Raw genomic sequence first — 54,286 nt, forward strand, 5'->3', positions numbered from 1 at the left:
AAGGATGCCGGCCTCCTCGTAGTTCCTGATCGCCTGCGTGGACAGACCGTGCCCGCGCGCCAGATCAACCGGCCTGAGCCGCTCACTGTTTTGAAGGTTTTGTCCCATTGCCCTGCCGATATCGCGGGAAAGTTTCCACCGAAGGTTCAACGATACCGTTGAAGGCATGGCTACTGACATCAAGGACACCGTTCATGCCGTCGGGGCGGCCGCCGTCATGAGGCTGCTCCCGGCCCGGCCGCGGCTGCTCGCCCTGGGCGAGCCCACCCACGGTGAGGACACTCTGCTCGACCTGCGCAACGAACTCTTCCGGCAGCTCGTCGAGGAGGAGGGCTACCGGACGATCGCGATCGAGAGCGACTGCATGAGGGGCCTGGTCGTGGACGACTACGTCGCCTCGGGCACGGGCACCCTCGACGACGTCATGGAACACGGATTCAGCCACGGGTGGTTCAACGGGTCTGCGGCCAACCGTGAGCTCGTGCGCTGGATGCGCGCCTACAACGACGGCCGGCCCGCGTCTGAGCGGCTCCGCTTCGCCGGTTTCGACGGCCCGCTGGAGATCACCCACGCCGCGAGCCCCCGGCAGGCCCTCACCGCACTCCACGGCTACCTCGCGGCCCGGGTGGACGCGGACCTGCTCCCCTGCACCGCGGACACACTCGACCGCCTGCTCGGCGCCGACGACCGGTGGACCCATCCCGCCGCGATGAGGGACCCGGCCCAGTCCGTGGGGCAGTCGGCCGAGGCCAGTCAGCTGCGGCTGCTCGCCGACGATCTGGGGGCGCTGCTCGACGAGCGAACGCCGCACCTGATCACGGCGACCTCGCGGGACGACTGGGACCGGGCGCGCCTGTACGGGCGCACCGCGACCGGCCTGCTGCGCTACCACTACTGGATGGCCGACACCTCACCGGCCCGTATGACGCGGCTGGTGGGTGTGCGGGACCAGATGATGGCCGACAACCTCCTCGCCGTCGCCGCTCGGGGCCCGGGACTGGTCCATGCCCACAACGGCCATCTCCAGCGGAACAAGAGCACGATGCGGATGGGCGGGATGCTGCTGGAGTGGTGGAGCGCCGGCGCGATCGTCAACTCCCACCTGGGCGAGGGGTATGCCTTCGTGGCCACGGCCCTCGGCACGATCGGGCACCAGGGAGTGGACACGCCGCCGCCGGACACCGTCGAAGGACTCCTGTACGCGCTCCCGGAGGACCGCTGCGTCATCGACGCCCCGCGGCTGGCCACCGCCCTCGGCGACACGCGGCCCGCGCCCCGCGTATCCCCGTGGTTCGGCTACTCCCCGCTTGACCCGGCCCACCTGGCGGACAGCGACGGCATCGTGTTCGTCAAGGACGTCCCGCAGAGCTAGGGCTTGTCCGACGGGTCATGCGCTCCCCCTGATGTGTGGCCGCATGGTGATGCACAGCCCGCAGCGCGCGGCCGCGGACTGAGCGGCGAATTCCTCATCGGCCGACGGCAGGTGACGGAGGGTGCGCGTGCCGTGGCGTACGGCGGCGAAGGTTGTGCAACCGAACCCCCGAAGCCTCGGTGCTGAGCGTTCGGCGAGAGCCCGCAACCTGCAGGAAGACAGACAGCCAGAAGACGAGCATGCGGCGGCGCCCGAAGAGGTCGGCCGCGCGCCCGCCGAGCAGCATGAAGCCGCCGTAGCCCAGGACGTAGGCGCTCATGACCCACTGCAGCTCGCCGGTGGACATGCCGAGCTCGGCGCGGATCGACGGCAGGGCCACGTTGAGCATGGCCACGTCGATGCCCTCAAGAAAGATCGCCCCGCACAGGACGAACAACACGCCCCAGTTTCTCGCGCTCATCTGCATTTCTCGGTCCCTCTGCGCTTCCTTGGTGGAGTGTGACGGTGGAGTTCGGTGGAGTTCGATGGAGTGGCGGACGGGAAAGCCCTCCGCTCAACCACCGTCGATCACCGTGAAGTTGGGAACAACGGCGAAGATCGCAATGTTCGTTCAGTCAGGCTTACCGATGCGCAGTACCGGAGGACCGAGGGGACGTCCATGGACCGCGATGAACTGGAGTGCTTCCTGCTCGTCGCCGAGGAGCTGCACTTTGGACGCACCGCCGAGCGCATGCTGCTGTCCCGGGCCCGGGTGAGCCAGCTCGTGCAGCGGCTCGAACGACGTGTCGGCGCCCCGCTGTTCGTCCGTACAAGCCGTCGGGTCGCCCTCACCGCCCTCGGCCGCCAGCTCCGCGCGGACCTGGAACCCCACCACCGCGCGATCGACGCAGCCCTCGCCAAGGCCGCTGCTGCCGCGCGCGGCGTCAGCGGGGTGCTGCACGTCGGCTTCTCCAGCCCGCTGGCTGGGGAGATCGTGATGCGGGCCGCGGAGGCGTTGCGCGCCGGCCGCCCGGAGCTCGTTGTGGAGGTCTGCGAGGTGCCGCTGGCGGATCCGTACGGGCCGCTGCGCAAGGGCGAGTTCGACGTCCAGCTCACCGAGCTGCCGGTGCGCGAGGAGGACCTGGGCGAGGGCCCTGCACTGCTCACGGAGGAGCGGGTGCTGGCCATCGCGTCCGGGCATCCGCTCGCCATCCGCCGGCGGGTCTCGCTGGAGGACCTGGCCGAGGTGCCCCTGCTGACCATCGCCGGCGAACTCCCCGCATACAGGCGGGAGCACCAGGTCCCCGCACACACCCCCGGCGGCCGCCCCATCGCACGCGGTCCGGCCGTCACCAACATGCAGGAGGCGCTGATGCTCGTCGCCGCCGGCAAGGGCGCCTTCCCCGCCGCCGCGCACACCGCCACCTACTACGCCCGCCCGGGCGTCTCCTACCTCCCCTTCGACGACGCCGCCCCCGTCGGCTACGGCCTTGTCTGGCGCGCCGGCGAAAGCACCGGCGCGGTGCGGGCGTTCGCGCAGACCGTGTTGAAGGTGGCACGGAGCTCAGCCGAGAAGGCCGTCGAAAGCGACGGTCAGACGGCGGGTCTCGTAGCACTTCGTGCTGCCGGTGGGTCGGCGGGTCCGCCACCAACCGGGGTCTCTCCCGCTTCAAGCCGTGCCAGTGGCGCCCCGAGGCAGCTTGCTCGGTCTCTTCGGACAGCCGATCTCCAGGATCGTCACCATGCGCACCGACTACTTTCCGCGAGGTTCCGGAGGGAATGGTCCGCCGTCCTGGACCTGGACCTGGACCTGGACCTGGACGTGGACGGAACGCTCCAGCCCAAGACGATTGGGCTGGCTCTGCTGCAGGCTCTGACCGAACAGGGAGTCTGCGAAGCGGATGCTGTCCAGCAGGCCGTCCGGGCAGCGAACGGCGCACCCGACCACGACCACGCAACCGTGCTGCGTGGCACGACCTCCGGTCCAGAGATCGCGGCACCGAGGCCCAGGGGCTCGCGCCCGCCTCGCCGCACCGTGCGCACGACGCGCGCCATCTGCTTCGTCTTCTGGCCGCCGCCGTCCTTCCGCGCCGCCTCCATCGCTGCCCGCAGCCCGCCCCTCGCCAGGGCGATTCCGGACACCTCGCCACCGCCCGCGCCTACCCCCAGGTGGTGTGCCCAGTCTTCCCGTTTCGTCGCGTCCTGCTTCTCGGCCCGGGGGCCAGGGAGTCTGACGGATGCTCCGCGGGCGTTTAGGATCTCCCCTCCATCAGAGGCGACCTGTGCTGCTGGTTGTGCGCCGACTTCGACTCATCCGCGGCCGGCACGGTGGTCGGCACCGATCTGGTCTTCGACAGTGGATCTTCGGCATGACGGTTCGTACGCCGGCCCACAACAGGGCCTAGCGCTCCGTTTGCCCCGGTGCTGACACTGCCATACCGTCGAAGTAACTGATCTTTCACGCCTCGGAAAGCCTCCTCGCTCTCCACGGAGGCGCGGCTAAGAGGCGCCCTAATCCGCTATGTGTATACGCGTCGATTAAGGGCGCTCACAGCCGGAATTTCAGCAGCCCTTAACCGCAAGCGCAGGTATCAGATTCCAGCAAGATATCCTCCTGGGCTGGGGATTCCGGCCGACACCCGGTCCTCGATTCGACACCGTACACCGATCATGAGCCATGGAGACATGGCTCATGATCGGAAAGTCAGAAGGCGTAGGGAATGAGAATGAACCTGACCGAGTTGCGAGCCCTCGCCACACAGGTGGGGTTCACCGGCAGCGACATCAACATCGCGGCGGCCGTCGCCATGGCGGAGTCCCGAGGCGACCCGGCCGCTGTCGGGGACGAGGGTCTGGCCGACAACAAGTGGGGGCCGTCCTTTGGCCTCTTCCAGATACGCTCCCTCAGACACCCGGAGCAGTTCTCCTCACCGGACACGCTCAGGATTGCCGGAAAGCTCAAGGACCCGCTCTACAACGCCAAGACAGCAAAGGCCATCAAGGACGCACACGGCTGGAGCCAATGGTCCACGTTCACGAACGGCGCCTACCGCCAGCACATGGATGGCGGCACCGCCAAATTCGAGCCCTTCCCTGGTGCTTCGTTCTTCCACACCGGACAGAAATCGCCGATCATCGCCGCGATGCACAATCGGCTTGTCACTGAAGGATGCAATCGATACGAGTCCAGCCGTGACGCCAACGTGTGGGGCTCGGGCGATGTGAAATCCTACGCCGCCTGGCAGCGGAAGAACCACTTCTCAGGCAGTGATGCCAACGGCGTCCCCGGCAAGTCCAGTTGGGACATGCTGCACGTCCTCAACGTCTGAAGAACCCTGCCGGAAGAGCCGGTGCGGGCGTCCTTTGTGACTCCGTTCGCAAGAGGCCTCGACCAGCTCGTTCACCAGCTTCGTGGCGAGCGTGTAGCGGACGCGGTAGCCCTTCATGGCGGCCCCGGCGCCCAGGGCGATGAGCATGTGGGACTTGCCGGTGCCGGAGTCGCCGATCAGGCAGAGCGGCTGGCTCTTCTTGATCCATTCACAGCTGGCGCGGGTGTGGATGGTCGCCGCGTCGATGCTCGGGTTGGCGTCGAAGTCGAACGCCCGCGGCGAGTTCTCCCGCGGGAAGCCAGCTGCTTTGATCCGCCGCTCGGATCGGCGGCGGGCCCGGGTGTCGCACTCGGCCATCAGCAGCTCGGCGAGGAAGCCCCGATAGCTCATCTGGTCCTTCAGCGCCCGCTCGGCGATGTCGGAGAACTCGGTGCGGATCGTCCGTGCACCCGATGTGCCAGCGGCGCCGGCTGAACTCGTTTCGCTGTATACCGTGCGAGGCGGCCTGCACGGGTTCCGCTCTCACCAGGCAGTAGGCCGCTTGCCACGTTCCGCCTCTTGCTGTGGACCTGGCAGGTCCATCGCGACAAAGACCTGGCCATCAGCGCACCACCGCCAAGCGACTACTGTGGCCCGGCGGCTCTCGCCGAGGGCATCAGCTGACCCCGTCAGCGGTGCTGTGAGCTGGACGAAGCCTGCATCCGGTGCTGGGCCTTGAGAAGCCGCTCGTTTCCCTCGATAAGTCACCGCCGGGTTGATGAGGATCCTTGAAATTCACCAGCCCTGCTCTTCCTCCTCACTTGGTTGCGCGCCCAGCATGGGGCCGGTTGGGAGGCGGCAGAAGTGGCAGCCCGGCATGATTTCTCGCTGGCGACGGCGCAACGGTGATCGCCAAAAGCCGTCCACAGCGATCTTGCGATCCACTGATGTCCATGGGGACCGGGATCGGTCGGAACTCACGACGGGGGCGGGTGCGGTTTGTGGCCCTGGCTCGCCGTGGTCACGGTCCGACGGGTGAGGGCCTCTCGGCTCGATGCTGGGCGGCGGGCAGCACGGGATAGTCGGTGTACCCGGCTTCTCCGCCTGTGTACATCAGGCCCTTGTCGCGCACTGGATTGAGCGGCGCGCCGATGCGCAGTCGTTCGACCAGGTCGGGGTTGGCCAGGAATGATCGGCCGAGCGCTATCAGGTCGGCTCCCGCGGCCAGGAGCCGTTCGCCCTCGTGCCTGCCGCCGTCGGCGGGAAGCGGTCCTCCCCACCCCAGCACCGGATTGGCGATCAGCGTGCCCGACCAGGCCTTTCGGATGTGCTGGAAGAGGGGCCGGTCCGGGTCGGCGAAGACGATGTGCAGATAGGCCAGGCCGGTGTCCCCCAGGGCGTCGATGAGCGCCGGGTAGATGTTCTCGGTATCGCCCTCGTCGATGCCGTTGACGGTGAGTCCGGGGGCAATGCGCAGGCCGACCCGTTCGGGGCCGATCGCGTCGGCGACGGCCTGGACCACCTCGACCACGAACCGAATGCGGCCGGCCACCGAGCCACCATAGGCGTCGGTGCGGTGGTTGGTGTTCTGTGCCATGAACTGGTGGAGGAGGTAGCCGTTGGCGGCGTGCACCTCCACTCCGGCGAAGCCCGCGTCGATGGCATTACGGGCGGCGGCGGCGAAGTCGGCCACCGTGGAGTGGATCTCGTCGATGGTCATCTCACGAGGCACGACCGGATCCTGGTGTCCGCTCGGGGTGTGGATCGTCTCCGGGAGCGGCACCGGCGAGGGCGCGACCGGCGTCAGGCCACTGTTGTCGGGGTGCCCGATCCGGCCGCCGTGCTGCAACTGCAGGAACATCCGGCCGCCCGCTGCGCGCACCGCGTCGGTGACGCGCCGCCACCCGGCCACGTGCGCCTCGTTGTAGATCGCGGGAATGTTGGGGTAGGTCAGGCCCACGGCGTTCGGCGTGGAGGCCTCGGCGATGATCAACCCCGCCGAAGCGCGCTGTGCGTAGTAGGTAGCCATGATCGGTTCCGGAACGCCGTCGGCCGCGGCGCGGTTCCGGGTCATCGGCGCCATCACCAAGCGGTTGGACAGGCGCAGGGAGCCGAGAAGGGCGGGCTCGAACAGGCGGGATATCACTGGGGTGTTCGTCATGCCGATACGGTAGAAGTTGACGTCAGTGTCAGGTTCAAGTCCTGAGTCGGCATGAGAGGTGGGAAATGCGGATCGGTGAACTGGCTCGGCGCAGTGGGGTGAGCGAGCGTTCGCTGCGCTATTACGAGACGCAGGGGCTGCTGAGGGCCGAGCGCACTCCGGGTGGCCAACGGCACTACGGCGAGTGGGCGGTCGACCGGGTCATCCGTATCCAGGCACTCTATGCCGCGGGGCTGAACAGCAAGAAGATCGCTCAGCTGCTCCCCTGCATGCGCGACGCGGACGGCGCCCCGAACGAGATTGCCACGCCACGGCTGGTCAACGAACTCACCACGGAACGGGACCGTATCAATCGAATGATCACCGACCTGATCCGCTCCCGCGACGTCCTGGACGAAGTCATCACCACGGCATCGGTCGGCTTGAACGCCTCCGCCGTCTCCCGGGCCGACACCGCCGGGGCAAACCGCGCATAGTCGTCCGATCGCCCGAGGTCGTTGAGTAATTCTGATCTCACAAGGATAATTGTGACACTTTCAGCAAGAATCACCCGCCGCGTCGAGAGGGACTTCCCTCAGGATGAGAGTGCGACCGTTGCGCAGCTTCTTGAGGAGCTCGTCAAATCTGTTACGCATGGCTGGTTGATCGCCGAGGAGAGAATCGCTGCCGCCGTTCTGCTCTACAGCCAAGGGGATGCCGATCGATTCGCACAAGCGGCGGATTACGCGCAACGAGACTGGAGAGACCTCTTGGTTGTTGCCGAATTAGCCAATGAAGGTTGGCAACAGCGCATTGATGACGAATTCGGGATGTTTTGAGGGTGTCTCATCCAGCCCTGCATACCCGTTGATCGGGCTGTGAGCCGCAGCTGATCGACGCAGGAATAGGGCTGCTCGACTGATTACCCTGTCTCCACGAAGACCGCAGCCATACCTGCGCGTTGCCGCTCGTCATTGTCGCCTTTCCTGCATATCTGGGTGACTGCTGCGTGCCCGGCGAACTTCGTCGGGCACGCGCGGCGTCTGCCCCATCATGAAGATCTCTGAAGGTCATGTCGGTGAGCCGGGTCTGGTCGTCGTCGACATCACCGCCGTCGACGACGAGACCGCCAATCCTGCGCTCCGCGTCCACTCGGAGCGTGCTGGCGTAGAGGTCGACCGTGTCCTCCCCACGCGCGTCGGAGTCCTTCAGCGGCCTCGTCCCCATGCACGTGGGATCCTTTGCCCCCGCCGCATCCTCGGCAGCCCATGAGGACTTCTCATCTCGAAGCGCCGACACTTCTCATGTGATGTCACGGTTGAATCTCATATGACGTCACAAGAACTGCAGCGTGACAACGGGAAATTGAAGACATCCGAGTGAGAATCCTTCATGACATCGCAATGAGAAGTCGCAGCTGTGGCTGTCGTGGGCGCTACGCCGGTGACAGCCCCGAAGTGCCGTTCGCGCCCTCAGTCATGCTTCCGTCGAGAGCGACGAGAGGAAGAACGTCTACGACGGTGAGGTCGTCCTGGATGAGAGTGGAGATGCCGAGATCGCTCTGCCGGGCCGGTTCCAGGCACTCAACGAGCGGTTCCGCTACCAACTCACAGCCATCGGCTGCGCGGCCCCGAACCTGCATGTGGCACGGGAACTGGAAGGTAATCGGTTCACGATCGCCGGAGGCGACCCCGGCACGCGGGTTTGCCGGCAGGTGACCGGAGTCCGACATGCCCCTACGCGCGCCAACCCTCTCCTCGTGGAAACTTCCAAGGACGGGCACGCGCATGGCAGGTACCGGCATCCCGAGGTGTACGGCCTCTCGACCGAGCGGCGGATCGAGCCGCCCGCATACGCCTCTCCCATGAGGAGATGAAGCCGGATGGCTTATCGGTAGCGCCAGGTGACAGCGCTGCACCACGGCGCCGGGCCCGCGTCGAACTCGATCGGCGACATCGGCGACATCGGCGACATCGGCGATGATGACGCCCTGGTCGATAAAGCCAACTGGACCAAGTTCCAGTCGGCGCGCCACAGCCGGCCCGTAGGTGAGCGTGGCCTGGTCAGCGGGGTGATGGAGCACGGTGATCCCCTCCCCAGTCCCGCTGAGGCGGACGCTCCCCCACCCACACCTCGGACGGTCACCAGACGGATCTCACTCACCCCGATGTCTCCCGGAGACTGCTCACTCAGCTCCAGGGCGACCGACTCCTCGAATGGATCGCGGTGGTCCGCGCCGCCGACTTGCCCGCGGGGATCGTCGAGGGCCATGCCGGCCGAATAACATGATCAAACATCAAATGTACGGCCGGGCCGGCTTCGCGCTCCTCCGGAACCGTGTCCTCTTGGCGTGATCCGAACGGGAAATTCATACGGAGCGCCCCTTGGGGTTCGCGTGGGTTTTGTTCAAACCGTGCCGATCATTACCGGGCGGATGCAATAGGAGCACGGCCGCGTCGCACCTGCTTGACTCGAGTGGATTCCAAACCCGGTGATCTCGTCTGCGGGCGGTTCTTTCCTGTCTCCTCCACCGTCAACTCAGACGTGCACAAGGTGTCAGCTGTTGTGCTTGCGGGAAAGGAGAGAAGCCGCACGGAGGGTTCTTGGTCCTCGTTGTTTGTCAACCCGACGCTCCCACCGTGACGGCCCTGCAACAAGGGTGGGGCTGGCCCCACCGTCCCGTACGCCCAGGCCCATACTGCGCCGCCCGCGCACTGCATAGCGTCGAGACCACAACGAGACGGAGGAAGAAAGTCATGGCAAACACCAACGAGGCCCCGGTCGAGGAAGCGCAGCTCAACGCCCCGCAGACGCAGCATGCCTTCGACACGGTGAAGAAGTGCGTTGTGCTCTACGGCGTCATCAGCGCCATCGTCCTGGGCACGGTTGCCGTAATGGCGTTCAGCGGCCACTCGGTGACCACGTTCATGTGGGTCCGGTCGGCCCTCCTGCTCGCGGTCTCCGTAGTGATCGACCGGATCGCCGTCAGCGTTTCGCGGGGATCGCGACGGGCGTATGAGCGCCTGAGCACCCTCACCGTCGTCCTGCCGATCGCGATCATCGCCGTTGACCTGATCCCCGGCCTCTGCCCGGCGTGGTACGCCGTGATGCAGGGTGTGTCCGCCCTGGCGCTCGTCGGGGCTGCCTTCGTCACCAAGGGTGCCGGACTGCGCGTCGTATTCCCCAAGGCTTCGTAAGGGGTTGTCCTCCCTTTCCCGTCAGGAGTCCGGGGCACTCGCAGGTCCGACGGCCCGGAAACGGGCCGTCGCGAATGCGCGGGCAGGGCCTCCCCCGACTCGCGGCCGACACGGCCGACAGCCGTCCTGTCACACCGGAACTTGTCACCGGGACAGGACGGCTGTCGGCCGTGTCGGTGCGTTCCACTTGATCTCGATGCCTGCCGTTCCCCCCTTCTTTCCTCCTCGCCGTTCCCACCAGGTGAAGACGGTGGCTGCCCCAGTGGAGGTCGAGCTCCTTGGACAGCTTCAGACTCACGCCATGTGAAGTGAGCGTCACGTAGCTCTCTGCGCGCTTGCCAACCACCCTCGTACCGCTGCCGGTTGACGTCTGCCGGTGGCACTTGAACACCCCTGTCCGGGTGTAGCGGCGTGTGTTCTCGTGGTCCCGATCTCGTGCGTGCGGGAGCGAGGAGGGCTTCGATGGCCGACGGGACCGCGCAGTTGCCGGCCATCAGCGACCTGCACATCGGCTATGCCGCGAGCCCTGCTCTGCGCGGCTCCGCCCGCTACGAGCACCTGGTCGAGCTGTGCCGCGAACCGGCCCGAGCCGCGAGGGGCTGGTGCCGGGCCCGGGTGGCCGGGACCGAGCGCCGGCTCGCCGCACTCGACGACGACCAAGCAGCGCCGCGAGTTCGCCGCCAAGCAGGCCCTGCGCCCGCCGCTCCATGGACACGCTCGGCGTGCCGCCGCAGCCCGTACTGCCCGGTGAGCGCGGTGCCCCGCGCCGGCCGCAGGGTCTGCTCGGCAGCATGACCCTTGGCGACGGCTACCGCGCCGAACTACTCGTCCCCGGACCGCTGGTGGGTGCCCGACGGCTCGGACACGTCGAGGGAAGGTGGACCGTTTGCCAGGGCCTGGTCACCACCGCGATGACGGTCCCCCGCCCTCGGTTGCGCCCCGATGCCGGACGGCCGGAACCGGGTGGGGCTAGCCCCACTTCCCGCGGGGCGTAGCGGGATACCAGCTCAGACGGTCCGGCCATACGCTCTCCGGTATGGGTCGGGTGCGTCGATTCCCGGCTGGCAGAATGGCTTTGTGGCGAAAGGATCAGACGGATGAGACTGCCTGCGGGAGGCGGTCCACTGCGCTGGTGGGTCGAGATCGTGCGTGGGTTGTACCGGTCCGCGGTACTGACCGGGCTGACCTGGCTGATGCCGGTGGTGTGCCTGGGCGTCGCGCTGGGCGGCTCCCACGTGGTCCGCACCTGGTCCGAGGGGTTGAGCGCTCCCCTGGCCGTACGGGCGCTGGTGGCCCTCGGTCAGACACTGATGGTGCTTTTGTGGATCACCGTGGCCGTCTGGATCGTGCACCCGCTGACCAGCCCGCCCCTGGCCAAGGCCGCGCGGCGCTGCGCGGAGAGCTGGCTGGGCATGGGCCTGGAGGTGACCTACCGCGCCGTTCCTCAGGTCAGCCGCATGTCGACGGGTTATTGGTGGGACGGCCACGAGTACCACCGGTCCGAACGGGAAGCGCGCCGCCGGGCCAAGGTGCACGCCCGATTCCACGATCCGCAGTTGCACTGGGACGGGCTGTGGACCGTGGTCGCCGGTGTGACGGTGCTGCCGATCGCGGCCATGCCGTTGCTCGGGCTCGCCGGCGGCGTGTACATGACGGTGACGCCGGGTCTCCTCGGATACGGCGTCGCCCTCATCGTCGCCAGTCTGGCCGGCGCCCCGTTCGCGTGGCGGATCTTTTGGCCCGTGGCGCATCGGTTCCTCGGGCCGATCCCGCGCTCGTGGCTCGGCAGGCGGGTCAAGGAGCTGGAAGCCATCCAGGCGGACCTGACCCAGACTCAGGCGGTCGAACTGGAGCGCATCGAGCGGGACTTGCACGACGGAACCCAGGCCCGGCTGCTCGCCATGGGTATGTCGGTGGGTGCCGCCGAGCAACTCGTCGACACCGATCCTGCCGCCGCGAAGGCACTCCTCGCCGAGGCCCGTACCGCGTCTGCGACCGCGCTCGCCGAGCTGCGTTCGCTGGTCCGCGGCATCAACCCGCCGGTACTCGCCGAGCGCGGCCTGGTGGACGCCGTCCGGGCCCTGGCGCTCGACGCTCCCATCGAGGTCACCGTGCACAGCACGGTGCCCGCCCGGCCCGAGCGTCCCGTGGAGTCGGCGGTCTACTTCGCCGTCGCGGAACTGATGGCGAATGTCGCCAAGCATGCCGAAGCCTCCCAGGTGACAGTCGAATTCGGCTTTGCGCAGCAGACTCTCACCGCGACGGTGACCGACAACGGAATCGGCGGAGCCGTCGCCTCGGCAGGCTCGGGCCTGCGCGGGATCGAGCGTCGGATGGCGGCGTTCAACGGCCGTCTGGAAATCGACAGCCCCACCGGGGGTCCCACTCACCTCACCGTGGCGGTGCCATGCGCGTTGTCGTAGCCGAAGACCTCTTCCTGCTCCGCGACGGGATGGTCCGTATCCTCGAGGCACACGGGCACACCGTGGTCGCGGCGGTCGATACGGGGCCCGCCACGCTCGACGCGCTGCTCACCCTGCGGCCGGACGCGGCGATCGTGGACGTCCGACTGCCACCGACGTTCTCCGACGAGGGACTTCAGGCCGCTCTCGCCGCCCGCCGGAAGGTTCCGGGGCTGCCCGTGCTCATCCTCTCGCAGCACGTGGAACAGCTGTATGCGCGCGAACTTCTCGCCGACGGGCACGGCGGCGTCGGCTACCAGCTCAAGGACCGCGTCCTGGACGCCGGACAGTTCATGGACGCGCTTCACCGCGTCGCCGACGGCGGTACGGCACTCGACCCGACGGTCGTCGCAAAACTGCTGGGCCGCCTCGTGCGGGCCGATCCGCTCGCCACGCTCACCGAGCGGGAACGCTCGGTGCTCGCGCTGATGGCCGAGGGCCTGAGCAACACCGCGATCGCGGGCCGGCTGTTCCTGAGCGAGGGCGCCATCAGCAAGTACACGACCACGATCTTCGCCAAGCTCGGCCTTGCCACCGACGACGACACAAACCGCCGGGTCCGGGCTGTCCTGGCCTATCTCGGCGCCGGCGAACCGAACCATCAGTAGCGGCACGCGTCGATTCCTGAGCATGTGGTGTCAGGCAAGACCACGGCCCTGGAGTGCGTCGAGGGGCTGCACACGTGCGACGGTGGAAAGGTCCGCGTGCTCGGCGGCGACCTCCACGCGCAGCGGGCCGAGGCCACCCAGGTGGCGGTCTTCGACGACCTCGCCACGAACTCCATGGATGAGGCCGAGCGGCTGTGCGACCGGGTCGCCCTGATCAGCAACGGCCGCCTCGCGACGGTCGACACACCGTCAGGACTGATCGAGCAGATCCAGGGCGAAACCCGGCTCACCGCGAAGTAGAAGCCGGGGCCGAAGGAGAGGCCAGGGCCACGGGGCCTCAACCGGCGGCCGCCTCCTCGCGCCGCTCGGTATCGCGGACACCGGCGGCCAGTTCCCGCGGCGTGGGCCGCTCGAACACCTCGGTGAGGCTGGGCGATACACCGCTCATGTTCTGCAGTTCCTGCATCGCCACGGCGGCGAGCATGCAGTTGCCTCCGCAGGCGAAGAAGTCCGTGTCGGCGTCGACGTCCTCGCGCCGCGGGAGGCTCCGCCACAGCGCGGTCAGCTGATCCGTCAGCTCGCCGGAGTCCGGGTGATGCGGCGGAAGCCGTGCCGAGGCCGGCTCCGTGCGCCGCTCGGCGAGCATCCGCTCCAGTGATCAGGTACACACAGGACACCGGATCCACCGGCGCGGGCGGGGCCCCGCCGCGATGATCTCGTGATCCCGCTCGCTCCACCAGCGGAACTCCCCCACCGCACCGCCGCAGGCATCCGCAGGCATCCGCAGGCATCCGCGAACAAGGACACCACCGGTGGCGTATGACGCAAGCCGGCCGACGGATGTCCTTGCACCAGGGTGCTTCGGCGAGCTGAGCGGTTGAGCCCGCCGCCCGTGAGGGCGGCGGGCCGTCAGCGCGGTAGCGGCGGATGTCGGCCGGTCATGGCCGGCTTCTCGGCTCGCGCGTGAGTGGCCGGCGAGGCGGTAGGAGCCGCGGTGCCGGTCTCGATGATGTGCCGTTGAACGTCGGGCGGTCCACGATGGCCGCGCAGGGACGAGGGTCGGTGAACTTTTTGGTCCGAGCGGGTGCGGCCTGGCCGTCCCGCCACCCCTGTCAGCCTGTGTGGACCTTCAATGCCGTGCGGACGGCGGATTCGAGGGCGCCTTCGATCCAGGCGGGCTTGATGGAGGTGTGGTCCCCCGCGAAATGCAGCGGCCCTTCCGAGGTGGGGATGTCGGGGAACAGTTCCGCGTGCTGGCCTGGGAAGAGTACGGAAGCCTCACCGTAGGCGTAGTGGTCGCGCATCCACGACTGGGTCTTGCACTTGTTGGTGAAGAAGACCTCGCAGCGGCGGCCATAGACGGCCTGCAGCCCGGCGAGGGCGCGCAGATACCGCTCGCCGTCAGCGTACGCGTCCCACTTGAGGGCGTCGTCGGACCAGCTGTAAGAGGCGAGCGTGATGCCTCCGTCGCCGACTTCCTTGCCCCCTGAGTGCTCGAAGTACATGAAGCGGTTGGGGTTGTCGCTCACGGAGCCGCCTCCGCGGGTATGAGCGGCAGCGGGTTCGGCGCTCATGACGGGGCGGAAGACGGCGAAGCACTTCTTGAGTTCGTCGGGGATCGTCACCCCCAGGTCCTTGACGGACTTGTGCACGCCGAGGTACTTGCCGTCCTTGACCTGGCCCAACGTGTACTTGTCGTAGAGGTTGTCCTCGATGGAGTTCAGCGCCTGCTTCCACTGCTCCTCGGTGAACTCCCACCAGCGGCGGGAGAACTCCAGCAGCACCTTGGTCGCGGCGTCGTAGTGCAGTTCCGTGATGGCCCGGCGCTTGCCGTAGGTCAGCGGCGGGTCGAAGGGCACATGGCGCAGTCCGGAGAAGGGGACGGTGATGATCGCCTCGTCGCCCTCGAAGACCTCCGTGACACCGCCCTCGCCGGTCTGGCAGTCCTCGGAGACGGTGTGCACCCTGACCTTGCCGCCATTGCGTTCGATGCGTACGGCGCGCCTGTCGAGCCTCACCTTCGCCTTCACGGGCGCGTACAGCGCGTCGGCGAGCTTCCCGGAGCCGCCCTTGATCTCCCAGAACTTGGTTTTGGGGTCGATCAGCGCGCTGGAGAGGAAGCTGTGCACGAAGGAGAGGTGCAGCCGTGAGGTCAGATTCTGGATGGTGCCGATGAGGTCGATGGTCCTGGTGTCGAGCCGGGCGACTTCGGTGAGGTAGCGGTACATGGACCAGTGGCCGTACCTCTTGAGGACCTTGACCCACCCGTTGACGAGGGCTGTTCCTTCCTTGCCCCGGATGAGGCGGTGTGCGGGTTCGAGGGCGTGCGCAAGGATGGCGGAGGCAGTCTCCTTGCGGTGGGGGCCCGTGATACCGAAGGTGTCGTTGATCGTTTCGGGGTTCTTCTCGTACTCGGCCCGGCGCATGCGGATGCCGTTGACATGGATCCAGGTGCGGTTGGCCTGCTGGGTCGGGTTGTTGACCTCCACATCCACCAGGTAGAACTCCTGGAGCGCGAGGTCGAACCTCTTGAGCAGTGCCATGAGGAGCGGGTGGCTGTCGGGCAGCCGCATGGCCCCGGCCTCGGCGTACTGCCGGGGGTCGGCGAAGGGCTGCTCGCCGTTCTCGTGGCCGCCCTTGCGGAACGTCTTGATACGGCCGCCGACGCGGTTGCCGTTGGCCTCGATCACGACGACATCGTGGCCCGCCCGGTTGAGCAGGTCGGCGGCGAGCAGGCCGGCCGGTCCGGCCCCGACGATCAGGACCCGCTTCGTTGCCTTGGCCCGGCTGGCGGGCAGACCGTTCTCGACGGCCTTCACGTAGGCCGGGACCAGGGGCTTGTCGTGCTCGTCGTAGACGGCGATGGCGCGGGCGACCGTGGTGTACGCCTTGCGGTCGACGCCGGGCGGCACCGCGGCCGGCACCGTCGAGGGTGCGGTGGCAGGGCTCAGCGCGGTCGCGGGCGCGGCCAAGGCGGCGGTGAGCCCGGCAGCGAGCGCCGAGGCACCGGTCGCCGTGACCACACGACGCCGCGAGGGCGGTGCGCCGTGCAGCGGGGGTGAGGTGCGCGAGGTGGGTGAGATATCCGAGGTGACTTGTTCCTCGCTCGATACATTCCTGTTCTTCGTGGCCGGAATGCTGACATCTGGAGTGCTCATGTCTTGTGTGCTCATCGCGCATCACTCTTGGCATACGAGCGACACGGCGGAAGTACATTCACACGGACGAGAACCGTAAACCACTCGACGGGTGCCCAACGCGGCTCTCCTGTTACGTAAGTCCCCTTGCGCCCAGGAACGTCCGGCGTGAGTTCGACGCAATGCCCTGGCCCGGTCGCCCCGGGACAGCGGCAACTCGCCTCCGTACAACGGAGATTCGGGCCTGCGAGACGGCACCGGGGAACGCGAATAGCTGTCCGGCGTCACCTCCCGGAGCGGCCGTCTCGCAGACGACCGGCTTACCGCGCTTGCCGGAGCCGGACTCGACCGGGCGGCGTGATGCCGCGATCCAGCGCGAGCTCCACCTGGAGTTCCGCGAGCCCGGCTTCGCGGCCCGCCCCGCTGCTGGAGCAGCTCGTCAGCGCCGGCTTCCTCGGCCGCAAGACCGGCCGAGGAAGCCGCGACTACAGCCGGGCTGCGTCAGTCCAGGCAGAACTCGTTGCCCTCGGGGTCGGTCATTACGATGTAGCCCATGCTCATCGGGGGTGCGGGCTCGTCGCGACGTACCCGCGTCGCTCCCAGCGCGACGAGCCGGTCGCATTCGACCTCCAGCGCCGCCATCCGCTCCTCTCCCTCCAGCCCGGGAGCCGCACGGACGTCGAGGTGGACGCGGTTCTTGGCGACCTTGTCCTCCGGTACCTGCTGGAAGAACACCCGTGGGCCGTGCCCGTCCGGGTCCTCGATGGCCGATCGCGTGTTGCGCTCCTCCTTTGGCACGCCGACCCGCGCGAGGAAGTCGTCCCACGCGGCCTGCGGGTCGGCGTCCTCGGCCAGGTCCACTCCGGGCGGGCCGGGGTGGACATAGCCCAGTACGTCGCGCCAGAAGGACGACAGCGCCCGCGGGTCGTGGGCGTCGAAGGTGAGCTGGATGTGGCGGCTCATCGGGGTGCTCCGCTCGTAGTGGGGTGCGTGTGCCGGTAGAGGTCGCGCAGCAGGCAGACCTCGGACAGATGGTGGATCAGCTCGCGGTGGATGTGCAGCACCAGGTCCGCCATGGGCACCTCGGGGTAGGGCTCCTTCGCGCCGACCGGGACCCGGAGCCCGGCGTCGCCGAGGCTGCGCACCCCGGCCAGCCAGACGTCGAGTTGGGCCTCGAGCTGCTCGAGCGCGGTGGCCGCGCTGCCGGCGTACTCCCAGGTCTCGTACGACGCCGGCGGGGCGTCGAAGTGCGCCGCGTTGCGCGCGGCGAGCACGCCGACGATGACGTGACCGAGCCGCCAGGCGATCGTGGTGAAGGGCGGGGGGACCGGCTCGGGGAAGGCGTAGTCGATCGTGAAGTCCCCGGCGCCGACGTGCACGGGTGCCGTCGAGGTGCCGCGCGGCCGCACGCTCCAGGCGTTTGGCACCGGCGACCAGAAGTACTCGTCGTCGGTGAGGCCGTCGAGCCGGGCTCGGATCTGATGGTTCCAGTGGAATTCCCACTGCTCGCGCAGCGTGCGGTTCCAGTCGAGTTCGTCTGCGTCCATGGAGTCACCCTGACACCTCTAGCGGACAGGATCCGTCCGCATCTCTGACGGGTGGGCGACATGGACGCGGCAAGCAGCAACGAGCGGGGGACGACGGAGCGGGTGCTCACCTGCTCGGGCTGCTGCGGCAGTACCAGCGAACTGCGGGCTTCCCCTCCGGGCCGGTGGCATCCAGGCCAAGCCAGGTCTCACGCACCTGCATCGCCTTCAGGTGGCTTCCTGCGCAGGGAAGCCGCGAGCGCGAGTACATCCGGGAGAAGCCGCTCGAAGGGCAGGCGCCCGCCCGCGAGCACGGCCCGCACGGCGGGCGCCCGAAGGCAAGGGCGAAACCGAGTGAGTCCCCCGGCCGCCAGTCAGGCGCTCAGGACCAGCTCATTGCCCCTTTGACGCGTATCTGGGTCACCTCTCCGGGCACGCCCATGCACTGCGTGCCGAGAACTGACAGCAGCCGCAGCGCCTCTTCCGACGGCGAGCCGGGGGCGGCGGTGTAAATGACGACTTGCTGGTCCCGGTCGGCGATGTCCAGGACGTCGCTGCTGACGGTGACGGGGCCGACGAGAGGGTGCTGGAAGGTCTTGCAGAGGGTGGGGCGGGCGGTCACGTCGTGGGCGGCCCAGAGCCGGGCGAACTCCTCACTGCCGGCGAGGAGTTCCTCGACGAGACCGGTCACCTCCGGGTCGTTGGGGTAGCGAGCTGCGGCGGCGCGGAGGTGCTGGGCCGAGGTCCGGGCGAACTCGTCCGCGTCCGAGGCGCCGTACAGCCGTCGGCCGTGCGGGTAGGGGCCGAGGAAGGCGCGTCGGATGAGATTCCGGTCCCGGCGCGACAGGGCGGAGAAGTCCTCCATCAGGGCGGCGGCCAGGTCGTTCCAGGCGATGACCTCGTACGTCGCCGACATCACGACCGCCGCGGCCTCCGGCAGCCGCTGCAGCAGGTCGACGATGCTCTGTCGTATCTCCCGCGAAGGTCCGGGCGGGGGTCCGGGCGGGGTACCGGCGAGATGGTGGAGGTGATCGCGCTCGGCGTCCGACAGGCGCAGCGCGCGGGCGAGTTGGGCCAGCACCTCGCGGGAGGGGTGTGGGGCGCGGGCCTGCTCCAGTCGCGTGTAGTACTCGGTCGAGATGAATGCCAGCTGCGCCACCTCCTCGCGACGCAGTCCAGGGGTACGGCGGCGTGCCCCGGCGGGCAGCCCCACGTCGGCGGGGGTGATGCGTGCGCGCCTGCTGCGCAGGAAGTCACCAAGCTCTTGTCGTACTCGTCGATCCACCTCCCTAGTGTGCTCGGGCAGCGAGGTGCCAGCCAGGTACTGCCGGTGCCTGGATGAGAGGGGCGGCCGGGCACAGGCTCGTCGGCATGAACCACACACCGATCACGTCCACCACGACCTCGGGGACCTCGGGCCTGCTCGCCGACAAGGTCGCCTTCATCACCGGTGCCGGTCGCGGCATCGGCGCCGCAGCAGCGCGGCTGTTCGCCCGGGAGGGGGCCCGGGTGCTCCTCGCGGCCCGCAGCCAGGACCAGCTCAAGGCGGTGACCGAGGAGATCCGGACGGCCGGCGGCACCGCTGACTACGTACTGTGCGACCTGGCCGACGCAGCCGGCGTCCGTGCCGCCGTCGACCGGTCCGTGGAGCTGTACGGCCGGCTCGACGTGGCCTTCAACAACGGCGCGACGGGCCAGCCGCCCGGCCCGATGGACCAGCTGTCGGAGGCCGATTTCGACCATGTCTGCGCCGTCAACCTCAAGGGCCCGTGGCTGGCCATGACCGCCGAGATCGCCGCCATCCGCGCCACCGCGAAGCGCGGGGCCATCGTCAACACCTCCAGCGTCGGCAGCCTGATGGCCAACCCTCAGCTACCCGCGTACGGCGCGGCGAAGCGGGCAGTCAACAGTCTCACGGCGTCGGCAGCCGCCACGTACGGCCCGGAGGGCATCCGCGTCAATGCCATCGCGCCCGGCACCACGCTCACCGAGCTGCTGCACGAGTGGGATGAGAAGTCCCCCGGCACCATCGAACAGCTCAACGCCCAGACCCCACTGGGCCGCGCCGCCGATCCGGAAGAGATCGCCCAGGCCGCCGCCTGGCTCCTGAGCGACCGCTCGTCCTACGTCACCGGCACGGTCCTCCGCGTCGACGGCGGCATGCGCGCCTGAGTCGCCCCGGGCGTCGGGGGGGGGCCGCGTCGCGGTGGAAGCGACCGCGCTGATGTGGGTCGAAGACGCCGGTGCCGTCACCCGGCCGGCCGGCCCCGCCAGAGCCGAGGAACAGCGCACGTGAGGAATAGCTGCGCTCCGCCGGCAGGTGCCTCGGGACGCGGAGGAGGTGGAGGCACGGGGTCGGGGCCAAGCTGTGGGCCCGGCGGTCCAGGGCCCGGTCCGTCTGGGCTCGGGGTGTGGCGGCCATTGGCGCAGGCGTCATGGTGTCCACTGGGAAAATGCCTGCTGTACGTCGTGGGGTGAGTCGGCGAGAGCGGCGGCGTCGGGTTCGGCTGCAGTGACCTGTGGGAGGTGGACGATGACGTCGTAGGCGTCCAGGGGCCTCACGTCGCAGTAGAGAGCGCCGAGACGCTGCTCGGAGACGGCCCGAACGGCCTCGGTGTCGGTCGGCGACAGCCGCCGCAGGTCGGTGGCGAAGGGCCCGTCGGAGCTGGCGGACATGAGCGCGTCGAGGCTGCCGGGCCGGGGCGGCTCCAGGTCGGTGAAGAGCTTGCCATCGTAGAAGTCGGCTCCGGTGTTGAGCGTTTGACCTGTGCCGTTGGTGATGCCGATGACCAGGTAGTCCTCGCCGATCCGGTCGGCCAGGTGCATGCCCATCGTCGCCGCCGGGGGCATTCCTGGCAGGAGGGCGGGCCGACGCTGGACGTGGCCATTGTGGGCGGCCAGAACGATCCGGTCCTCCCGGCGCAGAATCCATTCGACGGTGTCCGCGATCGCAGCGTCGCGGTTGGAGAACAGGCTGTCCTGGTCGCCACAGGCCATCGCGCGGGCAATCGCGTCGATGGCGACGGTCAGGCGCAGCGAGCGCAGCGCACGCTCGTAGGTGTCGGCAGTCGTACGCTGCCGGTAGTCCAGGCGCCGTCCCTCCATCCGCGCGGTGAGCTCGGCCAGTCCTGCCGTCAACGCATCCCGTTGCTCAGGCGCGAGCTGTCCGTAGGCGGCGACGGCCTGGGAAAGGGAAAATGCGGACGGCGCCGCGAAGACCGAGGCGGTCTCCCGGATCCTCGGATCCATCTCGAACTCAGGATCCGCATGTGCGAGGTAGGCGATGACGGCATCCAGGCCGGGCAGCAGGGAGACATTCGAACCGGACAGGTCGATGCCGTAGAAGCCAACCGGCCCGGCGGCATCAAGATTGTGCTGCCGCATCCACTCCAGATGGGCCCCCATCTCGGTCCACAGCCCCATCAGCGACGTCATGCCGTTCGCCAAGACGTGACCGGGCCGGCCCTGGCCGCCGCGGACCCAGTCGTCGGCCAGCCATCCCTCGACGAATCCCGACTCCATCGCGTAGGCGCCGAACCCGTGCTGCTCGACCAGGTACCGCGTCAGGCGGTGGCGCAGCAGGTACGACTCGCGGTGGTAGTGCGCGTTCTCACCGATCGCCACCACCTTCGCGTCGCCGATCGCCTCATCCAGCCATGTCAGGTCCTCCTGCGGCCCGTCCGGGTCCAGAGTGCGCAGCGGCCGCACCGCCTCGATGCTTAACCGGGCCGACGTCGGCGAGGTGTCTGTGGTCATTCCCCTGCCCCCTTCACACGTACATTCCCAACTTTGGGAAAGGTAGCAGATGTGGGACCATTGAGAGATGGACATCCTTGACCTGCTGCTGCACCCGGTGCGGCTACGCATCACCCACGCCATGTCCGGTGAGCGGGCCCGCTCCGCCGCCGAGTTGTGCGCGGTACTGCCCGATGTCCCCAAGACGACCGTGTACCGGCACGTCGGGCTGCTGGCCGAGGGCAGAGTGCTGGAGGTGGCGGAAGAGCGGCGGGTACGCGGTGCGGTCGAGCGGCGTTACCGGCTGCGCCGAGACCGGATGGCGATCGAGCCTGAGGCGGGCGCGTCAATGTCTCTGGACGACCATCGTCGAGGCTTCGCCTCCGCCATGGCCGCCCTGCTCGCCGAGTTCAACACCTACCTCGACCGGCCGGGAGCCGACCCGTTCGCCGACTCCGTGGGCTACCGGCAAGGCACCCTCTGGCTCAGCCCCGACGAACTCACCGAGATGATCAGCGAGTGGCGTCATTCCTTCGCGTCACGCGCGGCCAACGGGCCCACCCCCGGCCGCCGCCCCCACCTGGTGAGCACGATCTTCTTCCCGACCGAGAACCACCGCGATACGGCCACCAGCGGTGAGTTGGACGGGAAGTGACGCGCCGCCATGACCCACCTCCGCGGCCTCAGCTGCCTCGCGACGAGCGTCTCGCCGTCGGCGGGGTGTCCTCGGTGCCGCCGGGTTCATGGATGATCACGCGCACGGGGCCGCCCCCACGTGTGCGCAGGGTACGTTCCCTGGTCGCTGGCCAGGTTCTGTCCGGCAGATCATGTGAACACTAGGCTGCGCCGATGGACCGAGTAACCGACATGCCCGAGACCCTCGCCCAGCCTGCAGATCAGGCCCGGGCGAATGACTACGACAGCTTCGCCGAGGCGTACTCGGCGGACAGCGAGAACAACCTCCTGAACGCGTACTACGAGCGGCCCGCGATGATAGCCCTCGCCGGAGACGTGGCCGGCCGTCGGATCCTGGACGCCGGCTGCGGCTCGGGCCCCCTGTCCGCTGCACTACGCGACCGCGGTGCCGACGTCACCGGCATCGACGCCAGCGCCGGGATGCTGGCGTTAGCCAGGCGGCGGCTCGGTGCCGACGAGGCCCTGCACGTGGTCGACCTGAGCGACCCCCTGCCGTTCGCCGACGGCGCGTTCGACGACGTGGTCGCGTCGCTGGTGCTCCACTACCTGGAGGACTGGGGGCCGACGCTGGCCGAGATGCGGCGAGTGCTCAGGCCCGGCGGCCGGCTGATCGCGTCGGTGCAGCACCCTTTCGTGGACTACGCGATCCAGGACCCTCGGCCCGACTACTCCGCAACCACCAGCTATACCTGCGAGTTCACGTTCAACGGGCAGTCCGTCCCGCTGAGCTTCTGGCGCAGGCCGTTGCACGCGATGACCGATGCCTTCACCACCGCCGGCTTCCGCCTTGCCGTCATCAGCGAGCCGCAGCCCGACCCGGCCGCCCGTGAACTGTTCCCCGACGACTTCCATGCCCTTTCGACCAAAATCGCCTTCCTCTTCTTCGTCCTCGAGGTACCGCCGTCGGCTGCGGGCGCGGACAAGTAGCCAGTCGGCGGACCATGAGCGGAGCCAGAGTCGGATCGAGGCGACGATGACGGTGCCGTGCAAGATGTAGGCGAGACCACCGACCGGCCGCAGCTCCAGACGCTCATTGAGGCGATGCGCGCGAAGGCTCCGCGGCGCGAGGTGCTGTGCCTGGTCCACAACTGAGGCCGCCTCTCCAACGACACCGACGACACCGACGACACCAACGAGAGGCTGGAAATGAACGCCGCATCGCAGCCGCCGGCGGCTCGACATCGACGTCGTTCGATGCGCCCGATCGTCGACACCTCGCCGCTCCGACGGAGTCCCGACCGTGAGCAGGCAGGACGCGAGCAGCGGGCCCGGGGCCACCTCAGAACACTGCGACCCGCCGACCCGTGCGTCCCCCGAGGGGCCACCGCTCCGGGGCTTCATTGTCGACCAGCAGGCACCCAGGCAGCCCGATTCGGCCCCATCAACCTGTCGACCGGGGTGTAGAGGACGATGTGCAGGCCGGGGTGGTCGGCGGGGGCCAGTCGGTGGTGCTCGTAACGCAGCACCCCGGATGTCGGGTGGTGGAACACTCGCTCGCGGGAGGCGAACCCCTCGATGTGATGGTCCCGCCAGGCGTCACGGAAGGGCTCGCTGGCCTCCAACAGGCGCTGGATGGCGGGAGATTGGGCCAGGTCGCCCAGGCGGGGCCCGGCTTCGGCACGGAATTCGGCGAGAAAGCGGCGGCTGGTGGTCTCCCAGTCGGGCAGCAGGCCACGGACGTACGGGTCGGTGAACACCAGCCAGAGCAGGTTGCGTTCGCCGGGCGCGGCGGCGGCCACGTTCGGGTACAGGCCGAGGTACGCGGTGTTCCAGGCGGTGATCGTCCAGTCGGGGGCGATGGCGTACGCGGGGAAGCCGGCCAGCGCGTCCAGGAGCCGCTGCACATGGGCGGGCGCGGCCGGTTCGGCCGGTTCGGCGGGCGCGGACAAGGCGGCGTACCCGGCGAGGGACAGGACGTAGGAATGCTCTGCGGCGGTGAGGCGCAGGGTGCGGGCCAGGGCGTCGAGGACCTGGCGGGAGGGCTGGATGTCGCGGCCTTGCTCGAGCCAGGTGTACCAGGTGGCGCTGACCCCGGAGAGGGTCGCGACCTCCTCGCGGCGCAGCCCGCCGCGGCGGCGCGGGCCTGCCGGAGGCAGCCCCACAGCGGTCGGGTCCAGATGCGTGCGTCGGGCGCGCAGGAAGCTGCCCAGCTCCGCCCGTCTGTGTGCCACCGTGTCCATCCGGTCAGCGTATGTGCTGGTAGTGGGAGTACTAGCAGTGAGGGCGTCTTCGCCCGGTCCGCTCACCGCGTGAGTATCAGGGCATGCCACAGCTGAGATCACACACAGTCACCCACGGACGGAACATGGCCGGGGCGCGCGCCCTGATGCGCGCCTCCGGCGTCCCCGGCGAGGACATCGGCGTCAAACCGGTCGTCGCGGTCGCCAACAGCTTCACCGAGTTCGTGCCGGGGCACACCCATCTGCAGCCGGTGGGACGCATCGTCGGCGAGGCGGTGCGGGCGGCTGGCGGGATCCCTCGGGAGTTCAACACCATCGCGATCGACGACGGGATCGCCATGGGGCACGCCGGAATGCTCTACTCGCTGCCGTCGCGCGACCTGATCGCCGACTCCGTCGAGTACATGGTCCAGGCGCACTGCGCCGACGCCCTGGTCTGCGTCTCCAACTGCGACAAGATCACCCCGGGCATGCTGATGGCCGCCCTGCGCCTGAACATCCCCACCGTGTTCGTCTCCGGCGGCCCCATGGAGGGCGGACGGGCCGTGCTGAGCGACGGCACGGTCCGCACCCGCCTGGACCTTGTCACCACCATGTCCGAGGCCGTCAACACCGACGTGTCCGACGCCGACATGGCCCGCATCGAGGAGTCGGCCTGCCCGACCTGCGGTTCGTGCGCGGGCATGTTCACCGCCAACTCCATGAACTGCCTCCTGGAAGCACTTGGCCTGGCCCTGCCCGGCAACGGCTCCACGCTGGCCACCCACACGGCCCGCCGGGCCCTGTACGAGCAGGCCGGCCGCACCGTCGTGGAACTCGCCGCACGCCACTACGGCAAGGACGACGCCTCCGTGCTGCCCCGTGCGATCGCCTCCCGGCACGCCTTCGACAACGCCATGGCGCTCGACCTGGCCATGGGTGGCTCCACCAACACCGTCCTGCACCTGCTCGCCGCCGCCCGCGAAGCAGACCTCGGCTACACCCTTGCCGACATCGAGGCCCGCTCCCGCGAGGTGCCCTGCCTGTGCAAGGTCGCCCCCAACGGCACGTACCTCATGGAGGACGTCCACCGGGCCGGCGGCATTCCCGCCCTGCTCGGTGAACTCCACCGCGCCGAACTGCTCCACGAGGACGTCCACGCCGTCCATGCCGGCTCGCTCACCGACTGGCTCGCCGCCTGGGACGTCCGCGGGCCCGCACCGGCGCCCGAGGCGATCGACCTCTTCCACGCCGCCCCTGGAGGCGAGCGCTCCGCGACGGCGTTCTCCCAGTCGGCCCGCTGGCACTCTCTCGATCTGGACAGCGCGAACGGCTGCATCCGGGACGTGTCGCACGCGCACTCCGCCGAAGGCGGTCTTGCCGTGCTGCGCGGCAACCTGGCGCCCGACGGTGCCGTGGTGAAATCCGCTGGAGTCCCCGACGGCCTCGAGGTCTTCACCGGGCGCGCGGTGGTCACCGAGTCCCAGGAAGAAGCGGCGGAAGCGATCCTCGCCGGGCGGGTGACCCCCGGCAGCGTCCTCGTCATCCGTTACGAAGGCCCGCGCGGCGGCCCCGGCATGCAGGAGATGCTGTATCCCACCGCCTACCTCAAGGGCCGGGGCCTTGCCGGGTCCTGCGCGGTGGTCACCGACGGCCGTTTCTCCGGCGGCACTTCCGGCCTGGCCATCGGACACGTCTCCCCCGAGGCCGCGGCCGGCGGCCCCCTGGCACTTGTCGAGGACGGCGACACCGTGACCGTCGACATCCCCGCCCGCACGCTCCATCTGCACGTCCCGCCCCCGGAACTCGCCGCCCGGCGCACCCGCCTGGAGCAGGGAGAAGGCTACTGGCCCCGGGAACGCGACCGCCCCCTCTCCACCGCCCTGCGCGCCTACGCGGCCCTGGCCCAGTCCGCCGACAAGGGCGCTGTACGCGAGATCGCACGCTAGCCGCACACCCCTCACCCGGGCCACCGACCCGGCCGGCATCGCCTGGCCGATGCCGCAGGTTCCGGCCCGAATCGTCACGGCGACGCGCATGGCCGCAGAGTCCCGCAACAGCTCGTAGACCGCCTTCGGTGAGCACGCCGTGGCGGACAAGCGTGTCGCCTGTCTCGAAGGGCAGGTCGTCCATGAAGCGTTCCTTCTTCGGGTCGTGGTCCGCCCGCCGCCGACGGCGGGCGGACCGTGTGCGGCCGTGCCAGATCGCACAGACCGCGGTGCCCCGACCCGCCCGGCATGGACCTCCGCGCCGCGCGAGCCGGGACGCTTACTGGTCCCGCACCTTGCGGGCGGTGGCCGCGTAACGGGCCGTGTAGTCCACGGCCTTGGCCGTCAGGCGCAGCCAAGCGGCCGGGTCGGCGCCCTCGCCGGATTCTTCGGCCAGGGCGCGGGCGTGCCGGACGGTGTTGGCCGCGATGTTTTTGGGGCGGCCATCGGGCTGCATGGCGGCATAGGCGTCGGCATCGTCGGCCAAGAGAGTGGCGCAGCCGCGCAGCCGCTCACGCAGGACGTCGGCGGATTCACCGGTTGCCGCGCGCCCGGGTGGTGCCTCTGTCCGCTCCGCCGACGTCGTACACCGCGGCGGTCGAGCGGTACCTCACCGGTGCGGGCATCGAGAAGTGCTCCGCGCGGATCTACCGGATCTCGCTGACGACGTGGGGGGATGTTCGCCGGCGAACCGGCGCCAACCTCACCTGCCCGCCGGGGCGCGAAGCCGCCCCTCTTCCCCGTCGCCGCGATCGACGACCCGGCGCTGCCGGAGGTGCTGGCCGAGCTGGCCGGCGCCGCCGGACCGCACCAGGGCCGTGGCGGAGAACCAGATCGCCGCCCTGTGGCGCCTGGACGTCGCCCTCCGGGAGAAGACGCAGTGGAAGATCCTCTACGAGGCCGCCGCACGGGCCGACGAGGTGCTGTGCCTCCACGTGGAAGACCTGTACCCGCAGAACAAGCGCGGCAGGATCACCGCCAAGGGCGGGGCGACCGAGTGGATTCACTGGCAGTCCGGCACCGCCCAGCTCCTGCCCCGCCTCATCGCCCGCCGTACCCGCGGCCCGCTGTTCCTCCCCGACCGCAAGGCCCCCGCCGGAACGCCAACCCTCGACGTGTGCCCGGAGACCGGCCGGGCCCGTCTGTCGTATCGCCGGGCCGATGAGATCTTCGAGGAGAACACCCGGCTGCCGGACAACCCGCTCGTCTCACCCGAGGACATCGAGGACCTGGACGGCTGGACACTCCACCGGCTTCGTCACAGTGCTCTGACACACCACGCCGAGGGCGGTACGTCCACTCCGATGCTGCTTGCCCGCTCCCGGCACGCCTCCGTCCGCTCCGTGGAACGGTATGCCCGCCCCGGAGTCGACGCTGTCGCCCGTCACGTCGCCGAAGCGACCCCGCCGCCCGCCGCCGGGCCTGAGCCGCCCACTGGTGCCCCGGCGTACGGGGGAGACACGCCGTCGAGTGCTCCTCGTAGGTGGCCAGTAGACTCGACGGCCGTGGCAGACACCCAGTACGAAGACCTGTTGCGGCTGGTGCTCACTTCCGGGACGGCCAAAGCCGACCGGACGGGCACCGGCACCCGAAGTGTCTTCGGGCATCAACTACGCTATGACCTCTCGCAGGGGTTCCCGCTGGTCACCACCAAAAAGGTGCATCTCAGGTCCATCGTGTACGAGCTGCTCTGGTTCCTGCGTGGCGACTCGAACGTCGGCTGGCTGCGTGAGCACGGCATCACCATCTGGGACGAATGGGCCGACGCGAGCGGCGAACTCGGTCCGGTTTACGGCGCACAGTGGCGCTCCTGGCCCGCCCCGGACGGCAGGCACATCGACCAGATCAGCGAGGTTCTCGACACTCTGCGCCGCGACCCGGACTCCCGTCGGATGATTGTCTCCGCCTGGAACGTCGCCGAGCTGGCCAAGATGGCACTTGCGCCGTGTCACGCCTTCTTCCAGTTTTACGTCGCCGACGGCAAGCTGTCCTGCCAGCTGTACCAGCGCAGCGCGGACCTGTTCCTCGGCGTCCCGTTCAACATCGCCAGCTATGCCCTGCTCACGCACATGGTGGCGCAGCAGGCAGGCCTCAGGCCGGGCGACTTCATCTGGACCGGCGGCGACTGCCACATCTACGACAATCACGTCGAGCAGGTGACCGAGCAGCTCTCGCGCACCCCGTTCGAGTTTCCCGGGTTGCGTCTGCGCCAAGCCGACTCGCTTTTCGACTATGCCTACGCCGATGTCGAGGTGCTCGACTACCAGCACCACCCGGCCATCAAGGCCCCGGTCGCGGTATGAACGTCGGGCTGATCTGGGCGCAGACCCTCGGTGGCGTGATCGGCGCGGACAACGCGATTCCGTGGCGACTGCCTGAGGACATGGCGCATTTCAAGGCAACCACCCTGGGCTGTCCAGTGGTAATGGGGCGCAAAACATGGGATTCGCTGCCTCCGCGATTCCGGCCGCTGTCGGGCAGGCGCAACATCGTGGTGACTCGCGATCCACGATGGCTGGTCGACGGCGCGGAACGTGCCGGTTCCATCGCCCAGGCTCTGGAACTCGCAACCGAGCCGTTGGAGCCAGCCGCCCCTGCTGAGGCATGGGTGATCGGTGGCGGGGAAGTTTATCGTGCCGCCCTGGGATACGCCACGATGCTTTCGGTGACTGAAGTCGACTCGACGGTGTCCGGCGACACCTACGCCCCGATACCGGACCCGACGTGGAAAGTCGCCGAGGACAAAGGCTGGCAGTCCTCGACGTCCGGGCTGCGCTATCGCATCCGCAGATACACCCGGTGACAGTCAACTCACAACCCTGACCTGGACGAGTATACGAAGACCGACCTGGTCAAGCTCGTCTCGCATCTGGTGGACGTGATCGGGCACGACCAACGCCGCGAGGAGCAGGTGCGGGCTGAGCTGCTGTGGCAGATGCGCGGGGCCTGATCGAGCCGCCGACCGCGGCCCAGGTCGAGACGATCACCCGGTCCGCTCTGCACCAGGCCGACGAACGGGCCGTCGCCGAGGTCGCCGCACGGCTCGCGCGGGAAGAGGACTGTCCCCGCCGGCTGGACGCGTTGGTCTTCGCCGACCCGACGGCGGGCCGGAGGGGGTACGCCAGAACCGGGACATTCGCCGCGCCGCCCCTCCCCTGCCGCAGCTCGTAGCGGCGCAGAGCCTGTCGTTCATCGAACCGCACCCGTAGACCTGATGGCTGCTCTGGAGCAGAGCGTTCAGGCGGTGCGGGCGCACCGCCGGGCCGGTCACGCCGGCAACCGGGAGACGACGAAGCCCCGAACGGAACCACGGAGGAAGCGGCTGGGCGAATCGCATGGAGAGATGCGTTGGGCCGCGTGGGCTCCCTGGCGTCGGACGGTGGCTGGTTTGCTCTCTACGGCGGGACAGTGCGGGAGGTGAGGCTGAGTCCCTGGCCAGCCGGTCATCACCGAGCGAGGGGGCAGAACCCATGCCGTACGAGGACGGCGCGTGTCCTGAGAACGCCACGAGCGGCTACTACGAGACTCACGATGTCGACACGTTCTACGACGTCGTCCGGGGCGGCGAGGACCCTGGCGCCGGGGGCCACCGTGCTGGACCTGGGGTCCGGATACGGCGGGCCCGCCCGGTACCCGGCCAGGACCTTCGGCTGCCAGGTGATCGCCCTCAACGTCAGCGAGGCCTGATGCCGCATACCCGACCGGATGCTGGTTCTCGCATGGCGAGAGTGGGACCTCACCAGCGATCAGATCGAAGCCTCGTCGGTCAGCGAAGGCACGGCGCACGGACGGAGGACCATAAGCGAGTCCTCCAAGGTCGCCACCATGGCAAAGGGGAACCGGTCGAGCTCAAGACAGAGTGCGACGTCATCAGGATGGACTCCTTGACGCACACCCTCGGCCAGTTCGGCGGCGGCGCGTGACTCGGCAGCGCGGCGGAGGAACTCAGCAGCATCCGTCCCCGTCTCGGTGGCTCTCCGAGCGATGTATTGAGCGCACGCCAGATCTTCATCGGCGTGCCCGTCCTCGCCAGTGACCACGAACGTGACACTGTCACACTCGCGTGTCCGCAAGAGCCGAGCCGTTGCCTCCGCCACCACGAAGCTGGCGCACAGCACCAGCGACGCCTCCTTGACCGCAAGGGCGCCGACCGTCCCTGCCGTGGTTTTCTGCACAACGGTCCGTCCGCCAAGGTCAAGAGACCGCAGCAGACCCGGCGAGTTGACGGTGTCGAACCCGGGCGCGGGCGGACCGTCTTTGAGCGCCACCCAATCCGGGTGGCGAGTCTTGAGCGCCAGGGCTTCGTCCAGCGACTCAGCAAGAACGATCTTTTCCGCCCCCTGGGCAAAGGCCCAGGCAGCCACGGTGAAAGCGCGCATGACGTCGACTACGACCGCCACGGACGGGACTTCGACCAGATCAGCGATACCAAGGGAACGAGCGTCCATTCGGATCATGATCGCGCATGCCCGACCCGAGGCACCCAGAGAGTGATACGCATCACATCGATGGTCTCGGAATGCGACACCCCCGGCTGCCTGCGTCGCGAAAGCAGTGCGCAACGACACGCCTGCTCAATCGCCACACGGGGTCACCCGCGGCAGGAACCGCTGAGTCGCGTTCCTTGATCCTTCTCGGTGGCAACGGCGGAGGCGGAGAGGAGCGTCGCAGCGGCGAGGCTGCCCCAGAGGGCGGCCGGGCCGTGGGGTGCGAGAGCGGTAATGACCGCCGGGGAGACGGCGAGACCTAAGCCCGTGGAGAGCTCGAAGCGGGCGAGGGTGCGTCCCAGGACATGGGCCGGGGCGAGGGCGGTGACGAGCGCGGTGGCGCTGCCGGCATAGATGATCTCGCCGATGGTGCAGACCACGGACACCGTGGCGACGGCCGGGGCAGCCCCGCCGTGTCCCAGTGAGGTGGCCGCGAGGAAGCCGAGGTAGGACGCGGTGAGTACCACGCCGGCGAGGGCCAGCACGGTCCGCCGGGAGAAGCGGGACATCAGGACGGTGACCGGCACCTGCAGGGTGACCACCAGCACCGTGTTGGCCACGAAGATGGCTGCCGACCACACCGGGGATGCGTGCAACTGTGTCACCAGGACCAGAGGGAGCGCGATTTCGGGGACGTTGAGGCAGAAGACGTAGACCACGTTGGCGGCCAGCAGCGCGCGCATCCGGGGAGCGGGCCCGTCGTCCCCGTCCTTGGCCGGGGCAGCGGCCGGACACGCGTGCAGGTGGACCGACCACGCCAGGGCCGCCGCAGCGAGATAGGCGAGCCCGGTGACCGCTGCCAGCGCCTGCAACGCGGCGGTACCGCCCGCCAGGCATGCGGTGGCGAGGAGCGCGCCCACGCCCAGGCCGGCGTTGCGCAGGGCGCGGCCTCCCGCGAGAGCGGCGTCGCGTTCCCGGCCGTGGGCGACCGTGGCCACGAGAGCCGCGTGGGCGGCCGGCCATGCCTGGTTGCCGATGCCGAGGAGGAGCGCCGCCGTAGCGAACAGCCAGACGTGCCCCGCCGGGGTGGCCAGCAGCAGCGCCACGCCCAGCACCCGCACCAGCATCGACGCTGCCACGACCGTGCTGCGTGCGCCGCGGTCCAGCCATCGGCCCACCGCTGGCATGCACACCAGACCCACGACGACGCCGACCGTCATGGCGATGCCGGTGGCCGGCGCGGACAGCCTCAGGACCGTCACCCCGTAGAGGAGCAGGAAGGGCCGCAGCAGGCCGGTGCCGAGCGCGTCCACGGCCAGGGCGACGGCATAGCGGGGGCCTCCGGAGGCACGGACGAGGGCGCGGGGCTGGATCTTGGTGGTGGTTGCCATGGCGGCAACGGTGCGTTCGGCCGCCGGGCCGGCCACGTCGGTTGACGGACACCGTCAATCGACGCCGCCGCCGGTCGTCCGGCCAGCGATGATGAAGGGATGACGCTGCGCATCGACATCAGCGGCCTGCCGTCCGAGCGACTGCGGTTCGCCGCCTCCCCGCTGGCCGAACTGACCGCGATGCTGCACGTGCTGGCCGAACCCGGGCATCATCCGCAGCTCGCCGGCTGGGCCGGGGATGTCTGGGCCGGGCTGCGGCCGGAGCCGGCCGAGCGGTTGCGGGAGGCGGAGTTCCTCTGGCGTTCCTCACAAGCCGACTTCCTGCTCCCCGCCCGGCCTCGGCCGACCCTCGCCCAGGAGTTGGACGATGTGGACCGGATCGACGACGAGACGTATGTGACCGCCGCGCTCGTCACCACGTGCGGCGGCAACCGCGTCCACTTCGCCGCGCCGTCGCCGCTCACCGACGCGACTGCGCGCGAGCGGGCCCTGGACCTGGCCCAGGCCCGCGGCGCGCGGCAAGAGGCCTTCGCGGAACGGCTGCTCGCGGACCCGGCCGCCGTACGGGCGCGGGTGCGCCACACCCTCGAACAGTGCGCCGAGGCCTTCTTCGACGCCGCCTGGACGGGCGTCACCGTGCAGCTCGCCACCGACCTGCGCCTGAAGAACGACCTGCTGAAGCGCCAGGGCATCGGGGCGGCACTCGCATCGGTCTCCGGCGCGGTCACCCTGGCACCGGACGGCGACTGCATCATCGTGGACAAGCTGCAGGACAAGGCGACCGCCGCCCACGGCACCGGGGTCACCTTCATCCCCAGTGTCTTCGGCCGCCCGCACCTGGTGGCGGTCCACGCGCCCGGATGGCAGCCGGTGGTGCAGTACCCCGTGGCCGAGCCGAGTCCGTCAGAGCCGGTTTCGCTGGAAACGGTCACACTACGGCTGGAGGCACTCACACATCCGGTACGGCTGCGGCTGCTGCGCACCCTGGCCCGCGGCCCGCACACCACCGGTGAGCTGGCCCACACCTGGGAACTTTCACCCCCGGAGGTTTCCCGTCACCTCGCTGTCCTGCGCCGCGCGGGCCTGCTCACGACCCGGCGGCAGGGTCGTTACGTCCGTTACACCCTCAATCTGCCCGACCTGACGGCGCTGGGCACCGACCTGCTGGCGGCCGTACTGCGCTGAGTGGCTCCGGTGTGCCGGAACGCGGGCGACCGCCGCCTGTCTGCAACCGGCCTCGGTGCGAGCGGGGCCGGCAGCTGCTGATCACACCCCGGGCCGGTCAGACGGAGGTGATGCCCGCGCCGGCCGCCGAGGCGGAGACGGTGAGCGGCGGGCTCGGGTGGCTGCCCCATTGGCACCCCAGGGGTGAACTGCGCAGGGACGCGTACCGGTTCGTCCTGGTGGAGGGCATACACCCAGAGGAGCCGGACAAGCGGTTCGGCACCGGCCCGCTGGAGCCGGTGGCGAGCGAGACGGATTCTGGGATCTCCCGTACTCATGGCGGCAGGAGCGCCGCGGCCCCATGGCCGGATCGGCGCCCGGGACGGCTGGAGCTTCGCCTTCGAGTCGGCCCGCCGGCCGGGCTTCGACCCCGTCCGACTGACTCACCCAGGCACCGAGCTCTCGCGCGGCACCGCGCCCTCAAGGTCTGGCGGGAGCCGGGCCTGTTCCACTTTGCCTGCGCTGAGGACGGCAAGGAGCGGTGCGCCGTCACGGTCCACGAGGCGGAGCGACACCAGAGGGCCAACCTCCCTGCCGCGCTCTCCCCCGACCACCTGTTCCCGGGCCCTGCGGCGCGGCGATGCGCCGCAGGCACGGGACCTGCGGGGCAACCCGTTGGCTGGTGAGAGTGACCAGGTCTCACTCACCGGTCAGTGCAGGTCAGTGGCCGTGGCGGTACTGAATGGCGCCGAGCACCACCGCCGAACGGTGCGGGGCCGGCGTGTGGCGGCCGTGGTCGGCCGCGGCGGCCGGAAGGACGACGGTGACCGCATGGGCCGAAGAACCCAGGATGGCAGCGGCGATGCGTGAGACGTCTCGGAGCTGAACCTCGCCAAGTCACCGCTCAAGATTGTCTTGGCTTGTTGCAGAGGAAGCACCCTTCCCAGTGCGGGAGCGCGCTAAGGATCCGGTGTTGTGAGCATGAGGCCAGCGCACGTTCGTCCGGTGCGGGGAACTCTCCGACGAGATGAGCGTCGTCGGCCGGTACGAAGGTCTCGACCATGGCTGTGAACTGGTAAAGGTGGTCACGGGCGAAGGGAGGGTCGTAACCCAGTTCGCTCCAGCGGTGGCGGCTCAACGCGAGTGTGGTGGCGCGCAGCACGAAGTCCTTCGACCGGGCACGTCCCCGCGGAGTGGTGCCCCATGCGATGTCTTGCAGGGCGAATCCGACAGCCCCTCGCCCCATCACGTTCTGGTCCTGCAGTGTCAGAAGAGCCGCGAAGCGGTAGTCCCACACGTCATCAGCAAGATCAGATACCGCAAGCATCAGCACGTCGATGAACACCTCTGTGCCGCCGTTGGACAGGTACAGACTCTTTTCCCCACCACCGAATACGTTCCCCACAGGACCACCGTACAACGCCTCCGGCGCCCCGGACCTGCGGATTTGCGAGGGCAGGCGCCGTGGACAACACACCCGCCAACTCTGCTGCTTGCTCCGTCAAGTGAAGTGCTCACCCGCCAACCCCGGCGGCCGCACCCACGGGGCGAGGCGCTGACCGGGCGCTATGTCCTCCCGCCAGTACCGCAGAACGTTCTCGTGCACGATCTCCAACCGTTCCGCGGCGATGAGGCAGGAGGTCGGCTCCTGCCCGTTCGCGTCCGCTTCGAAGGCGACCAGAACGGACGGTCTTTCACCAAGCTGACGGGTGACTCTCAACCACTCCTCAGCCGCCGGCGCGCGGAAGACCGGATCGTGAAACATCGAGGGACAGCTGACGAAGGCCGGATCGCCGAAGACCAGCTCCAAGCCATGGTGGTACGTGAGGTCGTAGCCGGCGGCCAACCGAACCTGGCTGGTGTCCCAGGCGATGACTTCCCAGTCCCACCAGGAACCCTCAGGCAGCTGGATCGCAGCATGATGACGCTCGGTGTCCACCTTCAGCCCCCTCATCCTGTTCGAAGCGAGCGACAGGCTACATAAGCATTCAGGGCCCTCGGTTTGACGACGTGGATCCCTGACGTTCCACCTGGTGCAGGCACATGATCCGGGAGCTGCCCTGCACCTCCGGCGCCTCGCACAGGGAGACGACCGTCTGGTTGCCGCCCGTCACGCCCCGCAGGCCACCAAGTGGGTCCTGTGTACCGGTTGGTCGCCAAGCCGCCCCCGCCCGAAGGGGCGAAGGGGTCCGGCTTTATTCCCTTGGCGCGCCCTGACGAAGCACGGTCACTCGTTCTCCAGCAGATAGATCCAGGCTTCGGACATCCCCCCGACCTCATCGATCATCCACAGTTCATCGCGGATGTTGACGCGCAGGGCATACCGCTCGTCGTCCCCGTCCACCGTGGCGTGAATACGCAGGCCGACGAGCCACAGCGCCACCATGGTGAGAAAGCCCTCGAGCGAGGCGGCAACCAGCACACCGTCCGGACCGTCGTCGTTAGCGGGTACGCGGAGAACCTGGCCGCCGGTCCCGTCCAGGACGACGGTGCCTCCCATCCACCGGCCGAGCCGGAAGAACGGCCCCTCGCTCTCGGGCTCATCGCCTGCCTCGGGCCACGAGAACTCGGCCAGGAAGCCGTCGCGGTGCGCTGCGATACCCAGACCGCTCTCCTGCAGCTCTGGCATCCCGATGCCGGTGAGGACTCGGCGCGCCGCCTCGTTGACCAGGCCCGCCGGCAGTTGCCCGTCCGTGAAAGTGCGGAAGGCGGCGTCGCCGAGGATCGTGCGCAGATCGGTTGCGGCGGGTGGTGCGACATATCCGAGTTTCCTGGCTTCCGTCGACGCCGGGGTCAGCGAACGGCGGTCTGCGATTCCGCCGCGATGAGCGCGACCGTCTCTCCGACCACGTCCAACGCCGCTGTTCGTTCCTGGTCGGTCATGCGGGCCGGTCCGTAGGTGACCACGGGGTCGAGGACCTGGAAGCCGACGAACTCCAGCATCCCGCGGTGGATGTGGAACAGGAAGTCGTCCATCGAACCGAAGGCGCCACCGGGCCGGAACGACTCACTGGGCCCGCCAGTCGTGAACAACAGCATCGCTCGCTTCTCGGCGAGTGCCGCGTCGCCGAAAAGCCCGTAGTCCCCGCCGAAGACCCCGCCCATCACGAAGACCCGGTCCACCCATCCCTTGAGGATGGCCGGCAGCGAGAACCACCACATCGGGAACGACAGGACGAGCAGATCAGCGGCGAGCAGCCGATCAAGATGGGCCTTGACGGCCGCGTCGAGTGTCCCGTTCTTGACCGCGCGCATCTGTTCGGCCTGCGGCTTGAAGTGGCCTTCTACCAGTGCAAACTCCTCGCGGGCGAGGGTCGGGGCCCAGGCGTCGGAGTAGAGGTCGAGGACGTCGACTCGGTACCCGGCATCGCGCAGGGCCTGAGCCGCAGTGGTCATCTGGGCGGTGCTGAACGAGTGGGGCTCAGGGTGAGCGTGAACGATCAGGGCGGTGGGAGCGGCATCGAAGGTCGACATGAGAAGATCATATCGACGTATTGCGATGTGTCAATCAGAGGGTGGTGTCGATCGCTCGCACCAGCTGCGCCAGCCGGTCTTCATTGCGCCGATAGTGGGTCCACTTGCCCACCCGGGTGGGATACACGAGTCCCGCCCGCTCAAGCGTGCTCATGTAGCTGGAGACGGTCGACTGAGCGAGTCCCGACTTCGCCTGGATGTGCGTGACGCACACACCGACCAACTGGCGATCCGCGATCGGCTCATACTCACTGAAGTGCGTGTCGGGGTCCTTCAGCCACTGCATGATCTGCAAACGGGCAGGGTTCCCAAGGGCCTTGAACACCTCGATCAGATCGACCGAATCCGATCCCGCCGTCACAGCCATGAGCCACCTCTCTCGTCAGACACTCCGACACACCACGATATCTCGATATCACATCCGCAGCGGTCGGCCTCACGGTCGACCCGTCACCAATTCCATGGCCAGCAACACCTAGTGGTGCTCTTTTCCACCACGCGACGACTCCCCCGGCCACGCCCTCGCGGCCTCCGTGGCCGGCGCCCTCGAACCGACCTAACAGGCAGGTCCCCGGAACCCCCCGCGGGACACCGGCGTCGAGTTCGGCTCCAAGTCGATGCCGGCGGGCGTCCGACCGCCGGCTGCCCGGGTACTTGCCGCCGCAGGTGCAGCGCGGCGACCCCGGCGATGCGTTGGCCCGGCTCGCCCTAGGCGTCCACATCGAACGGGCCGGCCGGAACTACCGGCCCGGCAAAGGACCGACCCGGGCGTCAGCACTGTTCGAGAATCTCGGCCTTGCACCGGTCGTATTCGGCGACGGCGGCCGGCACCCCGTCGAAGAAGTCCTCCCAGAACCCGGGCCGCTGCCACTCCCGCGGAGCCAGACTCAACGCCCCGGCATCCAGCGCAGCAACCCAGCAAGCGGGCACACGGTCGCTAACGACAGTGAACATTGACGCGTCCCACAATCCCGGACTGTCGAAGGCCCCAGGCCGGCTGTCGACCGACTCCGGAATGCGAAGCATCACCTTGTCCGCCGTGGTCAACACTTCCAGAACGGGGTACTCGACCCCCATGCGCATGGCTGGGTGATCGCTGACCACCGCACCGGTCGCGGGACTGATGATCTGAACACAGCGGACGATCATCCGCGCAGCCTACAAGCCGCCTGACGTGCGTCAGGTCGGCAAGCAGCACTGAGGCCGCCAAGCAGCAGCAGCCGAAGAAGGAGCACCCTCCCGACTTCCCGCTGTCCGGTGGAGGTTAGCCGCTGCCGTCTCAGGTTTGGCGGTCGAGGAAATCGACCAGCCGTGTTTCTGAACGTGCAAGCCGTTCCCGTTGCTCGCGGGGAAGCGAAGCGAGGGCATCGACGAGGACATGCTTCCGAGGCACGTGCACCATGTTGCCAAAGTAGATCCGGCAACCGGAACACCAGGCGAGTCCGACGCACCGCTCGAACATGGAGGACTCAGGCGGATGGAGGCGGTACTGGTATGAGCGGAAGGGCGTTCCGCAGGCGGCGCAGATCCATCGATCCCCCTCGGAGACCGTGTCCCAAGTCCCCACCTTGCGCCAGTGCTGCCGCCCGGCCGGTGCTCTTCAAGTTGTCATGCTGGGCATTGTCTCCCACAGCGAGTCGCCTGGCATACCCGCCCCAGCGAAAACTGCAGACGTTGCGGCGAGCCTTCGTCAGCCAGCCGAGTGTGCGCTCGACTTTCCAGCGACGGGGCAGGACCACGAAGCCTTTCGCACCGCGCGGCCGGGAGACGGTTTTCAGGGTGAGGCGGAGGAAGTCGTCTGCCCAATTGATGAGCCGGCCGGCAAAGGCGTACGCCCAGACCTGGGTGATCTGCGGGTGGGTAAGGCGCAGTCGCCAGAGCACCTCATAGGGGTGCCGGCTGCAAGCATCGGGATGACCAACGCGACCGAACCGAGCCGGCGATACCGCCGTCCCACCGGCACAGTGTCTGCCCCCACGACTACGCTGCAAGTCGAACCAGTGATCAAGGGGGCAGGGCGTGCGGATCGAGCGTCACAAGGTGGGCGGGGCAGCGGTCTCGGCAGTACGCGACGACTTCGCGAAACGGCTCGGAGGGCAGGTCCGGTCCATGTCGAAGGCCGGGCCGGTAGCCACGTACGAATGGCAGTCGCTCGCAGAGGAATTGCTTGACTACCTGGGCGCACTGTCCGTCGAGAGGCCCGATCTCGACACACCAGAAGCCAAGGCCGTCCTCAAGGATGCCACCGAGGCCGCGGCCGGCGCCGTCGCGTACGCGGCGTACCACCCGCACGTCTCCTTCCAGGTCATGCTCGACTACGTGAACTTCGGGATGAGCTACGACCCCGGAGGCGAGGAGAACCCCTGGGACCGAGTCACCCCTCAACAATGGATCGACGCATTCTGCCTCGCGATCCTGTCCGACAAGGCCAAGTGGCATGGCGAGGCCTTCCACTTCGCCCGGGAGAAGTTCAGCAAGGACGCGGTGGGAAACGCTTCCGTCGAGCTGGTCACTGGCTTCATGGCCCAGGTCATCGGCGACGTCGGTGACGACGACGCGGAGTATCCGCCGAGCGAGCAGGCCAAGCTCGGCGCGATCGACGCCGCGCTGGCCCGGATCCGCATCCGAGCGGAGGAGACCGGCGAGAGCCTGCTCGGCCAGCCGCACACCGTGGCGCTCCAGACCCTGCGTGCTCTGGCCGCAGGAGATCGGGAGGCGTTCGACACCGGTCTGACTGACCTGCTTGTCCCCCTCAGCGAACAGCGCGGCCCAGCTGCCGGGCCGCGCAGCCTCCTCCCACTCCTGCCGATCGCCCTGGCCGCGCTCGCATACCGGGACATGGGCTGGGCTCCGGCGGTCGACACTGACTACCTCCCGCGTGCCCTGGTCACCGGGTTCGAGACCCCCGGCCCGCGCGTCGGCGGTCTAGGCCGCAACCGTCGTCCGGACGCGGTCGCTGTCCTGGCCGAAGGCCCCGTGGTCATCGACCGGCCGATTCCACCCCAGCCCCTGAATCCGGAGAGCGAGGCCCTGTTCGAGCAGTACACCCGGGAGGCATTCACCGAGGTGGACGGTAAGCGCCCCGCCGTATGGCAGCTTGCCAGCGCCCTGCAGGACCAGGAGATCCTCTTCAAGACGCGCGCCTCGCACTCCGCCGATGTCACGGACGTCCAGCTGGCGCACCTGCGCCTGGCCTCCCAACTGGGAGCGGCACTGTTCCGCATAGCCCTCGCCGAGCCCGGTACCGAGGCCGAGGTGACCATCGACGGCCGTACGGTCGCCTACCCGGCCACCCGAGACGAGGAAGCGAGCCCCGGCCACTGGCAGACCGCCACGAACTTCGCGCTGGTCACCGGCGTACGCGAGGACCTCGCCCCGCAGGTGCTCGCCGGTCCGACCTACGTCTGCAAAGACGGCTCGGCGTTCGCCTCGTACCGCGAGGCCCTCCATGACTACCTGAGGGGTGAGGATCCCCTCCCGGCGACGGAGCGTGCCCTGGATGAGGCCAAGCGGGCCAAGGACTGGGGCTTCTTCCCACCGCCCGCCGTTCTCTTCTCCCAACTTGTCGAGGGCGATGAGGAGAGCTTCAACCTGGCCCTGGCCGATGCCCTCGAAGCCCACCGTGATCACTACCAGGTCGCCGACCGCGCTGACGGCTGCGACGCAGCGATCAACATCGACATCCTGGCGCTGACCTGCCACGCCCGCCGCAGGGGCTGGACGATCCGGGTCGAGTCCCCCTACTTGCCGCAGCGGTTGCTCCAGGCGGCCGAACCCTTCTAGCTCCCCAAGCACACAACGGGATCACCTTCCCTCGCGAGGTTCGGCGTTCCTTCTCGCGACATCCCGCAGTGAGACAGAACCAGGAGCTGGGGTCCTCGTCGACGATCTCGGCCTACGCATTCGTGCTGGCGTTGGCGAGCGCCGGTCACCGCCTCGGCGTGTGTGCTGCACCAGGCCGGCATCCGGGACGCCCACTGCTCGGCTTCGAAGTTCGGCTTCCAGTGGCGGTGAGTCAGATGCACCCGAGGGGACCGGGGCACTGCCGGGGCTGACGCTGGTGTGCCCGATCTGCCGGACCAATCCCATCGGGAGCCCGAGGCGTACGGCCCCTACCTGGACGTCGACTTCAGCGCGTCGTGGGCTGCCGTGGTCGGCGCAAGGCAAGGACGCCAGGGTCACAGCGTTGACGGCCCCGAGGTGGAGAACGCCCTCCTCTTCGTGCGGCGTGGGTGCAGCATCGGATGAAGCCGGACCATCCCCGCGGGGGTGGTCATCCTCTGCGGGCAGTACCTTGCACAGACCAGCTTCTACGCGGGCCGGGCGGTCACGATGATCGTGGCAGGTGTTTCGTCGGCGGGGTGTTCCCGATCGGCCCCGGAGGCGTCTGCCGGAGGATCGTAGGTGACGGTGATCTCGCGCCGGTGCCCTTGCTTGTGGTCGGTGTAGGAGTGTTCCGAGGTCTCGGGCGCCGAGCCGCGCAAAGCGTAGGTGCGCCAGAAGTCTCTGACGGTGGATTCGCTTCGTCCGAAGATCTTGTACGTCAGTCGTGCTGTGCCGTTGGACACTGTCGCAGTTTGTGGCAGATAAAAGCGGGATTCGGACGGGTGCTGATCTGGGTGCAGCCCGGCGGTTCGCTCCGCGGCCTCTTCCGGCCTCGTCGGTTCTGCGACGCCCAGGACAATGGTCGCCCACAGTGCCCCTACTGCTGCTGCCGCCGCACAGCCCACCATCAGCAGGGGCAGCCATCGCCGACGGGTTCCCACAGGCCTCAACCCTTCACGTGCGGACTGCTCTGGCCACGCATGTCGAACTCCTATCGCCTCGCCACCACCCGCGCCCGAGCCGTGCAACAGGCCGCGGCCGGTCGGCTGAGAATATCGCCAGGATCGCGCTCCCAGTCGTCGAGCAGGAGACGGACGCTGCCGACGAGCTCTGGGTGCTGTTCGGAAAGCATCGGGCCGTGAACACGTCGGCCGGCCAGGCGGACTGCACGTTCCCGGCGGGGTGGAGGAACCGCGAGAGAACGCACGGCCACACCTGCCGTCACGTGCTTCCCCTTCGGGGTGGTGGTGCCACGGCGCCCGGGCGCGCTCCTTGAGGGAAGAACGCGGCAGGGCGGTCCACGCCGTATCTCTCAACTCCGTCGCCAGGTGATTACCACCGCCGCCAGCACAGCTGCAGAGCGGTAGAGCGGTAGAGCGGTAGAGCGGTAGAGCGGTAGAGCGGTAGACGATCGCAGGCTTGATGCCCCTATGGATGTCAAGCGGCTGGTCAGGGACGTGGGGTACTCCACCTGTTCGGTAACGGCGGCCTCGAAGAAGGGGTCCAGCGCCTGGTGTAGGCGCTGTTCCTTGGCCGGGTCGATCGTGACCATCGCAGGCACTCGGCCGCGGAACTCGGCTGGGTTGCGCGGGGCGAACACGTCCAGCACGACGTCGACCACCGCGCCGGCCAGGGGGGTGCCACGGCTTGGCGGATGGGCAGGTACGTGCCAGTGGACAGGAACCGGTCCCGGGCCTGGACCATGGCCGCCTCGTCGCCGCAGGTGGTGCGGGTGCCCGTCAGGAGGCTGACGTAGCCGTGACGGCCGATCTCGAAGGTGTGACCCGCCGGGCAGCGCAGCGCGCCGCGGTCGGGGTGCAGGCGGCGCGTACGGCACGTTGGGCAGCGCAGCAGGTCGATGGACAGTTCGAGGGCAGGGGGAGGCAACACGGGCACTCGGCACTCCTGGCAACGGGAAGGTAAGAGACCGTGCCTGCACGCGCGTTCAGAAAGTCACTGCGCCAGGAGGGAAGGGGCAGTGCCGGAAACGTGGTTCACGCAGCAGGCACACCAAGGAGGGCGACGCCGTCCGGCATCGCCCTCAACTGAGCCAAACCTGGCCAGCGACGATTCCGACAAGCTCCTCGCTCGTATCAACGGCGTGTGGAGGCCGGGCGAACCCTGGCCACCTCGCCCTCAATACGAGGAACCCCGTGAGGCCGAACTACGGGATTCGATTCGGTCTCGGTGACATAGCGTCATCTGGGACCAGGTGGTCAGCGTTCAGGACGGGGTTATCGGAGCGATCCCTGCTCATCGATGAACACTGTGGGCGTGGACAGGAACACATCGGCTTTCGCCGGGCCGTAGGCGATGTTGAACGTGTCCAGCCAGTACGACCAGTCCTGCGTCCCCGCCATGCTGCTGAAGCGATAGTTGAGCTGCCAGCGCACCCACTGGCCAGGGGCAAGTCGCACTGCCGGGGGCCGCCGCGGCCGGGGCGGCAGCGCAAACAAGGGTTTCACGCGGGGAAAGACCCGCAGCCGTCCGTCGGCTTCGCGGAGTTGGACGTCGATTTTACGGAGGTCTTCCTGGGTATCACGCGGCGCGAAGCCGTCTCGCTCGCGCATGCGAATTACGTGTGCGGAGGCGGCCTCGGCATACGGAAGGGCGAAGCCGATCGGGGCCGCGTTCCTGAGCGAAGCAGCCTCCCCTCCCCGGGACTGCTTCGTCCAGGACGTCCGTATCCACTGGACGGTGATCTCCATGGCGTCCCCCTGCCGACTCGTCGAGGAAGTCACTCTTTGTCCATGACCGTCTGCAAAAGCGTTGTCCGGCTCACCCGTGTGTGCAGGTCAGCGGCCAGACGGCTCCCCGCCCGGCCGCCAAGTGCGACGGTGACAGCCTCCAAAGCCCGCCGGGCCTCAGCTTCACCCGATGCCGAGAGTCCTCCGCGGATACTGCCTGGACGTCTGCGAGCGACCGCGCCCAAGGAAAGCACACGCCCGTGATCACAGATAAGGAGGCGAGAGCGATGCCCACCACGACAGCCGTGCGCTCCCGCCCCTTCCACCGGGCGTCCCAGGTCTGATCCGGGAGCGCGTCACCTTCCCAAAGGATCGCTTCACCCATGACTGAACTGCTCATCCGTCCGCTCACCGCGGGTGAGACACCCCTCTTCACCTCCCTGCCCGACCCGGGCGTCGTCGGCCGCGCCATCCTCGGCGACACCTTCAGCATGATTGCCGACGGCGGCCAGTACCGGCCCGAATGGAGCTGGGTCGCCCTCCGCGACGGCATCGTTGTCGCCCGCGCGGCCTGGTGGGCCAAGCCCGGGGACGAAAAACCCATCGCCCTCGACTGGTTCGACTTCACCGACGCCGACGCCGCTGTCCAACTGCTGCGCACCGCACCTCTGCACGCCGAGTACAGCCTGCTGCTGCCGCCCGGCTGGCGCGAGAAGCCGGACGTTCGAGCCGCAGCCGAGGCCCGGATGGCCGCAGCCGAGGCGGCCGGACTCCGGAAACTGGTCGAGCGCTACCGCTACAGCTGGACCTCCGACTGCCCGCTCCCCGAACGCACCGGGCGCCTGGAGTACCGGCCGGAGCCGGACGACAACGTCATCCGGGGCGTGGTACGCCGGATCCAGGAAGGCTCCTTGGACGCCCATGACCTGCACGACATCGCCGAGTACGGCGAGGACGGGGCCGTCGAGGAGCTGCTCAGCATCCTCAACTCGATGCCTTCCCCAAGGAGCTGGTGACGCGTGGCCCATACCCCGGCCGGCCAACTGGCGGGCTTCCACGTGCCCGCGCGCAACCCGTCAGGCCCCTGCATCGGCTTCATCGGCGTCCTCCCCGAGCAACGCGGCCACGGCTACGCCTACGACCTGCTGGCCGAATGCACCCAAGACCTGGTGACGCGGGGCGCGACGCGTATCGCGGCCGCCACCGACCAGGGGAACTTCCCGATGGCTACACATTTCGCGACGGCGGGTTACCCGGTCAGCGAGGAGCGCATCGACTTCGTCTGACCGTCCGGTGGCTCATGGCCAAAGAACGGCACCCGGAGCCGCCGCTCGGGCATCGATGCGGACCTGTTGGGGACAACAGGTCCGAGCGGGGCTGATCTGCGTGGTCCGGGCCCACAGAGCTTCGGCGAGGACCAGGCCCGCAGCCTGCGCGCAGGCTGCCGAGCACCGCAGGCACCTTCCCGACGCGGCAGCAGCGGCAGCAAGGCTGGGCTGGGCTGGGCTGGGCTGGGCTGCGCCGACGGTGACGAAGAGGGAGATGAAGGCGACGGATGTAGTGCGTGCCGAACATGTGGCAGCAGCGCGGCGAGGAGCCGCGCAGCAGACATGATCTGCCGGTGAACAAGCCGGCCTGCGCCACAGTCGACGTCAGTTCATCTGCCGACGGGCCTGCTTCACCTCGCGGTCGATGGCCCAGGCGTCGGCGACCGGCCCGAGGTGGCCGAGCTTGTCGGGATTGCTCACCGCGCGGATGGTCTGAATCTGCCCGTCGAGCACCTCGAGGACCAGGCTCTGCAGGATCTTGCCGTCCCGGTCGCGGAAGATCGCGCCGGGCTGGCCATTGACCTCATGCGGATCGAACGTCACGTCGATCCGGATCAGCAAGGGGAAGACCGTACCCAGCAGCCGGGCCACGTTCTTTGCTCCCATGACAGCCTTGGCGAGTTGCGGGGCCTTGCCGCCGCCGTCCCCGACCAGTTGCACGTCGGCGGCCAGCAGATTCTGGAGCCCGCCCACATCGCCGTTCTTCAGCGCGTCGAAGAACCGCGTCGCCAGTTTCTGCCGCTCCTGAGCGTCCGCTGCGAACCGCGGCCGCCCGGCCTCCATATGCCGCCGAGCCCGCACCAGCAGCTGCCGGCATGCCGCCTCCGAACGCCCCACCGCCGCGGCGACCTCGTCGAACCCGAAGGCGAACACCTCCCGCAGCAAGAAAACCGCCCGCTCCAGCGGGCTGAGCCGCTCCAGCAGCACCAGCGCCGCCATCGACACCGAGTCGGCCAGCTCCACCGACCGCGCCGGATCCTGATACGGATCGCTCAACAGCGGCTCGGGAAACCACGGCCCGGCGTACTCCTCCCGCCGCACCCGCGCAGAACGCAGCACATCGATCGAGATCCGTGTCACCGCGGTCGACAGAAAGGCCTTGGTCGACGTGGGCCGGGTCACCGAGCCGTCAAATCGCAGCCATGTCTCCTGCACCGCATCCTCGGCCTCACTCACGCTGCCCAGAATCCGGTAGGCGATCGAAAACAGCAGCGGTCGCAGCTCCTCGAAGTCCTCGACCTTGCTCACCCGACTCCCCTCCCCCTGACACCCTCCCACCTGGCCGAACTCGTCGGCGCAGGCAGCTTTTTGTGATCATCCGGACCACCGGCAGGCCAGAGTAACGCCGCCGAGCCCGGGGCTCGGGGCCCGCAGCCGGACCCCGAGCCTGTTGCTGATGCCGTTCAGTGGAACTGCCCGGGCTCGTAGTTGCCGGCCGGCTGCTGGGTGATGACGTTCAGCCGGTTCACCGTGTTCATGAAGGAGACCAGAACCACCAGGGCGGTGAGCTGCTCCACGTCGTAGTGCTTGGCAGCGGACGCCCACACCTCGTCGCTGACCCCGTCGGCCGCATCCGCGACCCGGGTCCCCTCCTCCGCCAGCTCCAGCGCGGCACGCTCGGCCTCGGTGAAGACCGTGGCCTCCCGCCATGCCGCCACCAGGTGCAGCCGCACCGAGGTCTCGCCGGCAGCGGCGGCCTCCTTGGTGTGCATGTCGATGCAGACGGCGCAGCCGTTGATCTGGCTCACGCGCAGCGCCACCAGCTCCTGCGTCGCGGCCGGCAGCGGCGAGTCCTTGAGCGCCTTGCCAACCGACATGAAGTGCTTGAGGGCCTTGCCTGCGGTCGGGCTGGCGAAGAAGTTCAGTCGCGCGTCCATGGTGTGCTCCTCAGTGGTCGTCAGTGGCTACACCCCCTGAGACGGGGTAGCCCGGCCTCCTGTGACATGGACGAATGTGACCTGCGCCTCCCCCGCCGTCGGCGCACGTCGGCCGCCGAAGCAGTACTCCAGCAGCAGGAGGAAGGTGACGGCTCCCCCCGTCGCTGCGTGGGCAGGTACAACCGGCGGTCGATCTGCGTCCGTCGTCGCCGGCGGCACAGGTGAGGAAGGCGCCGACCTGGCTGGGGGCACCATCTCTGGGGGTTTCTCCGTCCGTCGCACGGTCCCGGAGTACTGCCGGTGCACCTCTGCAGATGGGGACTCCTTCTTCAGGAGGTCGGTGTCGCCCACGGTGAGCACGGCGTCGGGTTCGCCGCCGAGGTCCTGGACGACGTGGTCGCGCACATCGTCGAGACCGCATCGGCTTCCCACTCGATCCGATTCAGCAGCCGATGGATACGGGCCGCAGCGGCGTGACCGGCCTGTTCGGCCAGTGTCCAGCCCTTCTTCCGCTCCGGCGAAGCGATCAGTTCCCGCGTATGGGCACGCGCCGACTCCCGCGGCTCCGTCCTGGAAAACCGATGCACGAACCGCTCGTGCACAGCGTCCAGTTCACCGACCCACATTGTTCACCGACCCACCCCCTGGCATCAGCAAGGTTCCCGTCCGTGATCTGACCGACGACCGGCCGGCCCAACCGCCATGGCAAACCGTTGCACTACTGGCTGCGCGCCACGTGGCGCATGCGTGACGGAGCTGTCAGCGAGTCACACGGATGCGAAAGCCAGAACGGCACATCCCGGTTTTGGCTGATGCCTCACACCGGGATGTGCCGTGACAGGACCGGTTAGTCGACGAGGACGAGCTCCGGCTCGGCCGATGACTTCTCCGCCGACTCGTCCGCCGGCTTGTCGGTCGTGCGCCGTCCGAGCACTCCTGACAGTCCGATGACCAGGCCGATGGCCGAGAGGACGGTGATCGTGAGCAACGCCGGGGTGAAGCCTGCGAGCAGGGCGTCGGGGCCGGTCTTGCCTTCGCCTCCGGCGGTGAGGACCGCGGTGACGATGGCGAGTCCGATCGCACCGCCGACCTGCGTGGAGGTGTTCAGCAGGCCGCCGGCCAGGCCCTGCTCATGGTCCGGGATGCCGGCGGTGGCCTGGATGTTGAAGGACGCGAAGGCCAGGGTGAACCCGATACCAAGCAGGATCATGCTGGGCAGCACACCGACGACGTACGGAGCGTCCCGGTCGATGACGAGGAAGAGCACGTAGGCGATGAGGTGAGCGATGACGCCGCCCGCGATGGTGCGCGAGGTGCCGACCCGTTCGATCAGGCGATCCATCTGCGGTGAGCCGAAGGCGACGATCAGCGCGGCCGGAAGGAAGCCGAGCGCGGTCTGGAGCGCTGACCACTGCAGCACCGACTGGAAGTAGAGCATGACCACGAACTGGAAGCCGATGTAGCCACCGAAGAACACCGATATGCCCAGGTTGGCCCGTGCCAACGAGCTCGAGCGGAGAATTCCGAGGCGGACCAGCGGATGCGTACTGCGGTGTTCGATCATGACGAAGGCGACCAGTAGCACCGCGGCGATCGCGAACTGGATCAGCGTCTTGGGCGCGGCCCAGCCGGCCTCCGGCGCTTCCACGACGGTGTAGACGAGCAGCAGCATCGCGCCGACCGAGGTGATCGCGCCGGGGATGTCGTAGCCGCCGGAGGAGCGGGGGCCGTCCTTGGGGAGCAGGCGGTTGGCCGCGACCCATGCGATCACCGCGATCGGTACCGGCAGGAAGAACGTCCACCGCCAGCCGACCTGGGTCAGCAGACCGGAGAGCACCAAGCCGGCGGAGTAACCGCTGGCTCCGAATACGGAGAAGATGCCCAGCGCCTTATTGCGCGCCGGCCCTTCGGCGAACGTGGTGGTGAGGATGGACAGCGCGGCAGGCGCGGTGAACGCCGCCGCCATGCCCTTGAGTATGCGGGTGGCGATGAGCAGGGCGCCGTCGTCGACCAGACCGCCGAGCACGGAGGCGCCGGCGAACACGGCTACCGCAGTCAGGAAGACCCGGCGGCGTCCGAGCAGGTCGGCGGCGCGTCCGCCGAGCAGCAGCAGCCCGCCGTAGCTGAGGACATAGCCGCTGACGACCCACTGCAGTGCACTGGTGGACAAGCCCAGGTCTGCCTGGATGGACGGGAGCGCCACACCCACCATCGAGACGTCGAGGGCGTCGAGGCCGATGACGAGGGAGACCGTGAGCAGAACTCCCCAGAGTTTGGCGTTCCACGTGGATGTAGAGGCGGACAGGGGTGCAGAGGAAGTCATGCCACCACTCTCACATGCATACGCATCGAATGCAAGTGCATTTAATCTTCGTGCATCAAATGCTGGCGCATGCTATCCTGGCGGCATGATCGGTGGCTCGGAGCAGGAATTGGTCGACGAGTGGCGTGGGCTTCTCGCCCGTCATGCCACCGTGCACAACGCTCTTGAGCATGAGTTGCAGGCGCAGCACGGCCTCAGCGTCAGCGAGTTCGAGGCACTCGAACTCCTCGCCTCCTCCGACCACGGCAAGTGCCGGGGCCAGGACCTCACCAACGTGGTGCATCTGAGCCAGAGCGCCGCATCCCGGCTGGTCGCCAGGCTGGAACGAGGCGGCCTGGTCGAGCGTGTCATGTGTGATCTCGACCGCCGCGGCATCTTCGTCGTCATCACCGACGAAGGCCACAGGCGTTACGGCGACGCGAAGCCGACCCACCGCTCCGTCCTCGCGCGGACCCTCCACGGAGACGACTGACGAGCCCTCCCCGCAGCAAGTCGATGACGGGTGAGAGGTCGTTCCCTCGTAGCCTGGTTTGTGCCGACGAGCAGATCGCCCGCCGAGCGGCCGGGGGTTCGAGCCACGCGGCCCAGCGAGTCAGCCGCGGGTGAACCCGAGCATCAGGCTCCCCGGCGACGTCGCCCTACCGCCGTTTCCGCGCTGGGTGATGACAGAGACCGGGCTGAGATCGGTGGGAGGCCTGCTGCGGCGCCTGCGATCTGACGGCCCGGGGCCGACCACTATGGGACGTCGCCATGACCGCCCGATACTGGATCCCTGTGCTCGATCCCGCGTCCGCGGCAGCCCTCCGCCCCACCGGGCTGGATGCCCCGACGCGACTGCGGATCCTCTCCGACAGCTACGGCCCCTCCCCGCAGGAGCGGGCTGAGCTGCCCGGAGTCATCGAACAGGCCACCACGTCCTGCCGAGCCTTCGTCGCCGACCGTGTGGCCGACAGTGACCCCGTCTCCACCCGGGTGCTGTCCGAGCGCGGTGGTTGGCAACGTGGGGACCGCATGCAGGGGTGGCTCGTGGCCCACCACGAGATGTTCACGGCCGCCCTGCTGGACCGGCCGACCCAGAGGTTGAAGAACAAGCTGAGTCGGAGGTCGACTTCGGTGACGTTTTAGGTGACGCGACCGTGCCACCGGCCGACGAGCCGGGTTGAGTGCTGGGCGCCGCGCCGTCCCCGCCACCGTCAGACTTCGGAGCGCCACCTGCGGCGCCCGTCAGTGCGACGAGGCAGCCGATCATCGCGACGACCAGCGCGGCGGAGCTGCCCAGCAGGGTCGGTGGGTATCTACCCGTCACATCGCGCAGGATGCCCTGGAGGTACGAGCCGAGCGCGGAGCCGACCGGATGCGCCATCGACAGCAGACCGAAGACGAGGCCCAGGTACCCGGCCGGGAAGTGGTGGGTGGCCATCAGATGGGTGGGTGCCACAGTGGCGAAGCCGACCAGGCCGAAAGCGATGCTGATAACGACGATCCAGGCCCCGTACGGGGCGAGGGCGAGCAGGATCAAGGCGCGGGTGCCGTACAGGCCGACTGGCGACCGTCCATCACCGCCCTGGCGGCCCGCCTCCGGGCACCGCCGCCGCCGAGGCGGGCCGGGCACTGGCCGACTGCTTCGGAGTGCCGTTCCACTTCGCCTCCCCGGATGCCCCCGACGACGAGGCCCCACGCCGGCGGACAGTCCAGGGCCTGTGCGAAGGGTCGTGATCGGAACCACTCGCCGGGGCCACCCACCCCACCGTAAATCCCGAGCGGTCGTGCAGGCGGCCCCCTACGGTGTCCAGATGTTCTCTGTGCGGGCGATGACGGAAGCCGATATTACGGCTGTATCAGCGATACGAGTGGCCGGGTGGAAGGCTGCGTATGTCGGCATCGTGCCTCAGTCCTACTTGGATGACATGACGGTCGAGGCAGATGCTGAGCAGCGCCGACTGCGGTTCGTGCAACCGCGCGAGCGGATGATCAATCTGGTAGCCGTCGATGAGCATTCAGCAGTTGTGGGATGGGCTTGCCTTGGGCCCTACCGCGGTACGGAAGCGGGCCCGGCTGCGGGTGAGCTCTATGCTCTCTACGTCCAACCCACACTCAGAGGGGCCGGAATCGGCCGCACGCTACTCGATGCCGTGGACGCCCACGCTGCCGATCTGGACTTCGACACATTGCTGTTGTGGGTCCTCACGGACAATCTCCCGGCCCGTCGCTTCTACGAACAGGCTGGTTGTGTCGCTGATGGCGCCGGCCAAGCTGACGACTACGACGGTGTGGCCGTCCATGAAGTCCGCTATCGTCGCATGGTGCCAGGCAATGCCGATCACTCCGCGCCTGGTGGCGCAGCACCGGATACCGGGAGTTGGGCACCTCTCAACCTGCAGGGGGTGCTTCGATCAGAGCGGGCCGGTGCTGCGGCTGACGGTCAATGACGCGGAAGCCATGCGGATTTACGTGCTGGGCGAGCAGCCGGAACTGCTCGTGAGGTTCCCCATGCCCTCGGAGTCATGGCGGTACCGGCCCGCCGCCTCGGTGGCTCCGCACCTGTCGTTCGCGGTCTTCCAGGAAGCGGCGGCGTACTGCTGCTGTGGGAGCTGCCCTACGGCACCTGGCTGACCACCGACCGGGACGAGCTGTACCGCTGGACGCTCCAGTAGCCGGCCACCAAGGCGCTGACCGCGAGCGCCGCATCACACCACGATGCGACAAGCCACCCAAGGGCGCTTCCATCCGGTCCGGTGCTCCAGACGTCCGAGTCGTCGCAGCGCCGTGGTTGGCACGGCCAGCTCCCGGGCCTGGCCGTCGCGACGCCAGGTCGGGCGATTCCTGATTCTCAGCCCCTTCCATGCTCAGGCTCCTGACCAGGCTCATGAGTGGAGAACACGCTGGCCCGCGGTTGTCCTTTCCCCGCCTTGGCCGATGAGGCGGGACGCCAGCAGGCGTTGAAGTCCGGCGCGGGGGCTGGGCACCAGCAGTGTTGGCGGGCGCCTACGGTCGTGTCCATGACGAGGACCACGCCGCCGCGCCCGTTCGACATCGAGGCGCTCTTCCCGGAACTGGCAGCGCATCGCGGCACGACGACCCGGCTGCACCCGCGGCCGGGCGCCCCGACCGTGGCGGACAGTTCCGTGGGCGGGCCACTGCTGTGGCCGGCGGAGGAGCCGTGGCCCGTGTGTACCGAGCCGCACGGGCGTGGGCGCGGCCTGCGCCCCGCCGACATCCACCGGGCGCGCCAGGTCCTGGCCGCCGCATGGGCCCGCGACCGCCCCACGGACGAGGAGCTGCAGCTGCTGGACGAACTGCGCCGCGAGCACCGCGTCCCGGAGATCACAGATTCCACCCCACTGCCGCTCATCGCCGTTGCGCAGCTCTACCGGCGCGACGTGCCCGACCTGCCCGCGGGACCGGACGGTTGCGACCTCCTCCAGATGTTCTGGTGCCCCTTCGACCGCCACGGCCGCGGGTACGACATGTCCCTGGATCTTCGCTGGCGCCGGTCGTGGGAGGTCACCGAGGTACTGACAGAGCCGCCACGGCCGGAGGCCGTCGGCTCCCAGGGGTACGTGGCCGAGCCCTGCGTGCTGCACCCGGAGCAGGTGGTCACCTACCCATTCGCGGGACTGCTGCCCGAGGAGCTGCGCGATCGGATCGACGCATGGGAGGACGCTCTTGAGGCCGAGGAAGAGGCCGAGGACGAAGGCCGGGACGAGGAACCCGTCTACTACCAGTACGACCTGTCCATCCCGCCCGGCTGGCGTGCCGGCGGCTTCGCGTCCTGGCACCTGACCGATCCGGGTCCCATGGACTGCCGGACCTGCGCGACCCCGATGGAGCTGCTGCTGACGATCGACAGCTCGGAGTGGGACGGCGGCAGCGGCAGTTGGATGCCCCAGGAGGAGGACCCGAAGGCGCCCACATGCGAGTCCGCCACACCGACCGAGGTCATCGTGGGGCGTGCGGGCGAACTGAACATATTCGCCTGCCCGGCCAATCCCGCGCATCCGCACCGCTGGAGCATCCAGTAAGCCGCCGGTCGCCCGGGCGTACGGTGTCACGCCTCTGCGGACCCGCCTAGGCTGCGCGCATGTGGAGAGAGATCGCCCGTCAAGCGTTTCCCGACGTCGAGTTCAGCGAGCCCGTCAACTCGGCGATGATGGTTGCCGCTGAGCAGCGCCTGGGATGTCCGATACCGTCCAAGCTTGTGAGCCTGCTCCGGGAGACAGACGGCATCGTGGGCCACTACGGAGTGGAGACGATCTGGCCCCTGGATCAGATCGTCGACCAGAACATGCACTTCTGGTCCGACCGCACCTTCGCCGATCTGTATATGCCGTTTGACGCGCTGCTCTTCATCGGCGACAACGGCGGCGGCGACCAGTTCGCCTTCGTCCGCACCCCTTCACGACCCGACATCTTCGTGTGGGAACACGAAGACGACAGCCGTCGATGGGTTGCTCGGGACCTGCAGGACTACCTCGGCCGATCTCTGACCGACGGCGGAGACGACTGGTACCAGTAGCCGATCGCGTGCGGCACCAGCACGGAACGTCGCAGCGGCAGGTGCCCGCCCGTCCGGCCCGAAGAACGCCGGAGTCATCCACGGCGTCGTCCGGCCACTCTCGTCGCCGACCACATCGACGCAGGTGAACACCGTATCCGGCGAGGCACTTCAGGTGGCGCGGCTGACGAGATCCTGGGTGCCCAGGACGGTGATCAGAGCGAGGCGTTCGGCATCCTCGGTGCCGGGTTCGGCCGTGTAGACCATGATCCGCAGGTCGCTGCCCGCCACGGTGAGCACATCGCAGTCCAGCGATACGGGTCCGACCTGCGGGTGGTCGATCGTCTTCCTGGAGGGCTCGTGACGGCCGACGGCGCCCGTGGCCCACAGCTCGGCGAACCGCTCGCTGCCCGCGCGCAGGTCGGCGATCAGCCGCTGCAGCCGCCGGTCGGCCGGGTAGCGTTCGGCGGCCGCGCGCAGGTCGGCGACGAGCGCGGCCTCGTGGTCGCGCTGCGCCTGTGGCGAGCGCCGGGCCCCGGTCCCCGGGCCGAGGAAGTGGCGCCACACGCCGTTGCGGTCGTCGCCGCGCCGGGCATGGGGGTCCCCCCTGCTCGAGCGAAACCGGGAGTTCGGGAGACGGTCGCCCATCAGGGCCGCGTACGGCGCATTGGCCACGAGCAGGGTCCAGGACGCGTCGAAGACCGCCACGGGCGTGCCCGTCAGCCGGTCCAGCAGCCGCTGGACGCTCGGGGTGATGTACGTCGGCACCGTCTCCGGGCCGGGCGGCGCGAGCCCGGCCAGTCGGAACAGGTGCGCGCACTCCTCCTCCGACAGCCGCAGCGCCCGGGCCAGGGCCTCGACGACCTGGGTCGAGGGGTTGGTGGCACGGCCCTGCTCGAGCCGGGTGCTCCCAGACGCCGCGCGCGGGGCTCTCAGGTGCGGGCTTCCGCGAGATCTCCGTCCCCGGCGTCCAGGTCACTCGACTTCT

The 54,286-nt window shown here is 68.6% G+C and carries 51 protein-coding genes and 11 pseudogenes (1 of these 62 running past the window's edge); 31 read left to right on the forward strand and 31 right to left on the reverse strand.

What is annotated here, in order from left to right:
- Nucleotides 1-108: the start of a TioE family transcriptional regulator gene (locus AB0D04_RS13610; protein WP_362702551.1), read on the reverse strand. The gene continues 702 nt to the left of window position 1, outside the view; only the first 108 of its 810 coding nucleotides appear in the window; its start codon is at nt 106-108; its stop codon lies off the left edge, out of view.
- A gap of 58 nt (nt 109-166) precedes the next feature.
- Between AB0D04_RS13610 and AB0D04_RS13615 the strand changes: the two genes are divergently transcribed.
- Entirely contained in the window at nt 167-1,372 is a 1,206-nt protein-coding gene (locus AB0D04_RS13615; protein ID WP_362702553.1) for an erythromycin esterase family protein, read from the forward strand.
- Between the two features lie 211 nt (nt 1,373-1,583).
- Here the strand turns inward: AB0D04_RS13615 and AB0D04_RS13620 are convergent.
- Nucleotides 1,584-1,832 (reverse strand): annotated as a pseudogene (locus tag AB0D04_RS13620) (MFS transporter); the annotation flags it as partial.
- A 198-nt stretch (nt 1,833-2,030) separates the two neighbouring features.
- On the opposite strand from AB0D04_RS13620, the gene AB0D04_RS13625 reads away from it, so the two are divergent.
- Nucleotides 2,031-3,779, forward strand: a complete 1,749-nt coding sequence (locus tag AB0D04_RS13625; protein ID WP_362702554.1) for a LysR family transcriptional regulator — start codon at nt 2,031-2,033, stop codon at nt 3,777-3,779.
- A 298-nt stretch (nt 3,780-4,077) separates the two neighbouring features.
- Complete coding sequence (locus AB0D04_RS13630; RefSeq protein WP_362702556.1) at nt 4,078-4,680, forward strand: peptidoglycan-binding protein; 603 nt, start codon at nt 4,078-4,080, stop codon at nt 4,678-4,680.
- A 51-nt stretch (nt 4,681-4,731) separates the two neighbouring features.
- On the opposite strand, the pseudogene AB0D04_RS13635 reads toward AB0D04_RS13630, so the two are convergent.
- A pseudogene (locus AB0D04_RS13635) lies at nt 4,732-5,121 on the reverse strand (ATP-binding protein); the annotation flags it as partial.
- Nucleotides 5,122-5,680: 559 nt separating this feature from the next.
- Nucleotides 5,681-6,820 carry an alkene reductase gene (locus AB0D04_RS13640; protein ID WP_362702557.1) on the reverse strand — a complete coding sequence of 380 codons (1,140 nt, stop codon included), beginning with the start codon at nt 6,818-6,820 and terminating at the stop codon, nt 5,681-5,683.
- A gap of 65 nt (nt 6,821-6,885) precedes the next feature.
- Here AB0D04_RS13640 and AB0D04_RS13645 point away from each other — a divergent pair, with 65 nt between their 5' ends.
- The 3 genes from AB0D04_RS13645 to AB0D04_RS13655 all read left to right on the forward strand — a co-directional run bounded on the left by AB0D04_RS13645 (nt 6,886) and on the right by AB0D04_RS13655 (nt 8,071).
- Nucleotides 6,886-7,296, forward strand: coding sequence for a MerR family transcriptional regulator (locus AB0D04_RS13645; protein ID WP_362702559.1), 411 nt, complete (start codon nt 6,886-6,888; stop codon nt 7,294-7,296).
- A 51-nt stretch (nt 7,297-7,347) separates the two neighbouring features.
- A complete protein-coding gene (locus tag AB0D04_RS13650; RefSeq protein ID WP_362702560.1) occupies nt 7,348-7,638 on the forward strand; it encodes a hypothetical protein in 291 nt (96 codons plus the stop codon).
- Nucleotides 7,639-7,852: 214 nt separating this feature from the next.
- A complete protein-coding gene (locus AB0D04_RS13655) occupies nt 7,853-8,071 on the forward strand; it encodes a DUF6207 family protein (protein WP_362702561.1) in 219 nt (72 codons plus the stop codon).
- Nucleotides 8,072-8,234: 163 nt separating this feature from the next.
- Here the strand turns inward: AB0D04_RS13655 and AB0D04_RS13660 are convergent, their stop codons facing one another.
- On the reverse strand, nt 8,235-8,882 hold the full coding sequence (locus tag AB0D04_RS13660) for a hypothetical protein (RefSeq protein ID WP_362702562.1): 648 nt from the start codon (nt 8,880-8,882) through the stop codon (nt 8,235-8,237).
- Between the two features lie 673 nt (nt 8,883-9,555).
- Between AB0D04_RS13660 and AB0D04_RS13665 the strand changes: the two genes are divergently transcribed.
- The 6 genes and pseudogenes from AB0D04_RS13665 (at nt 9,556) to AB0D04_RS13690 (ending at nt 13,366) form a co-directional block, all read left to right on the forward strand.
- Nucleotides 9,556-9,996: a hypothetical protein gene (locus AB0D04_RS13665; RefSeq protein ID WP_362702564.1), complete on the forward strand. Its 441-nt coding sequence runs from the start codon at nt 9,556-9,558 to the stop codon at nt 9,994-9,996.
- A gap of 462 nt (nt 9,997-10,458) precedes the next feature.
- Nucleotides 10,459-10,791 (forward strand): hypothetical protein, encoded by a 333-nt coding sequence (locus AB0D04_RS13670; protein ID WP_362702640.1) that lies wholly within the window; start codon nt 10,459-10,461, stop codon nt 10,789-10,791.
- Nucleotides 10,683-10,991: pseudogene (locus tag AB0D04_RS13675) on the forward strand (hypothetical protein); the annotation flags it as partial. The gene AB0D04_RS13670 and the pseudogene AB0D04_RS13675, both read left to right, overlap by 109 nt.
- A gap of 102 nt (nt 10,992-11,093) precedes the next feature.
- Nucleotides 11,094-12,419, forward strand: a complete 1,326-nt coding sequence (locus tag AB0D04_RS13680; RefSeq protein ID WP_362702565.1) for a histidine kinase — start codon at nt 11,094-11,096, stop codon at nt 12,417-12,419.
- The gene (locus tag AB0D04_RS13685) at nt 12,404-13,066 is read left to right on the forward strand and encodes a response regulator transcription factor (RefSeq protein ID WP_362702567.1); all 663 of its coding nucleotides are present in this window, start codon (nt 12,404-12,406) and stop codon (nt 13,064-13,066) included. The genes AB0D04_RS13680 and AB0D04_RS13685 overlap by 16 nt, the downstream gene beginning before the upstream one ends.
- Before the next feature lie 27 nt (nt 13,067-13,093).
- Nucleotides 13,094-13,366: a hypothetical protein gene (locus tag AB0D04_RS13690; protein ID WP_362702569.1), complete on the forward strand. Its 273-nt coding sequence runs from the start codon at nt 13,094-13,096 to the stop codon at nt 13,364-13,366.
- 37 nt (nt 13,367-13,403) lie between these two features.
- Here the strand turns inward: AB0D04_RS13690 and AB0D04_RS13695 are convergent, their stop codons facing one another.
- Together AB0D04_RS13695 and AB0D04_RS13700 are read right to left on the reverse strand one after the other, a co-directional pair.
- Nucleotides 13,404-13,712, reverse strand: coding sequence for a phosphopantetheine-binding protein (locus AB0D04_RS13695; RefSeq protein ID WP_362702570.1), 309 nt, complete (start codon nt 13,710-13,712; stop codon nt 13,404-13,406).
- A 466-nt stretch (nt 13,713-14,178) separates the two neighbouring features.
- Nucleotides 14,179-16,224 (reverse strand): FAD-dependent oxidoreductase, encoded by a 2,046-nt coding sequence (locus AB0D04_RS13700; protein WP_362702572.1) that lies wholly within the window; start codon nt 16,222-16,224, stop codon nt 14,179-14,181.
- 344 nt (nt 16,225-16,568) lie between these two features.
- Here AB0D04_RS13700 and AB0D04_RS13705 point away from each other — a divergent pair.
- Nucleotides 16,569-16,701: pseudogene (locus AB0D04_RS13705) on the forward strand (3-hydroxyacyl-CoA dehydrogenase family protein); the annotation flags it as partial.
- 3 nt (nt 16,702-16,704) lie between these two features.
- Here the strand turns inward: AB0D04_RS13705 and AB0D04_RS13710 are convergent.
- From AB0D04_RS13710 to AB0D04_RS13720, 3 genes are all read right to left on the reverse strand, one after another.
- Complete coding sequence (locus tag AB0D04_RS13710) at nt 16,705-17,166, reverse strand: VOC family protein (RefSeq protein WP_362702573.1); 462 nt, start codon at nt 17,164-17,166, stop codon at nt 16,705-16,707.
- A complete protein-coding gene (locus AB0D04_RS13715) occupies nt 17,163-17,750 on the reverse strand; it encodes a DinB family protein (protein ID WP_362702574.1) in 588 nt (195 codons plus the stop codon). Before AB0D04_RS13715 ends, AB0D04_RS13710 begins: the two co-directional genes overlap by 4 nt.
- Nucleotides 17,751-18,111: 361 nt before the next feature.
- Nucleotides 18,112-19,014 carry a helix-turn-helix transcriptional regulator gene (locus AB0D04_RS13720; protein WP_362702576.1) on the reverse strand — a complete coding sequence of 301 codons (903 nt, stop codon included), beginning with the start codon at nt 19,012-19,014 and terminating at the stop codon, nt 18,112-18,114.
- An 86-nt stretch (nt 19,015-19,100) separates the two neighbouring features.
- Between AB0D04_RS13720 and AB0D04_RS13725 the strand changes: the two genes are divergently transcribed.
- Nucleotides 19,101-19,901, forward strand: coding sequence for a glucose 1-dehydrogenase (locus tag AB0D04_RS13725; protein ID WP_362702578.1), 801 nt, complete (start codon nt 19,101-19,103; stop codon nt 19,899-19,901).
- 261 nt (nt 19,902-20,162) lie between these two features.
- Here the strand turns inward: AB0D04_RS13725 and AB0D04_RS13730 are convergent, their stop codons facing one another.
- Entirely contained in the window at nt 20,163-21,485 is a 1,323-nt protein-coding gene (locus tag AB0D04_RS13730) for an erythromycin esterase family protein (RefSeq protein ID WP_362702580.1), read from the reverse strand.
- Between the two features lie 67 nt (nt 21,486-21,552).
- On the opposite strand from AB0D04_RS13730, the gene AB0D04_RS13735 reads away from it, so the two are divergent.
- Nucleotides 21,553-22,119, forward strand: a complete 567-nt coding sequence (locus tag AB0D04_RS13735) for a helix-turn-helix domain-containing protein (protein ID WP_362702581.1) — start codon at nt 21,553-21,555, stop codon at nt 22,117-22,119.
- A 194-nt stretch (nt 22,120-22,313) separates the two neighbouring features.
- The gene (locus tag AB0D04_RS13740; RefSeq protein WP_362702583.1) at nt 22,314-23,087 is read left to right on the forward strand and encodes a methyltransferase domain-containing protein; all 774 of its coding nucleotides are present in this window, start codon (nt 22,314-22,316) and stop codon (nt 23,085-23,087) included.
- A gap of 410 nt (nt 23,088-23,497) precedes the next feature.
- On the opposite strand, the gene AB0D04_RS13745 is transcribed toward AB0D04_RS13740, so the two are convergent.
- Entirely contained in the window at nt 23,498-24,340 is an 843-nt protein-coding gene (locus AB0D04_RS13745; protein WP_362702585.1) for a helix-turn-helix transcriptional regulator, read from the reverse strand.
- Nucleotides 24,341-24,423: 83 nt separating this feature from the next.
- On the opposite strand from AB0D04_RS13745, the gene ilvD reads away from it, so the two are divergent.
- On the forward strand, nt 24,424-26,268 hold the full coding sequence (gene ilvD, locus AB0D04_RS13750) for a dihydroxy-acid dehydratase (protein ID WP_362702586.1): 1,845 nt from the start codon (nt 24,424-24,426) through the stop codon (nt 26,266-26,268).
- A gap of 319 nt (nt 26,269-26,587) precedes the next feature.
- On the opposite strand, the gene AB0D04_RS13755 is transcribed toward ilvD, so the two are convergent.
- Entirely contained in the window at nt 26,588-26,794 is a 207-nt protein-coding gene (locus tag AB0D04_RS13755; RefSeq protein ID WP_362702588.1) for a hypothetical protein, read from the reverse strand.
- A gap of 433 nt (nt 26,795-27,227) precedes the next feature.
- On the opposite strand from AB0D04_RS13755, the pseudogene AB0D04_RS13760 reads away from it, so the two are divergent.
- The 5 genes and pseudogenes from AB0D04_RS13760 to AB0D04_RS13780 all read left to right on the forward strand — a co-directional run.
- Nucleotides 27,228-27,608 (forward strand): annotated as a pseudogene (locus AB0D04_RS13760) (site-specific recombinase); the annotation flags it as partial.
- Nucleotides 27,609-27,812: 204 nt separating this feature from the next.
- Nucleotides 27,813-28,610, forward strand: a complete 798-nt coding sequence (locus tag AB0D04_RS13765) for a thymidylate synthase (protein WP_362702631.1) — start codon at nt 27,813-27,815, stop codon at nt 28,608-28,610.
- Nucleotides 28,607-29,110: a dihydrofolate reductase gene (locus tag AB0D04_RS13770; RefSeq protein ID WP_362702590.1), complete on the forward strand. Its 504-nt coding sequence runs from the start codon at nt 28,607-28,609 to the stop codon at nt 29,108-29,110. The genes AB0D04_RS13765 and AB0D04_RS13770 overlap by 4 nt, the downstream gene beginning before the upstream one ends.
- Nucleotides 29,111-29,235: 125 nt before the next feature.
- Nucleotides 29,236-29,478 carry a hypothetical protein gene (locus AB0D04_RS13775; protein ID WP_362702592.1) on the forward strand — a complete coding sequence of 81 codons (243 nt, stop codon included), beginning with the start codon at nt 29,236-29,238 and terminating at the stop codon, nt 29,476-29,478.
- A gap of 360 nt (nt 29,479-29,838) precedes the next feature.
- Nucleotides 29,839-29,994, forward strand: coding sequence for a hypothetical protein (locus AB0D04_RS13780; protein ID WP_362702593.1), 156 nt, complete (start codon nt 29,839-29,841; stop codon nt 29,992-29,994).
- 59 nt (nt 29,995-30,053) lie between these two features.
- Here AB0D04_RS13780 and AB0D04_RS13785 read toward each other — a convergent pair whose 3' ends face one another.
- On the reverse strand, nt 30,054-30,755 hold the full coding sequence (locus AB0D04_RS13785) for a 2-phosphosulfolactate phosphatase (protein ID WP_362702595.1): 702 nt from the start codon (nt 30,753-30,755) through the stop codon (nt 30,054-30,056).
- A gap of 143 nt (nt 30,756-30,898) precedes the next feature.
- A complete protein-coding gene (locus AB0D04_RS13790) occupies nt 30,899-32,125 on the reverse strand; it encodes an MFS transporter (RefSeq protein ID WP_362702597.1) in 1,227 nt (408 codons plus the stop codon).
- Nucleotides 32,126-32,224: 99 nt separating this feature from the next.
- On the opposite strand from AB0D04_RS13790, the gene AB0D04_RS13795 reads away from it, so the two are divergent.
- On the forward strand, nt 32,225-33,310 hold the full coding sequence (locus AB0D04_RS13795) for a helix-turn-helix domain-containing protein (RefSeq protein WP_362702598.1): 1,086 nt from the start codon (nt 32,225-32,227) through the stop codon (nt 33,308-33,310).
- Between the two features lie 883 nt (nt 33,311-34,193).
- On the opposite strand, the gene AB0D04_RS13800 is transcribed toward AB0D04_RS13795, so the two are convergent.
- The 7 genes and pseudogenes from AB0D04_RS13800 to AB0D04_RS13830 all read right to left on the reverse strand — a co-directional run.
- Nucleotides 34,194-34,694, reverse strand: coding sequence for a hypothetical protein (locus tag AB0D04_RS13800; protein ID WP_362702600.1), 501 nt, complete (start codon nt 34,692-34,694; stop codon nt 34,194-34,196).
- A 96-nt stretch (nt 34,695-34,790) separates the two neighbouring features.
- A complete protein-coding gene (locus AB0D04_RS13805) occupies nt 34,791-35,228 on the reverse strand; it encodes a hypothetical protein (RefSeq protein ID WP_362702602.1) in 438 nt (145 codons plus the stop codon).
- A gap of 288 nt (nt 35,229-35,516) precedes the next feature.
- Nucleotides 35,517-36,104, reverse strand: coding sequence for an SUKH-4 family immunity protein (locus AB0D04_RS13810; protein WP_362702632.1), 588 nt, complete (start codon nt 36,102-36,104; stop codon nt 35,517-35,519).
- Nucleotides 36,083-36,763 carry an NAD(P)H-dependent oxidoreductase gene (locus tag AB0D04_RS13815; RefSeq protein ID WP_362702603.1) on the reverse strand — a complete coding sequence of 227 codons (681 nt, stop codon included), beginning with the start codon at nt 36,761-36,763 and terminating at the stop codon, nt 36,083-36,085. The genes AB0D04_RS13810 and AB0D04_RS13815 overlap by 22 nt, the downstream gene beginning before the upstream one ends.
- 34 nt (nt 36,764-36,797) lie before the next feature.
- Nucleotides 36,798-37,130 (reverse strand): metalloregulator ArsR/SmtB family transcription factor, encoded by a 333-nt coding sequence (locus AB0D04_RS13820; protein ID WP_362702605.1) that lies wholly within the window; start codon nt 37,128-37,130, stop codon nt 36,798-36,800.
- Between the two features lie 404 nt (nt 37,131-37,534).
- Nucleotides 37,535-37,912 (reverse strand): hypothetical protein, encoded by a 378-nt coding sequence (locus AB0D04_RS13825; RefSeq protein WP_362702606.1) that lies wholly within the window; start codon nt 37,910-37,912, stop codon nt 37,535-37,537.
- A gap of 524 nt (nt 37,913-38,436) precedes the next feature.
- A pseudogene (locus tag AB0D04_RS13830) lies at nt 38,437-38,550 on the reverse strand (IS5/IS1182 family transposase); the annotation flags it as partial.
- 232 nt (nt 38,551-38,782) lie between these two features.
- Between AB0D04_RS13830 and AB0D04_RS13835 the strand changes: the two are divergent.
- The gene (locus AB0D04_RS13835; RefSeq protein ID WP_362702607.1) at nt 38,783-40,546 is read left to right on the forward strand and encodes an Imm49 family immunity protein; all 1,764 of its coding nucleotides are present in this window, start codon (nt 38,783-38,785) and stop codon (nt 40,544-40,546) included.
- Nucleotides 40,547-41,073: 527 nt separating this feature from the next.
- On the opposite strand, the gene AB0D04_RS13840 is transcribed toward AB0D04_RS13835, so the two are convergent.
- The 3 genes and pseudogenes from AB0D04_RS13840 to AB0D04_RS13850 all read right to left on the reverse strand — a co-directional run bounded on the left by AB0D04_RS13840 (nt 41,074) and on the right by AB0D04_RS13850 (nt 43,296).
- Nucleotides 41,074-41,331, reverse strand: coding sequence for a hypothetical protein (locus AB0D04_RS13840; protein WP_362702609.1), 258 nt, complete (start codon nt 41,329-41,331; stop codon nt 41,074-41,076).
- Between the two features lie 704 nt (nt 41,332-42,035).
- Nucleotides 42,036-42,484 (reverse strand): annotated as a pseudogene (locus AB0D04_RS13845) (putative RNA methyltransferase); the annotation flags it as partial.
- Nucleotides 42,485-42,822: 338 nt separating this feature from the next.
- Nucleotides 42,823-43,296, reverse strand: coding sequence for a hypothetical protein (locus AB0D04_RS13850; RefSeq protein WP_362702610.1), 474 nt, complete (start codon nt 43,294-43,296; stop codon nt 42,823-42,825).
- A gap of 362 nt (nt 43,297-43,658) precedes the next feature.
- Here AB0D04_RS13850 and AB0D04_RS13855 point away from each other — a divergent pair.
- A pseudogene (locus AB0D04_RS13855) lies at nt 43,659-44,561 on the forward strand (GNAT family N-acetyltransferase).
- Nucleotides 44,562-44,927: 366 nt separating this feature from the next.
- Here the strand turns inward: AB0D04_RS13855 and AB0D04_RS13860 are convergent.
- From AB0D04_RS13860 to AB0D04_RS13875, 4 genes and pseudogenes are all read right to left on the reverse strand, one after another.
- Nucleotides 44,928-45,851 (reverse strand): RNA polymerase sigma-70 factor, encoded by a 924-nt coding sequence (locus AB0D04_RS13860; protein WP_362702612.1) that lies wholly within the window; start codon nt 45,849-45,851, stop codon nt 44,928-44,930.
- A 155-nt stretch (nt 45,852-46,006) separates the two neighbouring features.
- Nucleotides 46,007-46,480, reverse strand: a complete 474-nt coding sequence (locus tag AB0D04_RS13865; RefSeq protein WP_362702614.1) for a carboxymuconolactone decarboxylase family protein — start codon at nt 46,478-46,480, stop codon at nt 46,007-46,009.
- Nucleotides 46,481-46,647: 167 nt separating this feature from the next.
- Nucleotides 46,648-47,106 (reverse strand): annotated as a pseudogene (locus tag AB0D04_RS13870) (transposase); the annotation flags it as partial.
- A gap of 221 nt (nt 47,107-47,327) precedes the next feature.
- A complete protein-coding gene (locus tag AB0D04_RS13875) occupies nt 47,328-48,803 on the reverse strand; it encodes an MFS transporter (protein ID WP_362702615.1) in 1,476 nt (491 codons plus the stop codon).
- Between the two features lie 85 nt (nt 48,804-48,888).
- Here AB0D04_RS13875 and AB0D04_RS13880 point away from each other — a divergent pair, with 85 nt between their 5' ends.
- Complete coding sequence (locus AB0D04_RS13880) at nt 48,889-49,275, forward strand: MarR family transcriptional regulator (RefSeq protein ID WP_362702616.1); 387 nt, start codon at nt 48,889-48,891, stop codon at nt 49,273-49,275.
- A 148-nt stretch (nt 49,276-49,423) separates the two neighbouring features.
- A pseudogene (locus AB0D04_RS13885) lies at nt 49,424-49,928 on the forward strand (aminoglycoside phosphotransferase family protein); the annotation flags it as partial.
- On the opposite strand, the gene AB0D04_RS13890 reads toward AB0D04_RS13885, so the two are convergent.
- Entirely contained in the window at nt 49,849-50,415 is a 567-nt protein-coding gene (locus tag AB0D04_RS13890) for a hypothetical protein (protein ID WP_362702618.1), read from the reverse strand. The pseudogene AB0D04_RS13885 and the gene AB0D04_RS13890 overlap by 80 nt on opposite strands.
- A 181-nt stretch (nt 50,416-50,596) precedes the next feature.
- Here AB0D04_RS13890 and AB0D04_RS13895 point away from each other — a divergent pair, with 181 nt between their 5' ends.
- The 4 genes from AB0D04_RS13895 to AB0D04_RS13910 all read left to right on the forward strand — a co-directional run bounded on the left by AB0D04_RS13895 (nt 50,597) and on the right by AB0D04_RS13910 (nt 53,319).
- Nucleotides 50,597-51,232, forward strand: coding sequence for a GNAT family N-acetyltransferase (locus AB0D04_RS13895; RefSeq protein ID WP_362702620.1), 636 nt, complete (start codon nt 50,597-50,599; stop codon nt 51,230-51,232).
- Nucleotides 51,233-51,307: 75 nt separating this feature from the next.
- Nucleotides 51,308-51,457, forward strand: a complete 150-nt coding sequence (locus tag AB0D04_RS13900) for a hypothetical protein (protein ID WP_362702622.1) — start codon at nt 51,308-51,310, stop codon at nt 51,455-51,457.
- 345 nt (nt 51,458-51,802) lie between these two features.
- Nucleotides 51,803-52,825 (forward strand): hypothetical protein, encoded by a 1,023-nt coding sequence (locus AB0D04_RS13905; protein ID WP_362702623.1) that lies wholly within the window; start codon nt 51,803-51,805, stop codon nt 52,823-52,825.
- A gap of 59 nt (nt 52,826-52,884) precedes the next feature.
- The gene (locus tag AB0D04_RS13910) at nt 52,885-53,319 is read left to right on the forward strand and encodes an SMI1/KNR4 family protein (protein ID WP_362702625.1); all 435 of its coding nucleotides are present in this window, start codon (nt 52,885-52,887) and stop codon (nt 53,317-53,319) included.
- Between the two features lie 150 nt (nt 53,320-53,469).
- Here AB0D04_RS13910 and AB0D04_RS13915 read toward each other — a convergent pair.
- Nucleotides 53,470-54,204: pseudogene (locus tag AB0D04_RS13915) on the reverse strand (helix-turn-helix transcriptional regulator); the annotation flags it as partial.
- Between the last annotated feature and the right edge of the window lie 82 nt (nt 54,205-54,286).

Origin of the sequence: Streptomyces sp. NPDC048483 (assembly GCF_040651455.1) — a bacterium.
GTDB lineage: Bacteria > Actinomycetota > Actinomycetes > Streptomycetales > Streptomycetaceae > Streptomyces.

What these genes read in the sequence shown, in the direction of transcription:
- AB0D04_RS13615 (WP_362702553.1), top strand. Translation starts at nt 167, where the DNA reads ATGGCTACTGACATCAAGGACACCGTTCATGCCGTCGGGGCGGCCGCC.
- AB0D04_RS13625 (WP_362702554.1), top strand. Translation starts at nt 2,031, where the DNA reads ATGGACCGCGATGAACTGGAGTGCTTCCTGCTCGTCGCCGAGGAGCTG.
- AB0D04_RS13630 (WP_362702556.1), top strand. Translation starts at nt 4,078, where the DNA reads ATGAACCTGACCGAGTTGCGAGCCCTCGCCACACAGGTGGGGTTCACC.
- AB0D04_RS13640 (WP_362702557.1), bottom strand. Translation starts at nt 6,820, where the DNA reads ATGACGAACACCCCAGTGATATCCCGCCTGTTCGAGCCCGCCCTTCTC.
- AB0D04_RS13645 (WP_362702559.1), top strand. Translation starts at nt 6,886, where the DNA reads ATGCGGATCGGTGAACTGGCTCGGCGCAGTGGGGTGAGCGAGCGTTCG.
- AB0D04_RS13655 (WP_362702561.1), top strand. Translation starts at nt 7,853, where the DNA reads ATGAAGATCTCTGAAGGTCATGTCGGTGAGCCGGGTCTGGTCGTCGTC.
- AB0D04_RS13665 (WP_362702564.1), top strand. Translation starts at nt 9,556, where the DNA reads ATGGCAAACACCAACGAGGCCCCGGTCGAGGAAGCGCAGCTCAACGCC.
- AB0D04_RS13670 (WP_362702640.1), top strand. Translation starts at nt 10,459, where the DNA reads ATGGCCGACGGGACCGCGCAGTTGCCGGCCATCAGCGACCTGCACATC.
- AB0D04_RS13680 (WP_362702565.1), top strand. Translation starts at nt 11,094, where the DNA reads ATGAGACTGCCTGCGGGAGGCGGTCCACTGCGCTGGTGGGTCGAGATC.
- AB0D04_RS13685 (WP_362702567.1), top strand. Translation starts at nt 12,404, where the DNA reads ATGCGCGTTGTCGTAGCCGAAGACCTCTTCCTGCTCCGCGACGGGATG.
- AB0D04_RS13695 (WP_362702570.1), bottom strand. Translation starts at nt 13,712, where the DNA reads ATGCTCGCCGAGCGGCGCACGGAGCCGGCCTCGGCACGGCTTCCGCCG.
- AB0D04_RS13700 (WP_362702572.1), bottom strand. Translation starts at nt 16,224, where the DNA reads ATGAGCACTCCAGATGTCAGCATTCCGGCCACGAAGAACAGGAATGTA.
- AB0D04_RS13710 (WP_362702573.1), bottom strand. Translation starts at nt 17,166, where the DNA reads ATGAGCCGCCACATCCAGCTCACCTTCGACGCCCACGACCCGCGGGCG.
- AB0D04_RS13715 (WP_362702574.1), bottom strand. Translation starts at nt 17,750, where the DNA reads ATGGACGCAGACGAACTCGACTGGAACCGCACGCTGCGCGAGCAGTGG.
- AB0D04_RS13725 (WP_362702578.1), top strand. Translation starts at nt 19,101, where the DNA reads ATGAACCACACACCGATCACGTCCACCACGACCTCGGGGACCTCGGGC.
- AB0D04_RS13730 (WP_362702580.1), bottom strand. Translation starts at nt 21,485, where the DNA reads ATGACCACAGACACCTCGCCGACGTCGGCCCGGTTAAGCATCGAGGCG.
- AB0D04_RS13735 (WP_362702581.1), top strand. Translation starts at nt 21,553, where the DNA reads ATGGACATCCTTGACCTGCTGCTGCACCCGGTGCGGCTACGCATCACC.
- AB0D04_RS13740 (WP_362702583.1), top strand. Translation starts at nt 22,314, where the DNA reads ATGGACCGAGTAACCGACATGCCCGAGACCCTCGCCCAGCCTGCAGAT.
- AB0D04_RS13745 (WP_362702585.1), bottom strand. Translation starts at nt 24,340, where the DNA reads ATGGACACGGTGGCACACAGACGGGCGGAGCTGGGCAGCTTCCTGCGC.
- ilvD (WP_362702586.1), top strand. Translation starts at nt 24,424, where the DNA reads ATGCCACAGCTGAGATCACACACAGTCACCCACGGACGGAACATGGCC.
- AB0D04_RS13770 (WP_362702590.1), top strand. Translation starts at nt 28,607, where the DNA reads ATGAACGTCGGGCTGATCTGGGCGCAGACCCTCGGTGGCGTGATCGGC.
- AB0D04_RS13780 (WP_362702593.1), top strand. Translation starts at nt 29,839, where the DNA reads ATGTCGACACGTTCTACGACGTCGTCCGGGGCGGCGAGGACCCTGGCG.
- AB0D04_RS13785 (WP_362702595.1), bottom strand. Translation starts at nt 30,755, where the DNA reads ATGGACGCTCGTTCCCTTGGTATCGCTGATCTGGTCGAAGTCCCGTCC.
- AB0D04_RS13790 (WP_362702597.1), bottom strand. Translation starts at nt 32,125, where the DNA reads ATGGCAACCACCACCAAGATCCAGCCCCGCGCCCTCGTCCGTGCCTCC.
- AB0D04_RS13795 (WP_362702598.1), top strand. Translation starts at nt 32,225, where the DNA reads ATGACGCTGCGCATCGACATCAGCGGCCTGCCGTCCGAGCGACTGCGG.
- AB0D04_RS13815 (WP_362702603.1), bottom strand. Translation starts at nt 36,763, where the DNA reads ATGTCGACCTTCGATGCCGCTCCCACCGCCCTGATCGTTCACGCTCAC.
- AB0D04_RS13820 (WP_362702605.1), bottom strand. Translation starts at nt 37,130, where the DNA reads ATGGCTGTGACGGCGGGATCGGATTCGGTCGATCTGATCGAGGTGTTC.
- AB0D04_RS13825 (WP_362702606.1), bottom strand. Translation starts at nt 37,912, where the DNA reads ATGATCGTCCGCTGTGTTCAGATCATCAGTCCCGCGACCGGTGCGGTG.
- AB0D04_RS13850 (WP_362702610.1), bottom strand. Translation starts at nt 43,296, where the DNA reads ATGGAGATCACCGTCCAGTGGATACGGACGTCCTGGACGAAGCAGTCC.
- AB0D04_RS13865 (WP_362702614.1), bottom strand. Translation starts at nt 46,480, where the DNA reads ATGGACGCGCGACTGAACTTCTTCGCCAGCCCGACCGCAGGCAAGGCC.
- AB0D04_RS13875 (WP_362702615.1), bottom strand. Translation starts at nt 48,803, where the DNA reads ATGACTTCCTCTGCACCCCTGTCCGCCTCTACATCCACGTGGAACGCC.
- AB0D04_RS13880 (WP_362702616.1), top strand. Translation starts at nt 48,889, where the DNA reads ATGATCGGTGGCTCGGAGCAGGAATTGGTCGACGAGTGGCGTGGGCTT.
- AB0D04_RS13895 (WP_362702620.1), top strand. Translation starts at nt 50,597, where the DNA reads ATGTTCTCTGTGCGGGCGATGACGGAAGCCGATATTACGGCTGTATCA.
- AB0D04_RS13900 (WP_362702622.1), top strand. Translation starts at nt 51,308, where the DNA reads ATGGCGGTACCGGCCCGCCGCCTCGGTGGCTCCGCACCTGTCGTTCGC.
- AB0D04_RS13905 (WP_362702623.1), top strand. Translation starts at nt 51,803, where the DNA reads ATGACGAGGACCACGCCGCCGCGCCCGTTCGACATCGAGGCGCTCTTC.
- AB0D04_RS13910 (WP_362702625.1), top strand. Translation starts at nt 52,885, where the DNA reads ATGTGGAGAGAGATCGCCCGTCAAGCGTTTCCCGACGTCGAGTTCAGC.